At 72.0% G+C, this 51,712-nt stretch carries 46 protein-coding genes and 1 pseudogene; 26 read left to right on the forward strand and 21 right to left on the reverse strand.

Annotated elements, in window-relative coordinates; all coding sequences use genetic code 11:
- The 8 genes and pseudogenes from EST54_RS17240 to EST54_RS17275 all read left to right on the forward strand — a co-directional run.
- Positions 1-477, forward strand: a pseudogene (locus EST54_RS17240) (L-aspartate oxidase); the annotation flags it as partial.
- A 70-nt stretch (positions 478-547) separates the two neighbouring features.
- Positions 548-1,567, forward strand: coding sequence for a carboxylating nicotinate-nucleotide diphosphorylase (nadC, locus tag EST54_RS17245; protein WP_129248530.1), 1,020 nt, complete (start codon positions 548-550; stop codon positions 1,565-1,567).
- Positions 1,568-1,572: 5 nt separating this feature from the next.
- On the forward strand, positions 1,573-2,370 hold the full coding sequence (locus tag EST54_RS17250; RefSeq protein WP_129248531.1) for a type III pantothenate kinase: 798 nt from the start codon (positions 1,573-1,575) through the stop codon (positions 2,368-2,370).
- A 175-nt stretch (positions 2,371-2,545) separates the two neighbouring features.
- Positions 2,546-3,169, forward strand: a complete 624-nt coding sequence (locus EST54_RS17255; protein ID WP_129248565.1) for a hypothetical protein — start codon at positions 2,546-2,548, stop codon at positions 3,167-3,169.
- 48 nt (positions 3,170-3,217) lie between these two features.
- Positions 3,218-3,397 carry a hypothetical protein gene (locus EST54_RS17260; protein ID WP_129248532.1) on the forward strand — a complete coding sequence of 60 codons (180 nt, stop codon included), beginning with the start codon at positions 3,218-3,220 and terminating at the stop codon, positions 3,395-3,397.
- Between the two features lie 167 nt (positions 3,398-3,564).
- Positions 3,565-4,035 (forward strand): BlaI/MecI/CopY family transcriptional regulator, encoded by a 471-nt coding sequence (locus EST54_RS17265; protein WP_239013285.1) that lies wholly within the window; start codon positions 3,565-3,567, stop codon positions 4,033-4,035.
- Between the two features lie 9 nt (positions 4,036-4,044).
- On the forward strand, positions 4,045-4,563 hold the full coding sequence (locus EST54_RS17270; protein ID WP_040898709.1) for an amino-acid N-acetyltransferase: 519 nt from the start codon (positions 4,045-4,047) through the stop codon (positions 4,561-4,563).
- Positions 4,564-4,719: 156 nt separating this feature from the next.
- Positions 4,720-5,058 carry a histone-like nucleoid-structuring protein Lsr2 gene (locus tag EST54_RS17275; protein WP_006604017.1) on the forward strand — a complete coding sequence of 113 codons (339 nt, stop codon included), beginning with the start codon at positions 4,720-4,722 and terminating at the stop codon, positions 5,056-5,058.
- Here the strand turns inward: EST54_RS17275 and EST54_RS35475 are convergent.
- Positions 4,989-5,669 carry an SCO3374 family protein gene (locus EST54_RS35475; protein WP_129248534.1) on the reverse strand — a complete coding sequence of 227 codons (681 nt, stop codon included), beginning with the start codon at positions 5,667-5,669 and terminating at the stop codon, positions 4,989-4,991. The genes EST54_RS17275 and EST54_RS35475 overlap by 70 nt on opposite strands.
- A 510-nt stretch (positions 5,670-6,179) precedes the next feature.
- On the opposite strand from EST54_RS35475, the gene EST54_RS17290 reads away from it, so the two are divergent.
- Positions 6,180-8,705: an ATP-dependent Clp protease ATP-binding subunit gene (locus tag EST54_RS17290; protein WP_129248535.1), complete on the forward strand. Its 2,526-nt coding sequence runs from the start codon at positions 6,180-6,182 to the stop codon at positions 8,703-8,705.
- A 158-nt stretch (positions 8,706-8,863) separates the two neighbouring features.
- Here the strand turns inward: EST54_RS17290 and EST54_RS17295 are convergent, their stop codons facing one another.
- A complete protein-coding gene (locus EST54_RS17295; RefSeq protein WP_129248536.1) occupies positions 8,864-11,467 on the reverse strand; it encodes an NACHT domain-containing protein in 2,604 nt (867 codons plus the stop codon).
- Between the two features lie 60 nt (positions 11,468-11,527).
- Positions 11,528-14,776, reverse strand: a complete 3,249-nt coding sequence (locus EST54_RS17300) for an NACHT domain-containing protein (RefSeq protein WP_167511557.1) — start codon at positions 14,774-14,776, stop codon at positions 11,528-11,530.
- Positions 14,777-15,401: 625 nt separating this feature from the next.
- Between EST54_RS17300 and EST54_RS17305 the strand changes: the two genes are divergently transcribed.
- The gene (locus tag EST54_RS17305) at positions 15,402-16,073 is read left to right on the forward strand and encodes a M23 family metallopeptidase (RefSeq protein WP_129248537.1); all 672 of its coding nucleotides are present in this window, start codon (positions 15,402-15,404) and stop codon (positions 16,071-16,073) included.
- On the opposite strand, the gene EST54_RS17310 is transcribed toward EST54_RS17305, so the two are convergent.
- Complete coding sequence (locus EST54_RS17310) at positions 16,055-16,666, reverse strand: TetR/AcrR family transcriptional regulator (RefSeq protein WP_129248538.1); 612 nt, start codon at positions 16,664-16,666, stop codon at positions 16,055-16,057. The two genes, EST54_RS17305 and EST54_RS17310, sit on opposite strands and share 19 nt — an antisense overlap.
- A 140-nt stretch (positions 16,667-16,806) precedes the next feature.
- Here EST54_RS17310 and EST54_RS17315 point away from each other — a divergent pair, with 140 nt between their 5' ends.
- Complete coding sequence (locus EST54_RS17315) at positions 16,807-18,447, forward strand: MDR family MFS transporter (protein WP_275416064.1); 1,641 nt, start codon at positions 16,807-16,809, stop codon at positions 18,445-18,447.
- A 165-nt stretch (positions 18,448-18,612) separates the two neighbouring features.
- On the opposite strand, the gene cseC is transcribed toward EST54_RS17315, so the two are convergent.
- Genes cseC through EST54_RS17330 form a run of 3 tightly spaced genes read right to left on the reverse strand, consistent with a single transcriptional unit; the run spans position 18,613 to position 21,140 of the window.
- Positions 18,613-19,917, reverse strand: a complete 1,305-nt coding sequence (gene cseC / locus EST54_RS17320; RefSeq protein WP_129248539.1) for a two-component system sensor histidine kinase CseC — start codon at positions 19,915-19,917, stop codon at positions 18,613-18,615.
- A gap of 8 nt (positions 19,918-19,925) precedes the next feature.
- Positions 19,926-20,636, reverse strand: a complete 711-nt coding sequence (cseB, locus tag EST54_RS17325) for a two-component system response regulator CseB (RefSeq protein WP_129248540.1) — start codon at positions 20,634-20,636, stop codon at positions 19,926-19,928.
- Between the two features lie 9 nt (positions 20,637-20,645).
- Positions 20,646-21,140, reverse strand: coding sequence for an LppP/LprE family lipoprotein (locus EST54_RS17330; RefSeq protein WP_244942548.1), 495 nt, complete (start codon positions 21,138-21,140; stop codon positions 20,646-20,648).
- Here EST54_RS17330 and EST54_RS34455 point away from each other — a divergent pair.
- Positions 21,133-21,360 carry a hypothetical protein gene (locus EST54_RS34455; RefSeq protein WP_162606732.1) on the forward strand — a complete coding sequence of 76 codons (228 nt, stop codon included), beginning with the start codon at positions 21,133-21,135 and terminating at the stop codon, positions 21,358-21,360. The two genes, EST54_RS17330 and EST54_RS34455, sit on opposite strands and share 8 nt — an antisense overlap.
- 120 nt (positions 21,361-21,480) lie before the next feature.
- On the opposite strand, the gene EST54_RS17335 is transcribed toward EST54_RS34455, so the two are convergent.
- Both EST54_RS17335 and EST54_RS17340 read right to left on the reverse strand, forming a co-directional pair.
- Positions 21,481-22,092, reverse strand: a complete 612-nt coding sequence (locus tag EST54_RS17335) for a SigE family RNA polymerase sigma factor (protein ID WP_372448232.1) — start codon at positions 22,090-22,092, stop codon at positions 21,481-21,483.
- A gap of 346 nt (positions 22,093-22,438) precedes the next feature.
- The gene (locus EST54_RS17340) at positions 22,439-23,398 is read right to left on the reverse strand and encodes an HhH-GPD family protein (RefSeq protein WP_129248541.1); all 960 of its coding nucleotides are present in this window, start codon (positions 23,396-23,398) and stop codon (positions 22,439-22,441) included.
- A 192-nt stretch (positions 23,399-23,590) separates the two neighbouring features.
- Between EST54_RS17340 and EST54_RS17345 the strand changes: the two genes are divergently transcribed.
- The 3 genes from EST54_RS17345 (at position 23,591) to EST54_RS17360 (ending at position 26,240) form a co-directional block, all read left to right on the forward strand.
- A complete protein-coding gene (locus tag EST54_RS17345; protein ID WP_129248542.1) occupies positions 23,591-24,118 on the forward strand; it encodes a pyridoxamine 5'-phosphate oxidase family protein in 528 nt (175 codons plus the stop codon).
- 194 nt (positions 24,119-24,312) lie between these two features.
- A complete protein-coding gene (locus EST54_RS34085) occupies positions 24,313-25,119 on the forward strand; it encodes a hypothetical protein (protein WP_154074024.1) in 807 nt (268 codons plus the stop codon).
- A 137-nt stretch (positions 25,120-25,256) separates the two neighbouring features.
- A complete protein-coding gene (locus EST54_RS17360) occupies positions 25,257-26,240 on the forward strand; it encodes an NAD-dependent epimerase/dehydratase family protein (protein WP_129248545.1) in 984 nt (327 codons plus the stop codon).
- Between the two features lie 101 nt (positions 26,241-26,341).
- Here EST54_RS17360 and disA read toward each other — a convergent pair whose 3' ends face one another.
- Together disA and radA are read right to left on the reverse strand one after the other, a co-directional pair.
- On the reverse strand, positions 26,342-27,466 hold the full coding sequence (gene disA / locus EST54_RS17365) for a DNA integrity scanning diadenylate cyclase DisA (RefSeq protein ID WP_129248546.1): 1,125 nt from the start codon (positions 27,464-27,466) through the stop codon (positions 26,342-26,344).
- 125 nt (positions 27,467-27,591) lie between these two features.
- A complete protein-coding gene (gene radA, locus EST54_RS17370) occupies positions 27,592-29,004 on the reverse strand; it encodes a DNA repair protein RadA (RefSeq protein ID WP_129248547.1) in 1,413 nt (470 codons plus the stop codon).
- 221 nt (positions 29,005-29,225) lie between these two features.
- Here radA and EST54_RS35040 point away from each other — a divergent pair, with 221 nt between their 5' ends.
- Positions 29,226-30,995 carry a BACON domain-containing protein gene (locus EST54_RS35040; protein ID WP_239013141.1) on the forward strand — a complete coding sequence of 590 codons (1,770 nt, stop codon included), beginning with the start codon at positions 29,226-29,228 and terminating at the stop codon, positions 30,993-30,995.
- A 46-nt stretch (positions 30,996-31,041) separates the two neighbouring features.
- Here EST54_RS35040 and EST54_RS17380 read toward each other — a convergent pair whose 3' ends face one another.
- Positions 31,042-31,902 carry a hypothetical protein gene (locus EST54_RS17380; RefSeq protein WP_129248549.1) on the reverse strand — a complete coding sequence of 287 codons (861 nt, stop codon included), beginning with the start codon at positions 31,900-31,902 and terminating at the stop codon, positions 31,042-31,044.
- Positions 31,903-31,977: 75 nt separating this feature from the next.
- On the opposite strand from EST54_RS17380, the gene EST54_RS17385 reads away from it, so the two are divergent.
- From EST54_RS17385 to ilvD, 4 genes are all read left to right on the forward strand, one after another.
- A complete protein-coding gene (locus EST54_RS17385; protein ID WP_129248550.1) occupies positions 31,978-32,904 on the forward strand; it encodes a Ppx/GppA phosphatase family protein in 927 nt (308 codons plus the stop codon).
- Between the two features lie 79 nt (positions 32,905-32,983).
- Positions 32,984-33,808 carry a sugar phosphate isomerase/epimerase family protein gene (locus EST54_RS17390; RefSeq protein ID WP_129248551.1) on the forward strand — a complete coding sequence of 275 codons (825 nt, stop codon included), beginning with the start codon at positions 32,984-32,986 and terminating at the stop codon, positions 33,806-33,808.
- Positions 33,805-34,461: a TetR/AcrR family transcriptional regulator gene (locus EST54_RS17395; RefSeq protein ID WP_129248552.1), complete on the forward strand. Its 657-nt coding sequence runs from the start codon at positions 33,805-33,807 to the stop codon at positions 34,459-34,461. Before EST54_RS17390 ends, EST54_RS17395 begins: the two co-directional genes overlap by 4 nt.
- A 238-nt stretch (positions 34,462-34,699) precedes the next feature.
- Positions 34,700-36,550, forward strand: coding sequence for a dihydroxy-acid dehydratase (gene ilvD, locus EST54_RS17400; RefSeq protein WP_129248553.1), 1,851 nt, complete (start codon positions 34,700-34,702; stop codon positions 36,548-36,550).
- Between the two features lie 94 nt (positions 36,551-36,644).
- On the opposite strand, the gene EST54_RS17405 is transcribed toward ilvD, so the two are convergent.
- Positions 36,645-36,863, reverse strand: coding sequence for a DUF397 domain-containing protein (locus EST54_RS17405; protein WP_129248554.1), 219 nt, complete (start codon positions 36,861-36,863; stop codon positions 36,645-36,647).
- The gene (locus EST54_RS17410) at positions 36,845-37,687 is read right to left on the reverse strand and encodes a helix-turn-helix domain-containing protein (RefSeq protein ID WP_129248569.1); all 843 of its coding nucleotides are present in this window, start codon (positions 37,685-37,687) and stop codon (positions 36,845-36,847) included. Before EST54_RS17410 ends, EST54_RS17405 begins: the two co-directional genes overlap by 19 nt.
- Before the next feature lie 169 nt (positions 37,688-37,856).
- Here EST54_RS17410 and EST54_RS17415 point away from each other — a divergent pair, with 169 nt between their 5' ends.
- Positions 37,857-38,081 carry a hypothetical protein gene (locus tag EST54_RS17415; protein WP_372448229.1) on the forward strand — a complete coding sequence of 75 codons (225 nt, stop codon included), beginning with the start codon at positions 37,857-37,859 and terminating at the stop codon, positions 38,079-38,081.
- Between the two features lie 160 nt (positions 38,082-38,241).
- Here EST54_RS17415 and EST54_RS17420 read toward each other — a convergent pair whose 3' ends face one another.
- Positions 38,242-40,512 (reverse strand): protein kinase domain-containing protein, encoded by a 2,271-nt coding sequence (locus EST54_RS17420; RefSeq protein ID WP_129248555.1) that lies wholly within the window; start codon positions 40,510-40,512, stop codon positions 38,242-38,244.
- 170 nt (positions 40,513-40,682) lie between these two features.
- Here EST54_RS17420 and EST54_RS17425 point away from each other — a divergent pair, with 170 nt between their 5' ends.
- Positions 40,683-41,000: an SH3 domain-containing protein gene (locus EST54_RS17425; protein WP_129248556.1), complete on the forward strand. Its 318-nt coding sequence runs from the start codon at positions 40,683-40,685 to the stop codon at positions 40,998-41,000.
- Between the two features lie 147 nt (positions 41,001-41,147).
- A complete protein-coding gene (locus EST54_RS17430; RefSeq protein ID WP_129248557.1) occupies positions 41,148-41,717 on the forward strand; it encodes a hypothetical protein in 570 nt (189 codons plus the stop codon).
- A gap of 23 nt (positions 41,718-41,740) precedes the next feature.
- Here EST54_RS17430 and EST54_RS17435 read toward each other — a convergent pair whose 3' ends face one another.
- Positions 41,741-42,745 (reverse strand): hypothetical protein, encoded by a 1,005-nt coding sequence (locus tag EST54_RS17435; RefSeq protein WP_129248558.1) that lies wholly within the window; start codon positions 42,743-42,745, stop codon positions 41,741-41,743.
- Between the two features lie 8 nt (positions 42,746-42,753).
- Positions 42,754-43,419, reverse strand: coding sequence for a TetR/AcrR family transcriptional regulator (locus EST54_RS17440; protein ID WP_239013140.1), 666 nt, complete (start codon positions 43,417-43,419; stop codon positions 42,754-42,756).
- 94 nt (positions 43,420-43,513) lie between these two features.
- Here EST54_RS17440 and EST54_RS17445 point away from each other — a divergent pair, with 94 nt between their 5' ends.
- The gene (locus tag EST54_RS17445; protein ID WP_129248559.1) at positions 43,514-44,353 is read left to right on the forward strand and encodes a class I SAM-dependent methyltransferase; all 840 of its coding nucleotides are present in this window, start codon (positions 43,514-43,516) and stop codon (positions 44,351-44,353) included.
- 117 nt (positions 44,354-44,470) lie between these two features.
- Positions 44,471-45,478 carry an RNA polymerase sigma factor SigJ gene (sigJ, locus tag EST54_RS17450; RefSeq protein WP_129248560.1) on the forward strand — a complete coding sequence of 336 codons (1,008 nt, stop codon included), beginning with the start codon at positions 44,471-44,473 and terminating at the stop codon, positions 45,476-45,478.
- 107 nt (positions 45,479-45,585) lie between these two features.
- Here the strand turns inward: sigJ and EST54_RS17455 are convergent, their stop codons facing one another.
- From EST54_RS17455 to EST54_RS17470, 4 genes are all read right to left on the reverse strand, one after another.
- Positions 45,586-46,515: an AraC family transcriptional regulator gene (locus EST54_RS17455; RefSeq protein ID WP_129248561.1), complete on the reverse strand. Its 930-nt coding sequence runs from the start codon at positions 46,513-46,515 to the stop codon at positions 45,586-45,588.
- A gap of 154 nt (positions 46,516-46,669) precedes the next feature.
- Positions 46,670-48,103: a M1 family metallopeptidase gene (locus EST54_RS17460; RefSeq protein WP_129248562.1), complete on the reverse strand. Its 1,434-nt coding sequence runs from the start codon at positions 48,101-48,103 to the stop codon at positions 46,670-46,672.
- Positions 48,104-48,157: 54 nt separating this feature from the next.
- A complete protein-coding gene (locus EST54_RS17465; protein WP_239013139.1) occupies positions 48,158-49,822 on the reverse strand; it encodes a SulP family inorganic anion transporter in 1,665 nt (554 codons plus the stop codon).
- Between the two features lie 237 nt (positions 49,823-50,059).
- Positions 50,060-50,455, reverse strand: a complete 396-nt coding sequence (locus EST54_RS17470; RefSeq protein WP_129248563.1) for a hypothetical protein — start codon at positions 50,453-50,455, stop codon at positions 50,060-50,062.
- A gap of 321 nt (positions 50,456-50,776) precedes the next feature.
- On the opposite strand from EST54_RS17470, the gene EST54_RS17475 reads away from it, so the two are divergent.
- Positions 50,777-51,634: an ABC transporter ATP-binding protein gene (locus EST54_RS17475; protein ID WP_129248564.1), complete on the forward strand. Its 858-nt coding sequence runs from the start codon at positions 50,777-50,779 to the stop codon at positions 51,632-51,634.
- Positions 51,635-51,712 lie beyond the last annotated feature (78 nt).

Below are 51,712 nucleotides of genomic sequence, written 5' to 3' on the forward strand. Positions count from 1 at the left end.
CCTGGAGGGCCTGGTCTTCGCGGAGCGGATCGCCGCGGACATCGCCGCACGCCCCTTCCCCTGCTCGCCCCCGAGGCCCGTGGTGCCGTGCAGCGGATCATGACCGCCGGCGCCGGGGTGCTGCGCAGCGCCGAGAGCCTCACCCGGGCCGCCGCCGAGCTGGACCGCATCCAGCGCGAGGCGGCGGAGGCGAGCGCCGCCCCCGCCACGCACAAGGTTCCCGAGCCCGGCGTGGAAGCATGGGAGGCCACCAACCTCCTCTGCGTCGCGCGGGTGCTGGTCGCCGCCGCACAGCGCCGTACGGAGACCCGCGGCTGCCATTGGCGCGAGGACCACCCGGAGCGGGACGATGCCTCCTGGCGCCGGCACTTCCGCATCACCCTGGATGCGGACCGCGCACTGGCCCTCCACACGACGGAGACCGCGGGTTTCCCGCCGACCGCCGACGAGGGCCTCCCGGCCCCCGCGAGCCCGTGACCACCGATCGACCGCAACGACAGACCACCGGGGCATCCCACCCCTCCTCCCCGAATACGGAGCCCAGCCCGTGAGCAGCACCCGCGACGACCTCCCCCTCCTCCAGATCGGCGGGCCCACCGGCGGCGCCCCCAGCGGCGGCTGCGGCGACGCCTGCGGCTGCGGCGGCGACGACGGCTCGTACGACCTCGACCCGCTGAGCTGCGGCCTCGACCCCGACCTGGCCGCGCTCCTGGTGGCCGCCGGGCTCGACCCCGTGCAGGTCGAGGACATCGCACATCTCGCCCTTGAGGAGGACCTCGACCAGGGCGTGGACGTCACGACCGTGGCGACCGTCCCCGAGGACGCGGTCGCCACCGGCGACTTCACGGCCCGCGAGGCCGGCACGGTCGCCGGGCTGCGGGTGGCCGAGGCGGTGCTGTCCATGGTGTGCACCGACGAGTTCGCCGTCGAGCGGCACGTCGAGGACGGCGACCGGGTCGCGGCCGGCACCCCGCTGCTGAGCGTCACCACCCGCACCCGCGATCTGCTCACCGCCGAGCGCAGCGCGCTGAACCTCCTGTGCCGCCTGTCGGGCATCGCGACCACGACCCGGGCCTGGGCGAACGTGCTGGAGGGCACGAAGACCAAGGTCCGCGACACCCGCAAGACGACGCCGGGGCTGCGCGCCCTGGAGAAGTTCGCGGTGCGCTGCGGCGGCGGCGTCAACCACCGGATGTCGCTGTCGGACGCGGCGCTGATCAAGGACAACCACGTGGTCGCGGCCGGCGGCGTGGCCGAGGCGTTCCAGGCCGTACGGACCGAGTTCCCCGGCGTGCCGATCGAGGTCGAGGTCGACCGGCTCGACCAGATCCCGCCGATCCTCGCCCAGGGCGCCGACCTGATCCTGCTGGACAATTTCACGCCGGAGCAGACCCGCGAGGCCGTGGAGCTGGTCGCCGGCCGCGCCATGCTGGAGTCGTCGGGCCGGCTGACGCTCGACAACGCCCGGTCCTACGCCGAGACCGGCGTCGACTACCTCGCGGTGGGGGCGCTCACGCACTCCTCCCCGATCCTCGACATCGGCCTCGACCTGCGCGAGGACGGCTGACCGCCATGCTGCTGACCATCGACGTGGGCAATACCCACTCCGTTCTCGGCCTCTTCGACGGCGAGGAGATCGTCGAGCACTGGCGGATCTCCACCGACGCCCGTCGCACCGCCGACGAGCTCGCCGTCCTCCTCCAGGGCCTGATGGGGATGCATCCGCTGCTCGGCGACGACCTGGGCGACGGCATCGAGGGCATCTCCATCTGCTCGACGGTGCCCTCCGTCCTGCACGAGCTGCGCGAGGTCACCCGCCGCTACTACGGCGACGTTCCGGCCGTCCTGGTGGAGCCCGGCGTCAAGACCGGCGTACCGATCCTCATGGACAACCCCAAGGAGGTCGGCGCCGACCGGATCATCAACGCCCTGGCGGCCGTCGAGCTCTACGGCGGCCCCGCGGTGGTCGTCGACTTCGGCACGGCCACCACCTTCGACGCGGTCAGCGCGCGCGGCGAGTACGTCGGCGGCGTGATCGCGCCGGGCATCGAGATCTCCGTCGACGCGCTGGGCGTCAAGGGCGCCCAGCTCCGCAAGATCGAACTGGCCCGGCCGCGCAGCGTCATCGGCAAGAACACCGTCGAGGCCATGCAGTCCGGCATCCTCTACGGCTTCGCGGGCCAGGTCGACGGTGTGGTGCAGCGGATGGCACGGGAGCTGGCCGAGGACCCGGAGGAGGTGACCGTGATCGCCACCGGCGGGCTGGCCCCGATGGTGCTCGGTGAGTCGTCGGTGATCGACGCGCACGAGCCGTGGCTCACCCTCATCGGTCTGCGGCTGGTCTACGAGCGCAACATCGCCCGCTCGTAGCGGGTGCCGCGCCCGTCTCCGCCTTGGGGCGCCGACCGGCCCGTGCCGCCCTGCTCGACGCCTGGCGCCCGGTGGCGCGGCTCGCTGCCGCGCCACCGTTCACGAATTAAGCGGCTTTTGTCGAAAACGGTCGTAAAGTCGCTATATGCCAATGCCAAACGGAACCCGCGGCGGCATGGCGTTCAGCGCCGATGAGTTGCGTGTGCTCCGTCGCGCCCTCGCCCATGCCCTTGAGACGACGTCCCACCCTGCCCCGCTCCCCGTGCTCGGGCCCGAGTGGTCACAGGACATCCAGGAATATCTCCGGCTGGCCGAGGCGGTGGACGAGGCGGTCCGCGAAGGCGGCCGGCTGCGCGCCTTCCTCCTCGCCGACCTCGACCGCTACCGCGCGGCCCTGCCCGGCTCGGCGGTCGGCTACCTCGCGCAGCTGACCGAGGCGCTGGCCGCCGGCCACGTCCCCGGCCCCGACGACCTCGCCGCCCTGCGCTCGCTGTGCGCCCTGCCTGCCACGCTGGCCGAATGCGAGCGCCGCAGAGCCCTGCTGCGGCACTGCGAGCAGCTGGCCGAGCACTCCGTACGGGCCCGGCTCCGCGCGCTCCCAGGCGGCCGCTCGGCCTCCCTCGGCGGGCGGGAGCGCGAGCCGGAGCGGGAGCCGGAACCCGAGCGCAAGCCGGAACCCGCGCCCGCGCCCGCGCCGCATCCGAAGGGGCCCCGGCCGGGCCGGCCGATCCCGACGCCGGGCGAGGTCTTCCCGCCCCGCCGCAAGCCCGCCCCGCCCCCCGAGAGCCGCACGGCCTGAGCGCTGCGTACCCTCGAAGGGTCACATCCTTCAAGGAGGCCGAACGGCATGGATTACGTCGCAGCGCTGCTCCCGCCCGTGGTGATGGCCGTGGCCTTCACCGCCCTGATCGTGACCATGGTCAAGAGCCAGGGCGGGGCGAACAAGTCCAAGGAGGACGCCGCCGCGGACGCCCTGCTGGCCCGCGCCGAGTCCGCCGCCCAGGAGCCCAAGGCGCACGGCGCCTGAGCCCCGCCGCCTTTCGGCGGTCCGCGCACACTACGACCCGGGAATGACCATCCCGGGTCGTATGTCCTTTTTCAGGCGCAAACGCCACGAGATCAACGGGCATTCACGACATCTCCCACTATTCTTCTTGTGTGCCGAGACGCTTGGGTGATCTGGAAGACGCGGTCATGACGCGGGTCTGGGAGTGGAACCGCCCAGTCACCGTTCGAGAAGTCCTGGAAGATCTCCAGAGAGAACGGTCCATCGCCTACACAACGGTCATGACCGTATTGGACAACCTCCATCAGAAGGGCTGGGTGCGCCGCGAAGCAGAAGGCCGCGCCTATCGATATGAGGCGGTCTCCACTCGCGCCGCCTACGCGGCCGCACTGATGAACGAGGCATGGTCCGCCAGCGACAACCCCGCGGCCGCCCTTGTGGCCTTCTTCGGCATGATGTCGCCGGAACAGCGCCAGGCCTTGCGCGATGCCGTGCGGATGGTGGAAGTCGACGAACCGGCGGAAGACGCGGAACAACAGGCACAAGAGGCCGCGCCGGCGGAAGAAGGCGAAGCGGAAGCGGCGCCGCAAGGGGCCGGGGAAGCCGGATCCACCGAAGGGGACGAACCCGGGGCGAACGCCACCGGCAAGGGGCGATAGCGTCCCGGCATGCCTCCGCATTCAAAAGGCCTCACCGTGCGCCGGGCCAGGACCAGCGATGTTCCCGCCGTACGCCGCCTCATCGACGCCTACTCACGTGACGGGATCCTGCTCGACAAAGCCACCGTCACGCTTTACGAGGACATCCAGGAGTTCTGGGTCGCCGAGCGCGACGAAGACGCCGAGGTCGTCGGCTGCGGAGCGCTCCACGTCATGTGGGAAGACCTGGCGGAGGTCCGCACTCTGGCGGTGGATCCGCGGCTGAAGGGGTCGGGTGTCGGCCACCAAGTCCTGGACAAGCTGCTGCGCACCGCGAGCTGGCTGGGAGTGCGGCGCATTTTCTGTCTCACCTTCGAAGTCGACTTCTTCACCAAGCACGGCTTCGTGGAGATCGGCGATGCCCCGGTAGACGGTGATGTCTACAGTGAGCTGCTGCGTTCCTATGACGAGGGCGTTGCGGAGTTCCTGGGCCTCGAACGAGTGAAGCCCAACACCCTGGGTAACAGCCGGATGCTTCTGCACCTGTGATGAGTGTTCTATGTCCGAATCGCTCCCCTATCTCATGGGTACGGAAGCATGCGTTCCCCGGTCTGCGGGCAAGTGAACCCTACCCAAGGGTTTGTGTTTTTCCCGGAAAAGCGGTTTGCTTTCCGTCGTAATCCGCATTCGATGAAAGGGAAACCGGTGGCACAGAAGGTTCAGGTTCTTCTTGTCGACGACCTCAACGGTGGCGAGGCGGACGAGACCGTGACGTTCGCTCTCGACGGCAAGTCCTACGAGATCGACCTCTCCGACAGCAACGCCCAGAAGCTTCGCGAGTCGCTTGCCGACTTCGTGAAGGCGGGCCGCCGTACCGGTGGCCGCGCTTCTTCCGGTCGTGGCAAGTCCCGTGCGGCGGCTTCCGGTGGCAGCCAGGACACCGCGAAGATCCGCGCGTGGGCGAAGGAGAACGGCTACAACGTCAATGACCGTGGCCGTGTGCCCGCCGACATTCGCGAGGCATTCGAGAAGGCCAACGGCTGATCGGCGTTCGCGCGGTCCGTTTGGGCATTACCAGCATGCAACAACCGGGCACGGTGGCACTCGGTGGCCGCCGCGCTCACGAGACGTACGAGGTCGGGGGCGCCCCCGACGTCCCCGATTCCTGCTCCCGGCCCCGTGGTGGGCAGGGAATTCTCCGCCTCGTACTCGGGTCGGGGAGGCCGCACCCACCCCGCGGCCTCCCGCGAGCCGAATCCGTATGACAGTGCTGGACCAGTGGGGAACGCCGGTGCGGGCATCCGGTCTCCGGTCCCACGCGCCGTAAGATCCGGCGCGAGCGCGCCCCACTCCAGCCATTCCAGGATTCCCGGGAGTTCCTCGGCGCCGCCGGCTGCGATGAAGATGAGCAATTTCGGCCGATTACCCGGCCGATTCCCGTCGCGTCCGGTCCGAAGCAGTGCCACCGGTCCGGTGCACCGCAGCCGGCGCAGTACGGCGTACCCCGCACAGGCGGGCATCTCCAGGACGTCGAAACGCAGCCCCGTCAGCAGTTCCACCGGTTCCGTTCCGGTGGTCGGCCAGCCCATTTCCTCCTCGTACCACCGGCGGACGGTGGCGAGGGGGCTGCGGGGGCGCGGAAGCACGCGGGCCATGCCCGGTGCAACTCCCGAACACTCAGGAAGTTACGGCTGAAGTTACGCTGTGTAGAGGTTCGGATACGTTCCGTTTTCGAGTGTGGGGTGCGGCGGAGCCGGCGACGGCGTGCGGATGTTCGCCCGTAGCGGATGGAAGCGGCTGATGCCGCATGGAGTGTCAGTGGCAGCGGGTAAGACAGTCTCAGTGGGAAGAGACCGTGTGACCGGCGCCCGAGGCGTTCCGCCCCGGCTGGTGGCCGACGGCGGACGGCGTGTCGGTACACGGCGCGTTCGCCACGGGCGTAGTGGCAGAGGGCGTATATGCCTGGCCTGCGGGAACATCGTCTCGCACCATCGAGTTGGAGCAGATGTCAGCTGTTCGGCAGTAAATTTCCCCGCCGGAGCGGGGGTGATCCGGACGGGTGTCGGCAGTTGGAATGAGCTGTCCCGCCCCGCGGGACTAGCATGCGGAAGGACAGGGAGGGGACCGACCCCTAACTGCCTGACCGCTCTGAGGAGCGATTAACGATGTTCGAGAGGTTCACCGACCGCGCGCGGCGGGTTGTCGTCCTGGCTCAGGAAGAAGCCCGGATGCTCAACCACAACTACATCGGCACCGAGCACATTCTCCTGGGCCTGATCCATGAGGGTGAGGGTGTCGCCGCTAAGGCCCTGGAGAGCCTCGGGATTTCGCTCGAGGCGGTCCGCCAGCAGGTGGAGGAGATCATCGGGCAGGGCCAGCAGGCCCCGTCCGGGCACATTCCCTTCACCCCCCGTGCCAAGAAGGTCCTGGAGCTCTCGCTCCGCGAGGCCCTCCAGCTCGGCCACAACTACATCGGTACGGAGCACATCCTGCTCGGCCTGATCCGCGAGGGCGAGGGCGTCGCCGCCCAGGTCCTGGTGAAGCTGGGCGCCGATCTCAACCGGGTGCGGCAGCAGGTCATCCAGCTGCTCTCCGGCTACCAGGGCAAGGAAGCCGCCACGGCCGGCGGCCCCGCCGAGGGCACGCCCTCGACGTCCCTCGTCCTGGACCAGTTCGGCCGCAACCTGACGCAGGCCGCTCGCGAGACCAAGCTCGACCCGGTCATCGGGCGCGAGAAGGAAATCGAGCGGGTCATGCAGGTGCTGTCCCGCCGTACCAAGAACAACCCGGTCCTCATCGGCGAGCCCGGCGTCGGCAAGACGGCGGTCGTCGAGGGCCTGGCGCAGGCCATCGTCAAGGGCGAGGTGCCCGAGACCCTCAAGGACAAGCACCTCTACACCCTCGACCTCGGTGCCCTGGTCGCCGGCTCCCGCTACCGGGGTGACTTCGAGGAGCGCCTGAAGAAGGTCCTCAAGGAGATCCGCACCCGCGGCGACATCATCCTGTTCATCGACGAGCTCCACACCCTGGTGGGTGCGGGCGCCGCCGAGGGCGCTATCGACGCCGCGAGCATCCTCAAGCCCATGCTGGCGCGAGGCGAGCTGCAGACCATCGGTGCCACCACGCTCGACGAGTACCGCAAGCACCTGGAGAAGGACGCGGCCCTGGAGCGCCGCTTCCAGCCGATCCAGGTCGCGGAGCCGTCGCTGCCGCATACGATCGAGATCCTCAAGGGTCTGCGGGACCGCTACGAAGCGCACCACCGCGTCTCCATCACGGACTCCGCGCTGGTCGCCGCGGCCACCCTCGCCGACCGCTACATCTCGGACCGCTTCCTGCCGGACAAGGCGATCGACCTGATCGACGAGGCCGGCTCCCGGATGCGCATCCGCCGGATGACCGCGCCGCCGGACCTGCGCGAATTCGACGAGAAGATCGCCGATGTGCGCCGGGAGAAGGAGTCCGCGATCGACTCGCAGGACTTCGAGATGGCCGCGGGCCTGCGCGACAAGGAGAAGCAGCTCCTGGCCGCCAAGGCGAAGCGGGAGAAGGAGTGGAAGGCCGGCGACATGGACGTCGTCGCCGAGGTGGACGAGGAGCTGATCGCCGAGGTCCTGGCGACGGCCACCGGCATCCCGGTCTTCAAGCTCACCGAGGAGGAGTCCTCCCGGCTGCTGCGGATGGAAGACGAGCTGCACAAGCGCGTCATCGGCCAGAAGGACGCCATCAAGGCGCTCTCCCAGGCCATCCGCCGTACCCGTGCCGGCCTGAAGGACCCCAAGCGTCCCGGTGGCTCGTTCATCTTCGCCGGTCCGTCCGGTGTCGGTAAGACCGAGCTGTCCAAGACGCTGGCGGAGTTCCTGTTCGGCGACGAGGACGCGCTGATCTCCCTCGACATGTCGGAGTTCAGCGAGAAGCACACGGTCTCGCGGCTGTTCGGTTCGCCTCCCGGCTACGTCGGCTACGAAGAGGGCGGCCAGCTCACCGAGAAGGTGCGCCGCAAGCCGTTCTCCGTCGTGCTCTTCGACGAGGTCGAGAAGGCCCACCCGGACATCTTCAACTCGCTGCTGCAGATCCTGGAGGACGGTCGCCTGACCGACTCCCAGGGCCGGGTCGTGGACTTCAAGAACACGGTCATCATCATGACGACCAACCTCGGCACCCGGGACATCTCCAAGGGCTTCAACCTCGGCTTCGCGGCCCAGGGCGACACCAAGTCCAGCTACGAGCGGATGAAGAACAAGGTCAACGAAGAGCTCAAGCAGCACTTCCGCCCCGAGTTCCTCAACCGTGTGGACGACACCGTCGTCTTCCACCAGCTGACCGAGGACGACATCATCCAGATCGTCGACCTCATGATCGCCAAGGTGGACGAGCGGCTCAAGGACCGCGACATGGGCATCGAGCTCAGCGGCGAGGCGAAGTCGCTGCTGGCCAAGCGCGGGTACGACCCGGTGCTCGGCGCCCGTCCGCTGCGCCGCACGATCCAGCGTGAGATCGAGGACGCCCTCTCGGAGAAGATCCTCTTCAGCGAGCTGCGTCCCGGTCACATCGTGGTCGTCGACACCGAGGGCGAGGGTGAGACCGCCAAGTTCACCTTCCGTGGCGAGGAGAAGTCGGCGCTGCCCGACGCCCCGCCGATCGAGTCCGCTACCGGCGGCTCGGGCCCCAACCTGAGCAAGGACGCGTAAGCACCGCGCGCCGCGCGTCCCTCTCGCACACGGCACTGCCCCGGAACCGTTTCTCACGGTTCCGGGGCAGTTCCGTTGTGGTGTGCGCCCGGAAAGGCAGCGCCCCCTTCACATGGCTGTTTTCGGACAGCTGTGCCGACGGGCCCGGTGTCCGCCCGCTACATCTGCACGAGGCGAATGCCGTCGGGAACTCCGCGCACCGGTGGAATACGACGGCCGATCCGCAGGGTGTCCAGTTCCGGAAAGGCGGAGAGCCATTCCAGGGAAACGCCCAGATCGTAGGCGAGCCACAGCCGGGTCAGGCCGTCGGCCGGGGCGATGCCCTCGATGAGCTGGTCGGGGGTGAAAGGCCCGGCGATCTGCAGATGCGGGCGGCCGCCCAGCCGGCGCAGCGCATGCAGTTCCGCCAGGTCGGACACCGGAAAGTACAGCTCGGCCGGATCGAGGTGGGCGATGATCTCGCGGGCGTAGCGGGCGGTGTCATGGCGCCGCCAGGCCCCGGCGAGCTGTGCGCGGATATCGTGATGCGCCCGCTCGCGCAGGCCCGTCAGATAGTCGATCGCCATGTCGTCGGCGATCGAGGTGGCGGTGATCGCGAGGAGGTAGGCCTCGCTGTCGGGGACGTGGGTGGGGTCGGGGAGCATTTCCAGCACGATCGGCCCGATCCAGCCCAGGGCGCGGGCCGCGGCCGGGGTGCTGGGCCGCACCATGTCGCGGGTGAAGCGCCGGACCCGCGCCCGGACCGCCGGATCCAGCTCGGCGGCATGCTCCAGACAGGCCGCCGCCAGCAGCTTGCGGTGCCGGGCCTCGGCGGCGCGTACGCCCGGGTGCGGGGCGAGCAGCCCGTCCAGGAGGGCCGCGCACTCGTCGGGGCGGGCCAGCGCCACGGCCATCCGGATGACGTCCTCCCAGTCGTCGTGGTGGGCATGGTCGAGGAGCAGCCCGAAATCGTGCCGCTGCACGGTCGCGCGGGCGGCGAGGTAGTCCTGGAAGGTGCGGTGGACGAAGTCGACGGTGCCGGGGGTGGGCTCGCGCAGCAGCCCGGTGCGGTTGAGCAGGTGCCGGAAGACCTCCTCGGGGCCGCCCTGGCGGGCCGCGTCCGGGATCGCGGGCAGATGCCGGGCGAGCGTGGCGACCGCGGTCGTCCGGTCGATCTCCGAACGGCCGTTGACCAGCATCCAGTGGGCCAGCTTCTGCAACAGCTGGATCTTGGGCTGCCGGGTCAGCTCGACACCGTCGACGGGCACCATCGCCCGCTCCCGGTCCCGGCGCTCCAGCAGCATCGACAGCGCCGCGTCGTAGAGTTCCTTGCGGCCGTGCGGCAGATAGCCGCGGCGGTCGCGGTGCAGGGCGCACAGCAGCCCGCACATCAGCGGATTGGTCGCCAGCCGCCCCAGATCGCGGGTGATCCGTACGGCATTGAGCAGGGTCCGCTCGTAATGGCCGAGCCGGTCGAGGTCGGCCGGGCGCTGCTGGGCCGCGGCACGGTGCCAGCGATGGATGAACGCGGCGACGTCCTCGCGGTTCATCGGGGCCAGCGACAGCTCGCTGAACCCCTCGCCGGCCAGCCAGTTGCCGGGCACGGCGGACGGCCGGGAGGTGACGATCCAGACGTTGCCGGGATAGCGCGCGGTCCATTCGACGAGATTGCGGCGCACCTCCTCGCGGTCGCTCTCGGGAGCCTCGTCGATCCCGTCGATCAGCAGCAGCGCCCGGCCCGCGCCGAGCACCCGCTCCGTCCAGCCGGCCGGCGCGTCCTCGGCCCTCTGGTAGCCGACGGCGCTGAGGAACGTGCCGGGGGTGGGCAGGCCGGCACGGGCGAAGCGGCGTACGGGCAGCAGGAAGGGCACCCGGCCGCGCAGCTCCGCCAGCGTCCCGGGCAGCTCCCCGCGGGCGGTGGCGACGGCCAGCCACTGCAACAGCGTGGTCTTGCCCGACCCGGCCACCCCGCGCACCAGGACCTTGCCGCGGCCGGACAGCGCCTGTTCGGCGGGGACCGGCGGGTCGTCCTGCCCGCCGGCGCCCGGAGCGGCGGCCTCGCCGTCCTGGGGGCCGGGCTCGCACTGGAGCCCCAGGTAGGCGGCGTCCAGCGGCCAGCTGTCGGGGGAGTGGGCGAGATCGATGCCGAAGATCGTGAGGTGGTTGTGGAGGGCGGCGGTGGCCCGGGCGTAGCGCGCCTCGAACGCGGCGTCCTGGGAGGCCGCGTCCTCCGGGGCGGGCGGCGGGGTGCGCAGGACGGCGCTGCCATGGCCGTCGATCAGTCCGGCGAGGGTACGGGTCTGCTCGACGAGCGTGTGTGCCACGTACGGCGAGCGCCGGGTGAGGAAGTGGAGGATATGCAGCGCCGCGGCGTCCAGCAGCAGACCGTGCAGCTGAGCCGCGTCGGGGGTCAGGCCGCGGGTGGCCCCGGGCACGGCCTCGCACAGCCGGCGGGCGAATGCGGCGGGCAGCAGGCGGACCGCGTCGGCGTCGTCCATCCCGGTGTCGGCCAGGGCCCGCAGGGTGCCGGTCAGGGCGGTGGCCAGGGCCTGGTCCACGTCCCCGGCCGGGCCGCCCGAGGCCTGCTCGACGAGCGCCGCGGCGACGCCGGAGAGCTCGCGCTCGGTCAGGGCCGGCTTCTCGCCGGTGAAGGAGAGCAGCCGGGAGAGGGGTACGGGCCGGTCGGCCGGCTCGGCGCACGGCCCGTCGGGGAGGAAGAGCCGGCGGATCAGCGGATCGACGGCGTGGGGCGTGAGGCGGGCGACGATGTTCGCGGGATCCATGGGTTCCCCGTAACTGCGGTGCTGAATAGAGGAGTTGAGGAGGGCGCGCTGTCGGCCAGCCTAGGCGCGGGGGCGGGGATAGCGGGTGAGTTCGATGTGCGGAGGGAGGGAGTGGCCGGGTTCAGGGTGGACGTAGGAGAGAAAGACCTTCTGGAGTTCCGGCAGAGCCGCCGCGGGGGAGAGGTCGACGGAGCCGTCGAGGATGCCGTAGAGCCGAAGTGTGCGGACACCGGGGAAAGCCGGGAGGGCCCCGCTCAGCAGGCGGCTCATCTCGGACAGCGGAAGGCGCGCCGCGTTGATGAAGCTGAGGTCTTTCACCTGCGGAAGCCTCAGACCGTCCGGCAGGTGCAGGGCGACCCCTTCTTCCGCGAGGCCGAACGAGAAATCCTCCAGCTCGCCCAGTGCCGCCAGCGCCTCCCATTGGTCCGCGCCGAAGTCATGGGTGAGGCGCTGCAGTTGGATGAAGCGCATCCGGGGCCAGCGCGTGATACCGGTGAATTCGGAGCCTATGGGCCGGCTGAGGGTCACGTTGCGCAACGGGGCATCCGCGGGGAGCGCCGCCAAGCCCCCCGGCGGGAGCGTGCAGTGCAGCAGCAGCGTACGAAGGTGGTGCAGCCGGTGGAGTCCGCGCGGAATCGTCACGTTCCTCTCGGGCGGCCCGGCGATGTTCAACGTGCGGAGGTGAAGGTCCGCGAGCGGGGCGACGCTTTCGACGGCCGGGCAGTCCCAGAGCGACAGCCATTTCAGAGCGGGGAACTCCCGGAGGAAGGTCAGGTCGGTGATCTCCGGATTCTCCGAGAGGGTCAGACTTTCGATCCGATCGAGCGGCAGAGCACCGAGGAGTTCAGCAGCCGTGAAGGGGCCCCTCACCGAGACGCGTGGTGGGCCGAGCGCCCGCAGTGCGTGCAGTTCGGCGGGGGACGTCGCGGTAACGGTCACCTTGGCGTCGAGGTGCTGGATGACCTCCTGGGAATAGGTGTGGGTATCGAATTGCGGCCATGAGGCGGCGAGTTGGATCCGGGCACCGTCCGCCGGGTGTTTCCGGAACCGCTTCATGACCTCCAGCGCCGCGTCCGACCCGATGAGCGCGGCGGTCGCCACCACCTCCTGCGCCTCGTCCTCCGCCAGCCCCTCCGGACCGGGCAGCAACTCCAGGACCAGGGGTCCTACCGCGGCCAGCAGCTGCGACTCCTCGTGGCTGCGCGGCGGCAGAATCGCCCGGGCCCGCGTGTGCACCTCCTCCCGCACCCGCGGATCCAGCTCCGCCGCATGCTCCAGGCAGGCCATCGCGAGCAGGTGGATACGCAGCCGGGCGGCATCGTCCGCGAGACGGTCGCCCTGGGCCACCAACTCCCCGAGAATCTCCGCCCGTTCCCGCGGCCGCGCATGCGCCACCGCCATCCGGATCACGTCCTCCCACTGGGAGTCCTCCGCATGCGCGACCAGCAGCCCGAAGTCCCCGTCCTCGACGGCGGCCTTGGCGCCGAGGTAGTCCTGGAAGGTCCGGTGGACGAAGTCGACCGAGCCGGGCGCCGGTTCGCGGAGCAGGCCGCTGCGCAGCAGCAGATGGCGGAAGACCGCGGCCGCGTCGCCCTGCTCCGCGGCGGCGGGTACGGCCGGCAGCGCCTCGCCGACGATCCGCTCCGCCCGGTCCCGGTCGAGTTCCGTGCGGCCGTTGCGGATCAGCCAGTAGGCCAGCCGCTGGAGGAGCTGGATCTGCGGCTCGTCGCTCAGCTCGATGCCCGTGGGGGCGCCCATGTCGCGTTCGCGGTCGCGGCGGGAGAGCAGCATGCCCAGGGCGGCGTCGTACAGCTCCTTGCGGCCGGTGGGCAGATAGCCGCGGCGGTCCCGGTGCAGCGCGCAGATCAGGCCGCACATGAGGGGGTTGGTGGCGAGCCGGGCGAGGTCCTGCTTGGTGTGGACGGCGGCGAGCAGGGACCGCTGATAGGCGTCGAGGCGCTCGGGGTCCTCGGCGTCGCAGCGGGCCGCGTCGTGCCAGCGGCCGATGAACGCGGCGACCTCGGCGCGGCTCATGGGGGAGAGCGTCAGCTCGCCGAAGCCGTCGGTGGCGAGCCAGTCGTCGCGTACGGCGGAGGGGCGGGAGGTGACCATCCACAGGTTGTCCGGGAAGGCGTCGAGCAGATCGCGCAGCCAGCGGCGGGTCAGCTCGCGCTCGCGCTCGGGGATCTCGTCCAGGCCGTCGACCAGCAGCAGCGCCCGCCCGGAGGCCAGCACGCGGTCGGCCCAGCCGTCGGGCTGCGAGCCGGAGACGGGGCAGCCGACGGCCGCGAGGAAGCGGCCGGGGGCGGGCAGGGCGGCGCCCTCGCGGGTGAGGGTGCGCAGGGGAAGGACGAAGGGGATGCGGCCGTAGAGGTGGGGGAGGGCGGTCTCGCCCGGAGCCTTGGTGCAGGAGACGGCCAGCCACTGGACGAGGGTGCTCTTGCCGGAGCCGGCGACGCCGCGCAGCAGCACCCGGTCGCGCCCGGCCAGGGCCTGGTCGGCGGGGACGGGGACGGGCGGGGGGACGGCCGGGCCGGTCCGGGGGCCGCCCGCCGCGTCCCAGGGGGCGCCGGCGCCGACCTCGCGGGCCGGGGCGGCCGTCGCCTCCAGGCTCATGTACGCGGCATCCAGCGGCCACCGGTCCGGGGAGTGGGCGAGATCGATGCCGTAGATGGTCAGCCGGCTGTGTTTGCGGGCGATGTACGTGAGATAGCCGCGCTCGAAGGCGTCGTCGGCGGCCCGCGGGGACGGATGCCGGTCGAGGAACTCGTCGATGAGCGTGATCAGGCTGTCCAGGCTCCGGCTCTGCTGGACCAGGGTGCGGGCCACGAAGGTCGACCGCTGGGTGAAGAAGTGCACGATGTGCAGACAGGCCGTGCCGAGCAGGGTGGCGTGCAGCAGCTCGCCGTCCCGGGAGAGGCCGCGGACGGCATGCGGGCTCGCCGCCTCCAGGCGTTCGGCGAGGGCGGTGGCGCCCAGGCGGACGGCCTGTACGTCGTCCATGTCGAGGTCGCCCAGGCCGCGCAGCGTGGTGGCCAGGGCCTCGGCCACCGCCCGCTCCTCGTCCCCGGCCAGGGGGCGCTCGCCGGGCCCGGCGGTTCGTACGGCCCGGGCCACCAGCTCCGCCGCGATCTTGTGCAGGTCCTGGTCGGACAGGGTCCGCCGCTCGCCCTTGAAGCTGACCAGCCCGGAGACCCGTACCGGCTTCGCCACCAGCCCGGCGCCCGGCCCCTCCTTGACGAAGAGCTTCCTGACGAGCGGTGCGACCACGCCGGAGGCGAGTCGGACGCCCACTGCTGACGGGTCCATCGTGCGGTCCGCCCTCCCCCGTGGCCGGTGCTGTCGTCCGGCCAGGCTAGAGCGGATGCCGGGGCTCCGGGGTGGGGTTCGGCCAGGTTCGTGCGCGCGGCGGTGGGCGCACAAAGGTGTGGCGCCGGTCACGGAATTCGCCGCCGTAATGCCTTCCGAATTGATTTCCGGCGGGCCGTACGTAACCCGCGTCACAGCATTCCACGTAGCCCAGGTCACAGGGAAAAGGCATTTGATCTTGCCTGCTCGTGACATGGCGCACAGGCGATTTTGGCCCTACTAAAGGAATTAGGGGAGAGCGGGGGCGGTGGATCGGGGGTTACCGGGGACGCGGGAGCGAGGCGCGGGCGAGATAAGCGCCAGGTGAGGCGCCGTCCGTGCAATGAAGGGGTAAAGGGCCTGTTCAGAGGGGCTTTGGTGGGCACTGGCAACACCCGAGTTGTCCCATTTTGGGGGTTTCATGCAGAGGTCGGATGTCGCGTCAAGGCCCGGATTCGACCGGCCTTTGATACGGGCCCGGTTAGTAGAAAGGCCCCTTGGCGGGGCGGCGCAGGCGGGTTACCAAGGTGTGGCGATCCCGGTCCGCAGCCGGGAAACCAATCAATTCCCTGGAGGAAAAACCCGCATGTCCAAGTTCACCGCTCTCCGTAATTCGAAGAAGTCCGCGCTGCGCAATCGCGTCGCCATTGTCGCCGCCGGTGTCGGCATGACCGCCGCACTCGGCGCCGGTATCGCCACCGCCGCCGACGCGGGTCTGCAGAACCTCACCTCGGGTGTCGGTTCGGCCGTCACCGCGCAGGCCGACGCGCAGGCCAAGTCCGCCGCGCACGCCAAGGCCGACGCGGCCAAGGCCAAGAAGAACGCGGCCAAGAAGGCCAACGCCTGGGTCAAGCCGGTCGACAAGTACACGCTGGGCGAGCCCTTCGGTATCCCCGGCAGCCACTGGGCGCACAAGCACAGCGGTCAGGACTTCGTCGTGCCGACCGGCACCGCGGTCAAGGCCGTCCACAAGGGCACCGTCGTCAAGGCCGGCCCCTGGGGTGGCGGCGACGGCCCGGCGTACGGCAACGCCATCGTGATCCAGCACGCGAACGGCACGTACACCCAGTACGCCCACCTGTCACGGATCGAGGTCCAGGTCGGCCAGCAGGTCGGCACCGGCCAGCAGATCGCCCGGTCCGGCAGCACGGGCAACTCCACCGGCCCCCACCTGCACTTCGAGGTCCGCACCGGCCCCAACTACGGGTCGGGCATCGAGCCGACCGGATTCCTGCGGGCTCACGGCGACGCCGTCTGAGCTGAGTCCGGCCGGGCTGGCCGGCGGCTCGGCGGGTTGGCCGCCGTGACCAGTTCTGTGGCGACCTCGAGGATGGCCTTGCGCTTCTCCTCGGGGTCGCCTTCCACGTGCTGCATCGCGAACATGCCCGCGTGCATGGAGAACAGCGCCGTGATGCAGCGCACCTGATCCGTCAGCTCCGACTCGGGCTCCTTCAGGAGGTCGAAGAGCGTCAGCATCCGCTCCTTGAAGCCCTCGCCGATGCTCAGGTCGCGCACCGCGGCCTGGTTCTCCTGCAGGAAGCGGAAGAACGGCCCGGCCGACCGCAGCGCCTCGCTGTAGCGGCGGATGACCTCCTGCTTGGTCTCCAGGGTGCGGGGCTGCTCCCCGGCCCAGGCGATCAGCTCGTCGATGGGCCCGGTCAGGTCCTGGAACAGGCTGATGACGAGGTCTTCCTTGGTCTTGAAGTGGTAGTACAGCGCCGCCTTCGTGACCTCCAGCTGTTCGGCGATCTCGCGCAACGAGGTCTTCTCGTAGCCCCGTTCGGAGAACAGCTCCAGAGCGACGTCCTGAATGCGCTGGCGGGTGTTCCCCCTGCGCCCTTGTGTGCTCATCGTGTTCTCCTGCGTCGTCGGTACTGGTCAGAGGGCTGCCCCGTCGGGCCGGAGAGAAACTTACTTGACGCCCGGCAAGTTGGCCCCTACCTTCAACACCGTACTGAACTAGCCGGGCGGCAAGTAAGTGGGAGTGGGTAATGGGGAAGTCGCAGTCTGCGACCCCGACGGGGGACGGACGAATAGCGGCCTCGGCGGCCAGATCGGACGCCGGGCCGGGCACGGGGGAGAAGCAGCCCTCCGGCGTACGGGTGGTGCTCTTCGCGCTGATGATCGCGATGCTGCTCGCGATGCTGGACAACATGATCGTCGGCACCGCGATGCCGACGATCGTCGGTGAACTGGGCGGGATGGACCACCTGTCCTGGGTGGTCACCGCGTACACGCTCGCGACCGCGGCCTCGACGCCGATCTGGGGCAAGCTCGGCGACATGTACGGGCGCAAGGGCGTCTTCCTGTCGTCCATCGTGCTCTTCCTGATCGGCTCCGCGCTGTCCGGCATGGCGCAGGACATGGGGCAGCTGATCGGCTTCCGCGCGGTGCAGGGTCTGGGCGCGGGCGGGCTGATGGTCGGCGTCATGGCGATCATCGGCGATCTGATTCCGCCGCGGGAGCGCGGCAAGTACCAGGGCATGATGGCCGGGGTCATGGCCGTCGCGATGATCGGCGGACCGCTGGTCGGCGGCAGCATCACCGACCACCTCGGCTGGCGCTGGAGCTTCTACATCAACCTGCCGCTCGGTGCGATCGCGCTGGTCATGGTGACCGCGGTGCTGCATCTGCCGAAGAAGCGCTCGCAGACCCGGATCGACTACGCCGGTGCCGCGCTGCTCACCCTGGGCATCACCTCGCTGGTGCTGATCACCACCTGGGGCGGCACCGAGTACGACTGGCTGTCCGGCCAGATCATCGGCCTCGGGGTGCTCGGCCTCGTGGCGCTCGCCCTCTTCGTGCTGGTGGAGCGCAAGGTCAGCGAGCCGGTGCTGCCGCTGCACATCTTCCGTAACGGCAACTTCTCGCTGGTCACCCTGATCGGCTTCCTGGTCGGCTTCGTGATGTTCGGGGCGATGACGTTCCTGCCGCTCTTCCAGCAGACGGTGCAGGGCGCCTCGGCCACCAACTCCGGTCTGCTGCTGCTGCCGATGCTGCTCGCGATGATGGCGGTGTCGCTGTTCGCCGGGCGGGTGACCACCAAGACCGGCAAGTACAAGATCTTCGTCGTGGTCGGCGGTGGGCTGATCACCGCGGGCCTGGCCCTGCTGTCCCTGATGGACACCGGCACCACCCCCTTCACCTCCGGTGTCTACATGGCGGTGCTCGGCGCCGGTATGGGCTTCCTGATGCAGACCACGATGCTGATCGCGCAGAACAGCGTGGAGATGAAGGACATGGGCGTCGGCTCGTCCTCGGCGACCCTCTTCCGCACGATCGGCGGCTCCTTCGGCGTTGCGATCTTCGGTGCGATCTTCACCCACCAGGTGCAGGCCACGATGGTCGAGCGGATCGGCGCGGCCGGTGCGAAGGTCACCGGCGGCGGGGCCCAGATGGACCCGAAGGGCCTGGCCAAGCTCCCGCCGATGATCAAGGACGCCTACGACCACGCGGTGGCCGCCGGCACCCACCACGTCTTCCTGTGGGGCGCGGCGATCAGCATCGTCGGCTTCGCCGCGGCCTGGTTCCTCAAGGAGGTTCCGCTGCGCGGCGCCCCGACCCCAGCTGCCGAGAGCCCGGAGGGTGGGGACGCTCCGGTGGACCGGGTGGCGATGGCGGAGACCGTCTGACCCGGCCCCCGTTCTCGGCCCGCGGCGGCCCCGGCACCGAGGTGCCGGGGCCGCCGTGCTGTGTCCGGGCGGAACCGGGCGGTGCGGGAGCGGGCCGGCCGGCCGCCGCAGATCACCGGGACGACCGGCGTCGCCGCCCTGTCAGCGGTCGGGAAGCCGGATGACTCAGCGGTCCGGAAGCTGTATGACGGGGAAGCTGCCCGTATTGGTGGGGGCGTTCTCCGGGAGCCAGAGGACGGAGACGGCGCCGGTCGAGCCGTCGGTGAGTTCATCGGCGTTGCGGAAGGTGAGGCGGGCGCCCAGGACGCGGGCCTGGCCGGCCGCGATGGTCAGGCCCAGGCCGTGGCCGCGGCCGGCCCGGTCGCTGCTGCCGGTGCGGAAGCGGCTCGGGCCCTCCCGCAGCAGCGCCTCGGGAAAGCCCGCACCGTGGTCGCGGACCCGCAGGACCCGGCCCTCGACGGTGACCTCGATCGGCGGCCGGCCGTGCCGGGCGGCGTTGGCGATGAGATTGCCCAGGATCCGCTCCAGGCGGCGCGGGTCGGTGGTGACCTCGGCCTCCCGGGCGACCTCGACGCCGATGCCGGGGTCGAGGGCGTGCACCCGGCGGGTGACGAACTCGCCGAGCACGACGTCCTGGAGCTCGGCGCGCTCGGCATGGCCGTCCAGCCGGGCCACTTCCAGGACGTCCTCGACGAGGGTGCGCAGCGCCTGCGCCCGGTCGCGGACCAGCTCGGAGGGGCGGCCGGGCGGCAGCAGTTCGGCGGCGGTGAGCAGCCCGGTGACCGGGGTGCGCAGTTCGTGTGCGATATCGGCGGTGACCCGCCGCTCGGCCTCGATGCGCTCCTGGAGGGCGTCCGACATGGCGTCCACGGCCCAGGCGAGATCGTCGGTCTCGTCGCGCACCCGCCCGCTGCCGACCTCGTCGCGGATGCGGACCGAGGTGTCGCCGTCGGCGAGCTTGCCGGCGGCCGCGGCGGCCTTGCGCAGCCGCTGGGAGAGCCGCCCGCCGACCAGTACGCCCAGTGCGCAGCCGCCGACCACCACCGCGGTCGAGCCGATGACCAGCGCCTGGTCCAGGTCGTCCAGGACGGCGAAGCGGTCGGGGAAGTGGTCGTGGACGGAGAGCACCCGGCCGTTGCTGAGCGGCGAGGCGGCCCACACCTCCGGGGCGGTCTGCCCGGTGTCCTGGAGGTAGGTGGCGCGCTTGTTCTTGGCGACCTCGTCCCGCAGCGGCTCCGGCAGCTCCGGATCGTTGATCTTGGCGCCGTACAGCAGCCGGTTGGTCGACTGGAAGACCCGCTGGATGAAGTCGAGCCGCTCGATCTGCACATCGCGGCTGTTGTCGAGCATGGAGTGCCGGGCGGCGTTGTGCACGACAAGGCTCAGCGCGACCGCGACCAGGGCTCCGACGAGCGCGATCGCGGCGCTGAGCTTCCATCTCAGCCCCGTCCGCAGGGCCAGCCTGACCACCGGAGGTGTCAGCCTCTCAGCTTGTATCCGAAGCCGCGGACCGTCTCGATCCGGTCCTGGCCGATCTTGCCGCGCAGCCGCTGGACATGGACGTCCACGACGCGGGTGTCGCCACCCCAGCCGTAGTCCCAGACCCGCTCCAGCAGCCGGTCGCGCGAGAGGACCGTACCCGGTGCGTGGGAGAACTCCAGCAGCAGCCGCATCTCGGTCGGCGTCAGCGCGACGTTCTCGCCGCCCTTGCGCACCTCCATGCCCTCGGTGTCCACCTCCAGATCACCGAAGCGCAGCAGCGTCTCGGCGGGGTCCGCCGCCTCCGCCCGGACGGCGGCGGCGCCGTCCGGACCGCTGGCGTGACCGAAGCGGCGCAGCACGGCGCGGATCCGGGCGACCAGCACCGCGCCGTCGAACGGCTTGGTGACGTAGTCGTCGGCGCCGGCCTCCAGGCCGAGCACCACATCGATGGAGTCGGCGCGCGCCGACAGCATGATCACGGGGACCGTCGACTCATCGCGGATCCGCCGGCACAGGCTGACGCCGTCCAGTCCTGGCACCATCACATCGAGCAGCGCGATGTCGGGGCGGTTGGCGCGGAACGCCTCCAGGCCCGCGAGCCCGTCGGGCATCGCGGTGACCACGAAGCCGTCCCGCTCCAGCGCGAGCTGGGTGGCTTCGCGGATGACGTCGTCGTCCTCGACGAAGAGCACATGAGTCTCGGCCATGCCGTTGTCTCAACCCTCCGATGCCGTGCCGTCGTCCGGCGTGGCCTTGTTGTAGTCCGTGTGAGAGCTGGTGTGCTGGATGAAGTGGCCGCCTTTCCAGCGGTAACTGATCACGTCCTCGCCGGAGGGGCAGCACAGCTTGTCGCGGGCGGCGTAGGTCTGCCGGGAGACCTCCAGCTCGCCCTTGTTGATGCCGGCGTACACCGACGGCTCTTCATTTCCGTACACCTCGTCGTACCCGCCCTGCGCGCCACTGCGCTTGCGGTAGACGTACGAGCCGATGCCGACGGAGTCCGCGCAGGTCATGACGTTGACGATGATATCGGGGGAGGAGTTGCCGGTCAGGGAGGCGTAGGTCACCTCGACCGGGTACGCGTCGGCGGCGCACGGCTTGTAGAGGGTCTTCTTCACATACGCGCCGACCTTCGGGTCGCCCCGCAGCAGCTGGACCGCGTTGACCTTCTGGCCACGGGGGGTCGAGGTCGGGGTGGGGGTGGTGTTCACCGCACCCTTGGGGGCGGGGGTGGGGCCGGCCGATCCCTCGCTGCGCACGCCCTCGCCCCCCGGATTGCATCCGGCCAGCAAAAGGCCGACGGCGGCCACTCCTGCCGTGGCCGCGCCGCCTCTGGTCAACCCGATCCTGGTCAACCTGTTCCTGGACAATCCGCTCCCGCTCACCGTGCTGCTCGCACAGCTGCCGTTTCCGATGCTGTTTCTGTTGTGATTGTCGCGCGTCGGACTGTGAGCCGTAAGGCGCCTGTCGATGTGTCTGCTTTGTCGGATAAAGACGCGATTTTGGGTGTGTGTGGCGCCGTGCGGTGGGACCCGGGCCGTGCGCCGCCGGTCAGGCCGCGCACCGCTCCTGCTCCCGCCCCCGCTCGCCGCGCTCCAGCATCCGGGCATCGATGTCACGCATCTGGAGCTCCTGGCGCAGCCGGGCGAGCGCACGGTGCAGGGTGCTCTTCACGGTACCCGTGGACATGCCGAGCGCCGCCGCGGTCTCCTCCGTGCTCATCTGCTCCCAGTGCCGCAGCACGACGACGCTGCGCTGCTTGGGGGCCAGCACCCCGAGGATGTCCATCAGCAGGGCGCGGTCGGCGCGCTGCTCGGTGCCGTCGTCCACGCTCGCGTCCGGGAGCTGCTCGGTGGGCACCTCCTCCAGCTTGCGCGCCCGCCACCACTCGGTCCGCGTGTTGATCATGACGCGGCGGAGGTAGGCGTCGGCCAGTGACTTGTCCGCGATGCCGTCCCAGCGGCCGTAGGTGCGGACGAGTGCCGTCTGCAGGAGGTCCTGGGCGTCGACCGGGTCGGGCACCAGGCGACGGGCGCTCCGCAGCAGTGCCTCCTGCCGCGTCCGCACGTACTCTTCGAAGTCCAGTACCTTGCCGCCGCTGGTCGCCATCTCGACGCCTCCGATCCGCTTTCGATTCCCCACGTTGGCTGTGCTGGCGGTCATCTCCAGCACGAGGGAGACGCTACGGAGGGGGTGTTGCGGCGTAGTGTGCGTCGGCCCCACAGGGAGTGCACGGAAAACCCTCGGTTGTGTAACAGCCCGCGAGGGGTCATCCCTCGGACGGACGGCGGGTCTCCGGACGTCATACTCCGGGGGGAGAAGCGCCCCCGCCGAAAGATCTATGAGGGGTGACGGGGCGGCAATCGCGGTGTGTGAGGGGCGTCTTCGCGTCGCCTCACGGAGCTTTTCGGTCATTGTGCACCGAAAGGTGTTACGGGGTCGGCGAAACCACGGGCGCGGCCACCGAAGCGGCCGCGCCCCTCTGTATGCGGGAGTGGTGACCCGCGCGCTACGTCAGCGGCAGCCGGTAGCGGCCACCGCCGAGCGGCTCCACCAGACCGTCCGAGACCAGGCCGTCCAGCGCGCGGGCCCGCTGCACCGGCTCGTCCCACACCGCGTCCAGCACCTGCTGCGGCACCGGTGCGACCGCCTCGCGCAGCACGGCGAGCAGTTTGCCGCGCACCTGCCGGTCGGTACCGGCGTACGTCTGGATGCGCCGCGGCGGACCGTCGTGCACCGGGGACCCGGCCTGCCGCCAGGCGCACCGCGCGGCGATCGGGCAGCGGCCGCACTCCGGTGAGCGCGCCGTGCACAGCAGCGCGCCCAGCTCCATCGTGGCCGCCGCCCAGCGCGCCGCCAGCTTCTCGTCGTCGGGCAGCAGCGCCCGGGCGAGCTTGCGCTCCGCGGCGGTGGTGGCGTTCGGCGGGAACTGGCGGCCGGCCACCGCGCGGGCGAACACCCGGCGCACATTGGTGTCCAGCACCGCGTGCCGCTGCCCGTACGCGAAGGAGGCGACCGCCGCGGCGGTGTACTCGCCGACGCCGGGCAGCGCCAGCAGCTGGGCGTGCTCGCGTGGCACATCGCCGCCGTGCCGCTCCTGTATCGCGGAGGCGGCGGCGTGCAGGCGCAGGGCGCGGCGCGGATAGCCGAGGCGGCCCCAGGCGCGCACCGCTTCGCCGGGCGCCTCGGCGGCCAGGTCGGCGGGGCGCGGCCAGCGGGCCAGCCACTGCTCGTAGACCGGCAGCACTCTGCTGACCGGGGTCTGCTGGAGCATGAACTCGCTCACCATCACGCCCCAGGCGCCCGCCTCGGGGCGGCGCCAGGGCAGATCGCGGGCGTGCTCGTCGAACCAGTCGGTGACCGGGCCGTGCAGCGCGGTCCCGTCGGCGGCTCCCGCGGCCGCGTCGGCGGCGGGGGCGGTCTCGGCGGCGGCGGTCGTGGCAGTGGAGGTGACAGGCGTCGAAGTCATGGCACTGCCGATCCTGGCACGTCCGGGGGCGCCCGGGGAACGCGCCGGGCCCGCCCCGCCGCGCGCCCACCCGCACGCAGGACGGCCGGGGGCGCACGGGTGGCGGTTACCGGCGGTATGCGCTAGCCGGTGCGGCGCCCGGGGCGGGGGCCCGCCGCGCGCCGGCCGGCCGCGGCGGGCGAGGATGCGGTCATGGCGGAAAAGACCGGTACGGAAGACGGAAACGGTACGGGCGGGTCGGCCTGCCCGGAGGCGATCCGGCGGGCGCTCGCCGCGCACACGACGATGACGCTGGCGTATACGGACGAGGACGGGCCGCAGGCCTGCGCGGTGCTCTATGCGACCGGCCCGGAGGGCGGCGCGGCGGCCGGCGCCGCCGTCCCGGGGCCCGCGCTCTACTTCGTCACCGCGGCCACCACGCGGCACGGCCGGGCGCTGGCCGGGCCCGGCGCCCGGGCCGCGTTCACGGCGCAGCGGGACGGCCAGGAGTGGAGCGGGCTGACCGGGCTCCAGGGCCGGGGGCGCTGCCGCATCCTGACCGGCGCCGACCGGGCCGCCGCCTGGCGGGTCTACCTCGCGCGCTTCCCCTTCGTCGCCGGGAGCGAACGGCTGCGCGGCGCCCTGGAGCGGACCTCGCTGTGGGAGCTGCGCCCCGACTGGCTGCGGCTGATCGACAACGGCCAGGGCTTCGGGCACAAGGAGGAGTGGTCGCGGGGGTGAGGGCGGGTGAGGTCGCAGGGGCCCCTCGACGGCGGTGCGGCCGGGGCGGAACAGCCGTCGGCCGCACGGTCATCAGGCCCCTTCGGGAGGGAAACGCGGCCGGGGTGGCGTCTCCGGGCCGATGATGCGAAAAGTTGCGCCGGATACGGCGGGTACTGGCCGGTGCGGCTGCCGATCTCTCGTAGAGTTTCCGCGTGGGATCACTGCGCAATCCGATCGGGCCGCTTCCCTCCTCCATCTACTGGCGGCGGAGGGCCGTTGCGCTGGCCATCGTCGTCCTGCTCGCCCTTCTGGTGGTGTGGGCCCTCAACTTGGGCGGGGGCGGCGGCAAGAGCGGCGATGAGGGCAAGGACTCGCGCGGCCAGGGACCCGCGACGTCCATCACGCCCGGCCCCTCCGGCAGCGGTCCGGCGATCGGCGAAAAGCCCGGCGGACGCGGGGAGTCGGGCAGCGGCGGCGGATCCGGCTCCGGGGACGGCGCCGGCTCGGCGGGCGGTGACGGCGACTCCTCCGGTGGCGGTGCCGACTCCGGCGGCCCCGGTGGCGGGCCGATCGGCCAGGGCTCCGGCAAGAATGCCGTCGTGGCCGGTTCCTCCCTCCCGAACTGCGTCTCCGGCAAGGCCGAGTTGGTCCTGCGCAGCGTCAAGAGCTCGTACGCGCCGGGCGCGAAGCCGGAGTTCGAGCTGACGGTCAAGAACTCCGCCGGTGCGGCCTGCAAGGTGGATCTCGGGCAGAAGGCCGCGGTGCTCACGATCACCGACAGCGCGGGCGACGACCGGGTCTGGGCCTCGAACGACTGCCCGTCGGGCACCGCCCCCGCGCTGCTGAAGGTGCCGGCCAAGGGCGCGGTACAGCGCACCGTCGTGTGGGACCGCCGGGCCAGCGGTCCGCAGTGTGCGACGCCGAGTTCGGCCCTGGTGCCCGCCGGCAAGTACCGGATCCAGGCCGACGTCCCGGGGCTGGAGACGGCCCGTACGTCCTTCGAGCTGGCCAAGAGCTGAGCGCCCTGCGGAACGGTGTGACGGGCGGGCTTCCGGAATGATCCGGAAGCCCGCTCTCTGTTTGTTTCGCCCGTGGTGATTCCGCCGAGAGCGTGCGCCGCTGGTCCAGGGCGCCGCCGTCCGGCACAGTCGCAGGCATGAAGCTACTGATGCTGGGCGGTACGGAGTTCGTCGGCCGGGCGGTCACCGAGGCGGCGCTGGCGCGGGGTTGGCAGGTGACGGTCTTCCACCGCGGGAACCACGCCCCGCCCCAGGGGGTGACGGCCCTGCACGGCGACCGCGCGGACGCGGCCGGGCTCGCGGCCCTGGAGCAGGGCACATGGGACGCCGTCGTCGACACCTGGAGCCGTGCCCCGGCGGCGGTACGGGACGCGGCGCGGCTGCTCGCCGGGCGGGCCGGGCGCTACGCCTATGTCTCCAGCCGGTCGGTGTACGCGTATCCGGCCCCGTACGGGCTCGACGAGGACGGGCCGCTGGTCGCCGGATCCGCCGGCGCCACGACGTGTGACGACTATGCGGCGGCCAAGCGGGGCGGCGAACTGGCCGCGACCGAGGTGTTCGGGGACCGGGCGCTGCTGGTCCGCGCGGGCCTGATCCTCGGGCCGTACGAGAACATCGGGCGGCTGCCGTGGTGGCTGGGCCGGATCGCCCGCGGCGGCCCGGTCCTCGCGCCGGGGCCGCGGGAGTCGGGGCTGCAGTACATCGACGTCCGCGATCTCGCGGAGTGGACCGTCGGCGCCCTGGAGTCCGGGCTCGGCGGGCCGTACAACCTGCTGAGCGAGCCCGCGCACGCCACCATGGGTGAGCTGCTGGAGAGCTGTGTGCGGGTCACCGGCGCGGACGCGGAGCTGCGCTGGACCGCTCCGGAGGACATCCTGGCCGCCGGTATCGAGCCCTGGACCGAAATGCCGGCCTGGCTGCCGCCCGGTGAAGCGCGGGACGCGTTCTTCGGCGCCGATGTGTCCAGGGCCCTGGCGACCGGGCTGCGCTGCCGGCCCGTGGGTGAAACGGTCGCCGACACCTGGGACTGGCTGCGGTCCCTCGGCGGCACGGCGCCCCGGCGCCCGGACCGGCCGGTGCTCGGCCTGGCCCCGGAGAAGGAGGCGGCGGCGCTGGGGTAGCGGGCGCGGCCGGAACCCCTCGCCGCAGGGACGGCGCGAGGCCGCGGCTCGTCGCGGCGGGGGGACCGAAGCCGGCCGGGGCCTGTCCGATGGGGCAGGTCCTAGACGTACCGCTCCAGGATCGACGACTCCGCCAGCCGCGACAGGCCCTCGCGGACCGAGCGGGCGCGGGCCTCGCCGACGCCGTCCACCGTCTGGAGATCGTCGACGCTGGCCGCGAGCAGCTTCTGCAGCCCGCCGAAGTGGTCGACGAGGCGCTCGATGACCGTGCCGGGCAGGCGGGGGACCTTCGCCAACAGGCGGAAGCCGCGCGGCGAGACCGCGGAGTCCAGGGTCTCGGGCGAGCCGCTGTAGCCCAGTGCGCGGGCCACGGTGGGGAGTTCGAGCAGCTCGGTGTGGCTGAGCCCGTCCAACTCGGCGAGCGCCTCGGTGACCGTGCGGGAGCGCTTGGCGGTCGGCTCGGGGACGTAGTCGCGCACGACCAGCTCCCGCTCCGGCTCCACGCCGGCGATCAACTCCTCCAGCTGGAGGGCGAGCAGCCGGCCGTCCGTGCCGAGCTCGACGACGTACTCGGCGATCTCGGTGGCGATCCGGCGGACCATCTCCAGGCGCTGGGCGACCGCGGAGACATCGCGGACCGTGACCAAGTCCTCGATCTCCAGGGCGGAGAGGGTGCCGGCGACCTCGTCCAGCCGGAGCTTGTAGCGCTCCAGGGTCGCCAGCGCCTGGTTGGCGCGGGAGAGGATCGCGGCGGACTCCTCCAGCACGCGGCGTTCGCCGTCGACGTAGAGGGCGATCAGCCGCATGGACTGGCTGACCGAGACGACCGGGAAGCCGGCCTGGATCGAGACCCGCTGGGCGGTGCGGTGGCGGGTGCCGGTCTCCTCCGTCGGGATGGAGGCGTCCGGGACGAGCTGGACGCCGGCCCGCAGAATCTTGGTGATGTCCTTGTCGAGGACCAGCGCACCGTCGAGCTTGCACAGCTCGCGCAGGCGGGTGGCCGTGAACTCCACGTCCAGCACGAAGCCGCCGGTACACATGGACTCGACGGTCTTGTCGAAGCCCAGGACGATCAGTCCGCCCGTATTGCCGCGGAGGATGCGCTCCAGTCCGTCGCGCAGGGCTCTACCGGGCGCGACGGCGCTCAGCGAGGCGCGCATCAGGCTCTCGGTGCCGGAACTGCCACCGGCCCTGCCGGGAGTCGATGCCCGGTCGTTGGCTGCCACTGCACTCCTCCGTCGCAAGGTCTGTCGGTCCGCAGGCCGCCCGGCCCATGCTGTGGTTGACGTACCAGCGGAGCGTACGCGGCCGACAGGCAATTCTGCGGTGACGGGCGAGACCAGGGCAAAGTCTACCGGCGTGCGCCCTCTTCCTGTGGGGCCTCCCGGCGGACCCGCTTGGGCAGGACACTCAGCGCCTCTCCGACGTCGGCGACCTCCAGCACCCGCATGCCGTCGGGGATCTTGCCGGGGTCGGCGGGGACCAGGGCGTGGGTGAAGCCGAGCCGGGCCGCCTCCGACAGCCGGCGCTGGACGCCGGTGACCCTTCTGACCTCGCCCGCGAGCCCGACCTCGCCGATGGCGACGAGGTTCTTCGGCAGCGGGGTGTCACTGGCGGCGCTGGCCAGGGCGAGGGCCACGGCGAGGTCCGCGGCGGGCTCGGTCAGCTTCACCCCGCCGACCGTCGCGCTGTAGATGTCGCGCTTGCCCAGGGCGCTGATCCGGCCGCGCTGCTCCAGGACGGCGAGCATCATCGAGACCCGGGAGGTCTCCAGGCCGGAGGTCGTACGGCGGGGGGAAGGGATCTGGGAGTCGACGGTCAGCGCCTGGACCTCGGCGACCAGCGGGCGGCGGCCCTCCAGGGTCACCGTCAGGCAGGTGCCGGGCACCGCCTCGGCACGGCGGGTCAGGAACAGGCCCGAGGGGTCGGCGAGGCCGGTGATCCCCTCGTCGTGCAGCTCGAAGCAGCCGACCTCGTCGGTGGTGCCGTAGCGGTTCTTGACGCCGCGGACCAGGCGGAGGCGGGCATGCCGGTCGCCCTCGAAGTGCAGGACGACATCGACGAGGTGCTCCAGCAGGCGCGGGCCGGCGATGGCGCCGTCCTTGGTGACGTGGCCCACCAGGAGGGTCGACATGCCGCGTTCCTTGGAGGCGCGGATCAGGGCGCCGGCCACCTCGCGGACCTGGGCCATGCCGCCGGGCGCCCCGTCGATCTCGGGGGAGGCGACGGTCTGCACCGAGTCCAGGACCAGCAGCGACGGCTTGACCGTGTCCAGATGACCGAGCACCGCCGACAGATCGGTTTCGGCCGCCAGGTACAGATGGTCGTCGAGGGCGCCGATGCGGTCGGCGCGCAGCCGCACCTGGCTCGCGGACTCCTCGCCCGTGACATACAGCGTGCGGTGCGCGTCGGAGGCGGCCTTGGCGGCGACGTCCAGCAGGAGGGTGGACTTGCCGACGCCGGGCTCGCCGGCCAGCAGCACCACGGCGCCCGGGACCAGGCCGCCCCCCAGGACGCGGTCCAGCTCGTCCACGCCCGTGGAGCGGGCGGTGGCCTGCCGGCCGTCGACCTCTCCGATGGGCAGGGCGGCCGTGGTGACCCGGCCGGGCGCGGTCGTGCGCACCGCCGGGGCGCCGCCGAACTCCTCGACCGTGCCCCATGCCTGGCACTCGGGGCAGCGGCCGAGCCACTTCGCGGTGGTCCAGCCGCATTCGGTACAGCGGTAGGAGGGACGCTCCTTGCCCGACGATTTACGCGTTGCCATGGGCTCACCGTAACGGCGGGGTCCGACAACGCGTTCCCCGAGCGGGCGCCGAAGCGGGGGCCGGCGCCGCCGGTGGCACCGGAGAGTGGTCTCCGCGGAGTCCGCCAGCCGCGGAATGGCTGATTCGTGTCCTCTTTTGAGGGATCTGGTCACCCGTAAGGGTTAAAAGTGGCCAACGCGAGCAAGCCGGGCTGCATCATCCGCCTACCGTCGCCGGGGTGATGAGCAGGCCCGAGCACCCCACGCACTCCACCGGCGCACACCGGTCGCGCGGCGACGCGCGGCGCCGGAGCCGGCCGCAGCCCTCCCCGCGGCCCGCCCCGGACACCCCGGACACCCCGGACACCCGTGACGGCTACGAGCCCTTCCTGGACGGGCTGTTCACCTACTGCCTCTCCGTGCTGTGCGCACACGACGCGGCGACCGCGGTGCTCGGTGAGGTGCTCGCGCTCGCCGACCGGCACCTCCACCGGCGCCCCGCCGACCCGGCACTGCACCGCTGTTGGCTCTACGCCCTGGCCCGCTGGGCCTGTCTGCGCCGGCTCGCCGAACGGACCGGGCCGGGCGGCCGGAAGCCGGACACCGAGCGCGCCACCGCGGCCCCGGACGCCGAAGCCGCCCGCGACGCCGAGCGCCGGCAGCGTGAACTCGCCGCGCTGGCCTGGCCGGAGGCCGCCGGCACCACCCCCGAGCAGCGGGAGGCGCTGGAGCTCTCGGTGCGCCATCAGCTCTCGGCCGAGGAGGTCGCCGCGGTGCTCGGGGCCGATCCGGTCGCCACCCGCGCGCTGCTGGCCACCGCGTCCTGCGAGGTCGAACGGACCCGCGCGGCGCTGGCCGTTGTGGAGTCCGGCCGCTGCCGTGAGGTCGCGCAACTGGCCGGCGACACCCAGGTACTGCTGGGTCCGGCGCTCAGCCGGGAGCTGGTGCGCCACGTCGACCACTGCGCGGTGTGCCGGCGCACCGCCGAGCGGGCCGCCGCGCCCGGGGCGTGGCCCGGCACCGCGCCGGTGGACCGGGGCACGCTGCCGCTGGTCCCCGCGCCCCGGGAGGCCGTCGCGGGTGCGCTGGCGGCGGTCCGGCACGCCACGTCGGGCCGGGCGAAGGGGAGGGGCGGTGCGGGACGTGGCGGCCGGGCGGGTGGGGCAAACGGTTCTCCTCGCTATGACCGCAGCGGATTCCCCGTCGGCCCGCCGCCGGACCGGGTGGCCCGCCGGCGCAGGCTGCGCAGCCGCGCGCTGACCACCACCGTGGTCGCCACGGTCGTCGCGGCGCCGGTGCTGGCCCTGTGGGCGGCGTACCACGGCACGCCGGCCACCGACGAGGCCGCGGACGACTCACCCGCCGTGACCGCCAGCGAATCCCACACCGGGGAGCGGATGGGCGGCCGCCCGTACGAGAACGCCGGCAACGCCAGGACGACGCCCGGGCCCGGCTTCACCACGGGCGACGGGGCGCACGATGTGTCCGTCGAGGTGATCAGCGCGAACGGCACCCCGGAGCGGACGGGCGGGCCGCACGGCCGGCCGGAGTCGGCGGCCCGGCTGGCGGTCGCCGCGCAGCCCAGCGGCCGGACCACGGTGATCACGCTCAGCGCCTCGGGCGCCCACCCCGTGCGCTGGCACGCCGCGGCGGGCGCGGCCTGGCTCCAGATGAGCCATACGGCGGGCACGCTGCGGCCGGGGCAGTCCACCACGATCACGGTCTACATCGACCACGACCGGGAGCCCGCGGGCCACTGGCGGGCCCGGATCGCCATCGAGCCCGGCGGCACCGCCGTCACGATGAAGGGCTACGGCGCGACCGGCCCCGCTCCCGGGCCGCAGCGGACCAGGCCCGCGCACCCGAGGCCGACGCCGCCGACCACGACGCCGACGCCCACGCCGACCCCGCCGGCTCCGACGTCCACGCCCCCGTCCGGGACGCCGACACCCTCGCCGACCAAGCCCGCGCCGGGCTCCACGCCGTCGAACACCACCCACCCCGCCCGCTGAGCGCACCCGGCGGCCCGCCGGGTCCCGCGGCGGACCCGGCGCGCGCTCACTGCTGCCGCTGCGGCTTCGGGTCCGCCGGGTGCGGCGCCATCGGCAGCGTCGCCGCCAGCCGCTCCTCGCACAGCTCGACGAGCTTGGCGTAGCCCTCCTTGCCCATCAGCTCGGTCAGCTCCGGCCGGTACGAGACGTACACCGGGTCGCCGGCGCCGTGCGCCGAGGTCGCCGAGGTGCACCACCAGTGCAGGTCGTGGCCGCCGGGGCCCCAGCCGCGCCGGTCGTACTCCCCGATCGTCACCTGGAGGACCCGGGTGTCGTCCGGCCGGTCGATCCAGTCGTAGGTCCGCCGGACCGGCAGCTGCCAGCAGACGTCCGGCTTGGTCTCCAGGGGCTCGCGGCCCTCGCGCAACGCGAGGATGTGCAGCGAGCAGCCCGCGCCGGCCGGGAAGCCGGGGCGGTTCTGGAAGATGCAGGAGCCCTGCCAGCGGCGGGTCTGCCGGTCGCCGTCCTCGTCCTCCTCGACCCAGCCGGTCGTGCTGCCCACGTCGTGGTGCTGCCACAGGTCGGGCGTGAGTCGTGCCACATGCTGCGCGACCCGCTCCTCGTCCTCCTCGTCCGAGAAGTGCGCCCCGAGCGTGCAGCAGCCGTCGTCCGCCCGGCCGGCCTGGATGCCCTGGCAGCCGCTGCCGAAGATGCAGGTCCAGCGGGAGGTCAGCCAGGTCAGGTCGCAGCGGAAGATTTGCTCGTCGTCGGCCGGGTCGGGGAAGGTGACCCAGGCGCGGGCGAAGTCGAGGCCGACCTCGTCGGCCGCCGCCCCGCCCGGGGTCCGCGCCTCCTCGGCCGCCTGAGCGCGCCGCTTTTCTTCCTTCTTCAGCGCTTTTTCGTGCTTCGCCTTTTTCGTCTTTGCCACGAGTCCAGCGTAAGGCGAGCGGCGACGGGCACCGCGCCGACAGCACTGCCCACCGGGGGCAGTAGGTTTCCCCGTATGAGACTCGGTGTCCTCGACGTGGGTTCGAATACGGTCCATCTGCTGGTGGTGGACGCACACCCGGGCGCGCGCCCGCTGCCCGCCTATTCGCACAAGGCGGAGCTGCGCCTTGCCGAACTCCTCGACGAGCGCGGCGCGATAAGCGAGGACGGGGTGGAGCGGCTGGTGGCCACCGTGCTGGAGGCGCTCCAGGTGGCCGAGGACAAGGGCGTCGAGAGCGTGCTGCCCTTCGCCACCTCCGCGGTCCGCGAGGCCACCAACGGCGACGAGGTGCTGCGCCGGGTCGCCGCGGAGACCGCGGTCGAGCTCCAGGTGCTCGCCGGCGAGGACGAGGCGCGGCTCACCTTCCTCGCCGCCCGCCGCTGGCTGGGCTGGTCCGCGGGCCGGCTGCTGGTGCTGGACATCGGCGGCGGCTCGCTGGAGATCGCCTACGGCCTCGACGAGGACCCGGACGTGGCGGTGTCGCTGCCGCTGGGCGCCGGCCGGCTGACCGCGGGCGACCTGCCCGGCGACCCGCCGGACACCGAGGACGTGCGGACGCTGCGCCGCCGGGTGCGCGCCGAGATCGCCAAGGTGGTGAGCGAATTCACCCGCTTCGGCACTCCCGACCGGGTCGTCGGCACGTCCAAGACCTTCCGGCAGCTGGCCCGGATCGCGGGCGCCGCGCGCTCCGCCGAGGGGCTGTACGTCCAGCGGGAGCTCACCCGCAAGAAGCTGGAGGAGTGGGTGCCGCGGCTGGGCTCGATGTCCGCGCAGGAGCGGGTCGCGCTGCCCGGCGTGTCCGAGGGCCGCTCGCGGCAGCTGCTGGCCGGGGCGCTGGTGGCCGAGGCGGCGATGGACCTGTTCGGGGTCGAGACGCTGGAGATCTGCCCGTGGGCGCTGCGCGAGGGCGTCATTCTGCGGCGGCTGGACCACCTGCCGTAGGGGCGCCCGCCCCGGCGGCGGGCCGCGGCTGTCCGGACCTCCTGCCCCGCGCGCAGCCCCGGCCCGTACGCTGTCCCTCGTGACAGAGCCAGTGGTGCGCATCCCGGATGCGAAGGTCGCGCTGTCCACGGCCTCGGTGTATCCGGAGTCGACGGCGACGGCCTTCGAGATCGCCGCCCGCCTCGGCTACGACGGCGTCGAGGTCATGGTGTGGACCGACCCGGTCAGCCAGGACATCGACGCGCTGCGCCGGCTCTCGGACTACCACGGCGTCCCGGTGCTGGCCGTGCACGCGCCGTGTCTGCTGATCACCCAGCGGGTCTGGTCCACGGACCCGTGGGTCAAGCTCCAGCGCGCCCGCAGCGCCGCGGAGCGGCTGGGCGCCTCGACGGTGGTCGTTCATCCGCCGTTCCGCTGGCAGCGCACCTATGCCCGGGAATTCGTCCGCGGGGTCTGGCGGATGGAGCACGAGACGGACGTGAAGTTCGCCGTCGAGAACATGTACCCGTGGCGCTACCGGGACCGCGAGATGCTGGCGTACGCCCCGGACTGGGACCCCACCAACGACGACTACCGGCACTTCACGGTCGACCTCTCGCACACCGCCACCGCCCGCAACGACGCGGTGGAGATGGTGCGGCGGATGGGCGACCGGCTGGCGCATGTGCACCTCGCCGACGGCAACGGCTCCGCCAAGGACGAGCATCTGGTGCCGGGCCGCGGCAGCCAGCCCTGCGCCCAGGTGCTGGAGCGGCTGGCGGCCACCGGCTTCGACGGCCATGTGGTCGTCGAGGTCAACACCCGCCGGGCGATGTCCGCCGCCGAGCGCGAGGCGGACCTGGCCGAGGCGCTGGCCTTCACCCGCCTCCACCTCGCCTCGCCGAACCGGGTCCCGGGCTCGTGAGCGGCAGCGGGAACGGGCCGGACGACGCGTCCTCGGAGCCCGGTACGCCGCCGCCGGCCCGCCGCCGGGGCCGCCCCGCCCGGGCCGCCGCCGAGGCCGGTCCCGGCGCCCGGGAGCGGATCCTGGCCGCGGCACGTACGGAGTTCGCCGCGCGCGGCTACGACAAGACCTCGATGCGCCGGATCGCCAAGGCGGCCGGGGTGGACTCGGCGCTGGTGCACCACTACTTCGGCACCAAGGAGCAGGTCTTCGCGGCCGCCATCGAGCTGACCTTCGCCCCCGCGCTGACCATGCCGGACGCCCTCGCGGGCGGCGGCGCGGACGTGGGCGAGCGGATGGCCCGCTTCATGTTCGGCGTCTGGGAGAACCCGGTCAGCCGGCAGCCGCTGCTGGCGATCCTGCGCTCCGCGCTGACCAACGACACCGCGGCGGCCGTGCTGCGCGGGCTGATCGAGCGCCGGATGCTCCAGCGGGTGGCCGGCGAACTGCACGTACCCGACCCGGAGTTCCGGGCGCAGCTGGCCGCCTCCCACCTCATCGGGATCGCGATGCTGCGCTATGTGATCAAGATGGACCCGGTCGCCTCCGCGGACACGGAAGAGATCATCGCCATGGTCGCCCCGGCCCTCCAGCGCTATCTGACGCAGCCCTGACAGCCTCGGGGGAGGCCCGCTCGGGCGCACCCGAAACGCCCCTGACCTGCGCGAACGCCCCCACTCTGCACTGTCCGCAGTCCGGGCAGCCGTCTCACATAGCGGAGAGGCTGTCCAGATCTTGGATCAAGGGCGTAATCTCGACGGGAGCCCATATATATGACGCCACCCGCCACCCGGCAGGTCCGGATACCGGCGCCGGCGGTCGTACGGACGTAATCCCGAGGGAGTGACCATCGTGCCCGATCTGAGGTCCCGCACCGTTACCCATGGCCGCAACATGGCCGGCGCCCGAGCCCTTATGCAGGCCTCCGGGGTAGCGCGCGAGGACTTCGGCAAGCCGATCGTCGCGGTCGCCAACAGCTTCACCGAGTTCGTGCCGGGCCACACCCACCTCCAGCCGGTCGGCCGGATCGTCTCCGAGGCGATCCACGCGGCGGGCGGCATCGCGCGCGAGTTCAACACCATCGCGGTCGACGACGGCATCGCCATGGGCCACGGCGGCATGCTCTACAGCCTGCCGTCGCGCGACCTGATCGCCGACTCCGTCGAGTACATGGTCGAGGCGCACTGCGCGGACGCGCTGATCTGCATCTCCAACTGCGACAAGATCACCCCGGGCATGCTGATGGCCGCGATGCGGCTCAACATCCCGACCGTCTTCGTCTCCGGCGGCCCGATGGAGTCCGGCAAGACGACCCTGGTCGACGGCACCGTCCGCACCCTCGACCTGGTCGACGCGATCTCGGACGCCGTCAACGACAAGATCTCGGACGAGGACATCCTCCGCATCGAGGAGAACGCCTGCCCGACCTGCGGTTCCTGTTCCGGCATGTTCACCGCCAACTCGATGAACTGCCTGACCGAGGCGATCGGCCTCTCGCTGCCCGGCAACGGCTCCGTCCTCGCCACGCACACCGCCCGCAAGGCGCTGTACGAGAACGCCGGCCGGACCGTCGTCGAGATCACCAAGCGCCACTACGAGCAGGACGACCACACCGTCCTGCCGCGCAACATCGGCTCCCGCGCCGCCTTCGAGAACGCCATGGCCCTGGACATCGCCATGGGCGGCTCGACGAACACGATCCTGCATCTGCTCGCCGCGGCCCAGGAAGCCGGACTCAGCTTCGACCTGGAGGACATCAACGCGGTCTCGCGCCGGGTGCCCTGCCTGGCGAAGGTCGCACCGAACGTCGCGCCGGGCGGCACGTACTACATGGAGGACGTGCACCGGGCCGGCGGCATCCCCGCCATCCTCGGCGAGCTCTACCGCGCCGGACTCCTCAACGAGGACGTGCACACCGTGCACAGCGCCTCCATCGAGGACTGGCTCAAGACCTGGGACGTGCGCGGCGGTTCGCCCTCCGACGTGGCCGTCGAGCTGTGGCACGCGGCCCCCGGCTGCAAGCGCTCGGCGACCGCCTTCTCCCAGTCCGAGCGCTGGGACAGCCTCGACGTGGACGCCGAGGGCGGCTGCATCCGCGACCTGGCGCACGCCTACTCCGCCGACGGCGGCCTGGCGGTCCTCAAGGGCAATCTGGCCGAGGACGGCTGCGTCGTGAAGACCGCCGGCGTCGACGAGTCCATCTGGACCTTCGAGGGCCCGGCCGTGGTCTGCGAGTCGCAGGAGGAGGCCGTCGACAAGATCCTCAAGAAGCAGGTCAAGGAGGGCGACGTCGTCGTCATCCGCTACGAGGGCCCCAAGGGCGGCCCCGGCATGCAGGAGATGCTCTACCCGACGTCCTTCCTCAAGGGCCGCGGCCTGGGCAAGGCCTGCGCCCTGGTCACCGACGGCCGCTTCTCCGGCGGCACGTCCGGCCTGTCCATCGGCCACGCCTCCCCCGAGGCGGCGTCCGGCGGCACCATCGCCCTCGTCGAGGACGGCGACCGCATCCGCATCGACATCCCGAACCGCTCGATCGAACTCCTGGTGAACGAGGAGGAGCTGACCGCCCGCCGCGAGGCTCTCGGCGGCGTCTACGCCCCCAAGCACCGCGAACGCAAGGTCTCCCAGGCCCTGCGCGCCTACGCGGCCATGGCCACCAGCGCCGACAAGGGCGCGGTGCGCGATGTGAGCAAGCTGGGCTGAGGCGGCCCGGCAGGTCAGCGGTACGGCAAACGGCCCCCGTCGCGGGCGAGCGACGGGGGCCGGTCTTTGGGCCGGTCCCGTGGGACCGGGCGCGTCAGGCGCTGGGTACGGGCAGTGTCCCACCCTTGACGGCGGTGACGAAGGATGACCAGGCCGTGGCGTCGAATATCAGCGCCGGGCGCGCGGGGTCCTTGCTGTCGCGGACGGGGACGAGGGCGGGGAAGTTGTCTGCGACCTCGATGCAGGCGCCGCCGTCCTGATTGCTGTACGTGCTCTTGCGCCAGGTCACGGTGCTCAGGTCGATGGATCGCACGGCACATCCTCCAGCATCTGCATGATGAACTTCCGTGATTCGGCCGGGGAAAGGGCTAAGTCACGGACCAGATCGTAGCTGAGCTGAAGTCGTTCGGCTGCTGCCGTTTCCTCGACGAGTTCGCCCGAATAACCGGTTTCCACCCACGCCACGGTGTGGCCGTCTGGCAGGCGTAAGAACATCGTGTCGGTGTTCGTCAGAGCGTGGAGCCCAGCCTCCTGCCGCAAGACCTGGACCATGACGTTCGGCCGTTCGCCCATGTCTACCAGGTGCTCAAGCTGCTTCCGCCACTCCTCGGTGTCCTCCAATGGCGTGCGCAACACGGCCTCAGAAAGGATGGTGCGGAATCGTGGCGCACCGTCGCCCTCCAGCAACTCGCGGCGTCCTATCCGCGCTTCGACCTGTCGCGACAACTCGTCGCCGCTGCTACCGCCCGCCGCGAGCAAGTCACGCGCATAGCCTGGCGTCTGGAGCAGCCCATGGACGGTGCTCACGCCGTAGTGCCAAAGGCTCAACGCCTCCGCCTCCAGCGTCATATATCGCCGGTAGCGCTCCTTGAACTGCGTGGGATCAACGGCCGCCAACTCCCAGAGCGTCAGCAGGAGATCCTTCGTTCCGTAGTGCTGGTCCAGCGCCTGCGCGACCTCCGGGCTGCCCAGGGTCTGGCCGCTCTCCATCTTGCCGAAGAGTGACGAGTCCCAGCCCAGCACGTCGCCGAGCTGCCGCAGGCTGTCGCCCTTTTGCGCGCGCAGTAATCGCAGCTCTTCCACGAAACGCTGGCGTGGCTCCTGGCTGCGACCGGTGACGGCTCGTCTCGGCGGCATGGCGACCTCCTCCATGGAAGGTGTGGAACTAACGGTGCGTGGTCGCGAAATTCATCCCGCAAGAGGGGTTCGCGCCCTTTTCCGGGGCCATTCTCGTAAGGGCCGGAACACACACAGTAGTTGCGCTCCGGTCCTCAGGCAGGAAAACGGCAGACGGGAGCGGGCACTGATGACGACGGAATGGCGGGCTGCGGCCGATGCGATGACCGAGGCCGAAGTGGCCTGCGCGGAGCTGGCCGCCGTGCTCAAGCGGACCGGCATCGTGCTGCCGTCGCTGACGGTCGATCCGGTGACGTATGGCTATGAACCGCCGTGTGTACTGGTCGAGTTGGGGCGCTGCAACGTGGCGACGACGCGCAAGCTCATCGCGGTGCTGGAGAGGGCGGCCCGGTGAGCGGGGGTGTTCCGTACGTCTCCCCGGCGTGTCATGTCGGCAGGCATCCGGGGTGCACCACGGGTGCCCCGGGGGGTGAGACCACGGCGGCTGTCCCAGGGGTGCGGCGTGAGGCCTGCGTCTGTCCCTGCCATGCGGGCGGCGAGCGGGCCCCCGGCCGTCACCAGCCCGCCGGGTCTCCGGCCGCCGCCGAGAAGACGCTGCCGTCCGGCGCCGCCGCGTAGATGCGGCCGCGCCGGCCGTCCACCAGTGGGGCCGGCAGGCTTTCCACGTATCCGTTGTGGCGGCCGTTCATCCGGGGCGGCGTCTGGCCCAGTAGTTCGCCGGAGCGGGTGTCGATGGCGAGCAGCCGTCCGTCCGCCGCGGTGAAATACAGCCGGCCGCCGCTCACCACCGGGGCCGAGCCCCGGCTGACCGACGTCTCGGTGTCCCAGGTCCGTTCGCCGACGGCTTGCAGCGCGCCGCCCTCGGCCAGGAGATACACCGACTCGCCGTGCACTACGGCGGACGCCCCGTCCAGCGGTGCGGTCAGCTTGAGGCGCCGCGTGTGCCCGGTGGCCGGGTCGTAACGGAGGACGGCGGTGGCGCGGTACGTGAACGTCGGGTCGGTGACGGTCAGATAGAGCGCTCCGGACGTACCGGGCCCGGCCACGGTGAGCAGGCCGGGCAGCCGGCGTGACCAGCGGACGCTGCCGTGGGCCGGGTTGATGGCGGTGACCTGGGTGCCGGTGCCGTCGGGGGTGTTCTCGGCCGCGTAGGCGGTGTGCGGGTCGCCGAACGCGGTGAAGGCGGGCAGTGCGTGGCCCGGGAAGTGCTTGTGCCAGAGCTGCCGGTGGGTCGCGCTGTCGAGTGCGGTGACCGTGCCGTCGGCCGCCGTCAGCAGCACCTGGTCCCCGACGATCCGGGCTCCGCCCTCGTACCCCGAGACGTCCTTGCTCCAGCGGGTGGCGCCCTTGCCGTCGGCCGACGGGTCCAGCGCCATCAGCCGCTTGGCGTCGGCGGAGAAGACGTACAGCAGGCCGCCGGAGAGTGCCGGCGGGGTCGGTGAGGCGGTGGTTTTGAGGGAGTTCTTGCCGGTGGTGGCGTCGTCCTTCCGCCGCCAGGCCACCTGGCCGGTGCCCGGGTCGAGCCGGGCGGCCAGTGTGCCGGCCCGGCCGCAGAAGACGGCGCCGGAGCCGGTGGTGCAGAAGGGCAGCTCGGCGGCGTAGCCCTTGGGACGCTTGGTGAGCGTGGTGTGCCACGGGCGGAAGTGGGCCTGGTCGGCGTGCGACGGGTGGACCTGCAGCGCGGGGTCCTGGCCGTCGCCCGCCGGGGCCAGCGCCCGGATGCCGGCGAACGTACCGGCTCCGGTGACGACCAGGGCGAGGGCGGCCCACAGAGGCCAGCGGCGGGCGCGGAGGAGGGCGGTGCGTGCGGGGCGGCGTGCGACAGGGTCGGGCGGTACGGGGGCGCGGACATGCGTCGTCTCGGCGCGCGGGGGCGTGGCACTGCTCCGTACCGGCTGCGGCTGTCCCGGTATCGGTGCGTCCGGCGGCGCGCTTCCGGAGGCCTCGCCGGGAAGCTGTGCACCCACGGACTCCGCGGCGGGCCGTGCGCCGTCCTCCGCCGCAGCCGTCCGCAGCAGTTCCATCAGCGCGTCCGGCGTCGGGCGGTCCGCCGGGTCCTTCGCCAGGCAGCTCTCGATCAGCGGCGCCAACTCCTCGGGCACGCCCGCCAGATCGGCCTCGTCGTGCACCACCTGATACGCGACGAGATACGGGCTCTCCGAGTCGAACGGCCCCCGCCCGGTCGCGGCGTGCACCAGCACCGAACCCAGCGCGAAGACGTCCGCGGCGGGCCCCACCTCGCGCGGCCGCTGGAACTGCTCCGGCGCCATGAACGGCGGCGTGCCGATCAATTTGCCGGTCTCGGTGCGCATTTCGCTGTCGGACGGACGCGAGATTCCGAAATCGATGACTTTCGGCCCATCTGCGGCCAGCAGCACATTTCCCGGCTTGAGATCGCGGTGTACGACCCCGGCGCGATGGATGTCGCGCAGCGCCTCGGCGAGCCCCGCGGCCAGCTGCCGCACCTGACCGGGCACCATCGGGCCATTCCGTTTCACATGGTCGGAGAGGCTCGGGCCGGGAATGTGCAGGGTCGCCATCCACGGGCGCTCGGCGTCCGGATCGGCGTCGACGACAGGTGCCGTGAAGGCCCCGCTGACCCGCCGCGCGGCCGCCACCTCCTGCCGGAACCGCCCGCGGAACTCCGGGTCCTGGGCGAATTCGGCATGGACGACCTTGACCGCCAGGGTCAGCCCGGAGGACGAGCGCGCGAGATGCACGACGCCCATTCCGCCGGCGCCCAGGCGCGCCTCCAGACGGTATTGCCCGGCGTATTCCGGATGCTCCGCTTCCGGGCCCAGCCCGGAATCGCGCAGCGCTGGCATGGATCCACCCCCGTGTCGTTCCCATTGCCATGCGGGTCGCAGGTGCGACGCGCGGAGCTTAGTCGATAACACGTACGAGATGAATGAAGCTTGCTAGCGTGCGCGTTGCACTACCACGGCGAGCATCGCCGCCGCAGTAAAAGGATCAGTAGCAAACGGGGGAATGAGAAATGACCACACAGGATCAGCAGAGCGCGCAGGAGCCGGCGGAAGAGCAGGCGCTCGCCGCCGCGGGAGGCCTCACCTATCCCCTCGCGCCCGGCTACCGCGTCAAGGTCCGGCAGGGCCCGAGCACCGACTCCCCGGTCGTCCGCCAGCTGGCCGAGGGAGCCCGGGTGCAGATCCGCTGCCAGCGGCACGGCCAGCGGGTGTCCGGCCCGTACGGCACCTCGGACATCTGGGACAACATCGCGCCCGGGCAGTACGTCTCCGACGCCTACGTCCACACGGGCAGCAGCGGCATGGTCGCGCCGCTCTGCACGAGCTGAGGCGCGAGGCGGGCCGTGGGCGGCGGGCCGGGTGCCGTCGGGCCGTCGGGGCTGCTCTGAGGCCGTCGGTCCGCTGCCCGCCCGCTGTTGCGGCCCGCCGGGGCAGCGCGCTCCCGTCGTCCGTGTCCCGCCGGGGATAATCGGGGCATGAGCGATGAACACGCGCCCGCCGACGGCCCGGAGCCGGGCGGCCGGGAGTCCGGTGGTACCGGGCACGGCGGCCCGGAGCCGGCGCCGATCCGGTTCTTCGGCACCAGCTGGGTCCGGCACGACGGCGGCTACGGCCTGCGCCGGGCCGGCGTCGCGGTGGGCTCGCTGGCGCTGGCCGCGGCGGGTGCGGCCGTGCTGCGCTTTGCGTTCCAGGGCCTGGAGATCGCCTCCGTGGGCCCGTTCGTCGGCACCCTCGTCGTCGTCGGCTTCGCCGTTTGCAGCGCGCTGGCCTTCCGCCACACCTGGGCGGGCCTCACCGGCCGCCCGGGGCCGTCCGTGGCCGACGGCTCCGGGCAGGGCCTGCTGCTCATCGGTTTCGTCGGCTCGCTGCTCGCCTACTTCTGCCGCAGCCTCGTCGAGGCTCCCGGGGAGCAGCGGCACCGCGCCGAGTACGAAGCGGCACGAGAGCGGTACGAGCGCCGCCGCGGCGCCCGCACCGGCAACCCGGCCGCCCGCAAGGCCGGGGGCAAGACGGGGGCCAAGGCCGGGGCCAAGAAGCGTCGTTGACCCGGGGCGCGGCCCCGGGCGGCTCAGCCCTCGGCGTTCCGGGCGTCCTCCGCGTCCCGGGCTGCTTGCGTGCCCCGCCCGCCCTCGCCGTCCCTCGCGTACCGGGCCGCCATCGTGTGGAACACCTCCCGCGGCTCCCAGCGGGTCTCGTCGAGCATCCGCACCACCCCGTACGAGGTGAGGTCCGCACCCTTGCGCGTGTTGAAGGCGGCGAAGGTGAACCACAGCGCGGTGTCCACGCCCTCGTCCTCGAAGATGTCCAGCAGTTCGGTGAGGTAGCGCACCTGCTCGCGCTCGTCCGGCACCGCGCCCTCCGGCGGCTGCCAGGCCAGCCCGCCCCGCTCGCCCGCGCCCCGGTAGGCGCAGGTGCCGAACTCCGTCACCGCGACCGGCTTGCCGTGTCTGCCATGCGCGCGCAGGTCGTCCCGGAACGTCGTGGCGTTGTACGCGGCCCGGTAGGCGTCCACGCCGACGACGTCGAACGGCCGCCAGTCGATGTCCTCCCAGGGCCCCGCGGCATAACTGATCCGGCCGCCGAAGCGGGCGCGGGCCACGGCCGCGACCTCGGCGAGAAAGCCGTTGAGCCGCTCCTGTACCGGGCCGGCCGACAGCCACCAGTCCATATCGGCGGTGATCATCGCCTGAAGCCGGTCGCTGTAGGTGTCACCGGGAAGGAAGCCCGCGCAGAACGCGCTCAGTTCGCATCCGGCGACGAACACCACCTCCGCCCCGCTCGCCCGTACGGCCTCGGCCCGCTCCGCGCAGTCCGCGAAGTACGGCATCAGCTCCTCGGGGGTGAGGTCGACCGGGAAGGGCGCGAACCACACCTCCAGTCCGGCCTCCGCGGCGCACCGCGCGGCGATGCTCAGCCGCTCCGGATCGCCGCCCGATATCCGCACCACATCGCAGTGCAGCTCCTCCGCGATCACCGCGAGGTCCTGCCGCACCGCCTCGACGGTGAAGGTCTTCCGGGAGAGCTCCTCGCCGGGGAGGAACCCGATGTCGTAATTGATGCCCCGTGCCCGCATACCGCGTCTCACCGCTCTCTTCGGTCTTCCGCAAGGTCTTTCGCAAGGTCTTCCGCAACGTCTTTCGCCGGGTCTTCGTGCTGGTCGAGTCCGTGGGCCAGGAGGTCGAAGGCGAGCTCGACGTCCTCGCCCAGCTGCCGGCGGGCGTCGTCCAGCGAGGCGCCGTCGGCCAGCCGCCGGAAGAAGCCCTCCTGGAGGGTCACCAGTGAGGCGCTGATCTGAGCCGCCGCCAATTCGGCCGTCCGCTCGCCGAGTTCCGCGGTCAGCGCCTGCGCCAACTGCTGCCGCTGCCGGTAGAGCAGGGTGTTCGTGGCGCCGCTGAGCGCGGGGCTGTCGAAGATCACCCGGACCCGGGAGACCAGCACCTCCGGGTCCAGCCCGGTCATCGGCCCGGCGGCGAGCGCGCGGAAATGCGTCCGGAGCGCGGCCAGGGGCGTCACGCCGGTCGGCCGTCCGGTGACGATGCCCGCCAGGTCGTCGTCCCCCACGCCCTGGAGGGCGAGCGCTTCCTTGGTCGGGAAATAGGTGAACAGCGTCGCCTTGGCCACGTGTGCCGCCTCGGCGATCTCGTTGACCGTGACCGCGTCGAAGCCCCGCTCGGCGAACAGCCGCCAGGCCGTGGCCGCGATCCGCTGCCGGGTCTCTTCCTTCTTCCGCTCACGCAGTCCCGCCATGGCGACACCATAGCCATACCGGGTTCAAAATTGAACCGGGTTTGGTTTTTTCCGTGGCCCTCCGCGCTCTCCGTGGCGCGGGCAGGATGAGCCCATGCCGGAACGTTCTCAGCAACAACAGCCGTCGCGATCGCCCCAGCACCCGGCGCCCGCTCCGACACCGGCCCACGCCACCCTGGCCCGGTCGTTCGACGCGGTGGCCGCCCAGTACGCCGCCGCCCGCCCCGGCTATCCACCGGCCCTCTTCGACGCGATCGAGGAGCTGGCGGGGCAGCCGCTGGCCGGGGCGCGGGTGCTGGACGTCGGGGCCGGGACCGGTATCGCCACCGCGCTGCTCACCGCCCGCGGTGCCCGGGTCACCGCCGTCGAACCGGGCGCCGCCATGGCCGCCGAGCTGCGCGCCGCCCACCCCGGCACCCCGCTCGTCCGCGCGCTCGGCGACGCGCTGCCGTTCTCCGACGACGCGGGCTTCGGCCTCGTCGGCTATGCGCAGGCCTGGCACTGGACCGACCCGGCCCGCTCCGTCCCCGAGGCGATGAGGGTGCTGCGGCCGGGCGGCGCGCTCGCCCTGTGGTGGAACGTGCCGGACCCGGACGTCGACTGGGCGGCCGAACAGGAGGCCAGGATCGCCCGGCGGCTTCCCGGGTACCACGAGCACGGCGTCGCGCCGGAGGCCCCCGACCTGATCCGCGGCCTCGGCCTGGGACTCCACCCGGTCTGCCGCGTCCTGCACTGGACCCGGCGAATCCCCCTCGACACCCACCTCGCGATGCTGGGCAGCCGCTCGTACTTCTCCGCCATCGGACCCGAGGCCGCCGCCCCGGTCCTCGCGGACGAGCGGACCGCGCTGCTGGACGTCTTCCCGGACGGCATCGTCGAGGAGGCGTATGCGCTGGACGTGACTGTCACACTCCGGCCGCCCGCTTCGTCCTGAGGGGGAGGGGCCAGGAGGACCGGCAGGGACGCAGGGCGTTCGCGGCCACGTATTACGGCGGACGCGGCCCCGTACGACGGCGGTCGGCGACCGCGTACGAGAGCAGAGGAGCGGGTGATGGCGCAGCCGGAGACGGAGGCGGGGACGAAGCGGGAGCCGGAGCGGGAGCCGGAGACGGCCGGAGGCACGGGCGCGCCGGACGGGGACCGGCTTGCGCAGTTCGAGGAGCAGCGCGGGCGGTTGTGGGCCATCGCCTACCGGATCATGGGCACGGTCTCCGACGCCGACGACGCCGTACAGGAGACCTGGCTGCGCTGGCAGTCCGTGCCCGCCGGCACGACGGTCGCCAGCCCACGCGGCTTTCTCACCACGGTCGTCAGCCGCATCTGTTACGACCTGCTGGGCTCGGCCCGCGCCCGCCGCGAGACCTACGTCGGGCCCTGGCTGCCGGAGCCGCTGCTCGACGACGCCGGCGGCCCGCTGCCCGTCGGCGCCGCGGGCACCGGCCGGAGCGAGGGCCCCGAGGACCGGGTCACCCTCGACGAATCGGTGGGGATGGCGCTGCTCACCGTCCTGGAACGGCTCACCCCGGCCGAGCGGATCGCCTTCATCCTCCACGACGTCTTCGCGGTCCCGTTCCCGGAGATCGCCGAGACGGTCGGCCGCACCCCCGATTCCGTACGGCAGTTGGCCTCCCGCGCCCGCAAGCGGGTACGGGCCGAGGCGCCGCGCCGCACCGTCGACCGCGCGGAGCACCGCCGTACCGTCGAGGCCTTTCTGTCCGCCGTCATGGGCGGCGACCTCGATGCGCTGCTGTCGGTGCTCGACCCCGAGGTCATCTGGCGCTCGGACGGCGGCGGCAAGGTGAGCAGTGCCCGCCGGCCGGTGATCGGCCGCGACAAGGTCGCCCGCTTCGTGCGGGGACTGGTCACCCGCGGCGTCCAGGAAGGCGGGCTGCGGGTCGCGATGGCGGACGTCAACGGCGCCGCCGGGCTGCTCTTCGCCCACCCGGAGAGCGGGCAGGCCGGGGTCTTCGCCTTCACCGTCCACGACGGGCGGATCACGGAGGTGGACGCCGTCATCAACCCCGACAAGCTGGGCCACTTGGACCTCGACCGGCTGTGAACCGGCCGGAGCCCGGGCGGCGCCGACGGCACCGCCCGGGCTCCGGCCACCTCACATCGGCACGCCGCGGCGGCCCGGGCTCACCCCGCACCGCCGCGGGTGCCCGCTCAGGCGGCGGATCGCTCCGCTCGCTCCACCCTCTCCACGGGTATCCACAACTCCGCGTCCGCCTGCGCCCCCTCTGACGGCGCCCTGTCCGCCGGTGTCCCGTCCGCCTGCGTCCCGTCCTGCGACAGGCGGACCCGCAGGATCTCCGGCCCCGGCCTGCTCTGGTACGGATTCGACGGGAACCACTGCGTGAACACGTCCCGCCACAGGTACTGGAGCGCCTGCGGGAACGGGCCGGAGCTCTCGAAGACGGCCCAGGTCCCCGCCGGAACGGGAAGGACGTCCATGTCCTCGGGTGCCTCGGCGCGGGTCACCACGCCGTGGTAGTAGTCGAGTTCGGTCCCCTCCGCCCGGCTCGGATCGAGCTGGTCGCTCACCGCGACGATCCCCTCCGGCTGCTGGTCGGACAGCTCCGTCATACGCCGGAGCGTCTCGGGGCCGATGCCCCGGACGAACTCGGCGATCGCCGGGTTGACCCCCACGTGGACGAGCGGGACCCGGGCTTTCCTGCCGGCCACCCGGAACTCCTCCTTGTCCACGATCCGGTATCGCATACTGCTGCTCCCTTCGACGACGAGTCGGAAGGACATCCGTGGCTGGGAGCGCAGCGCCGCACCGGTCCGCCGGGCCTCGCCCGGACCCACCCCGTGCATGACGCGGAACGCACGCGCAAAGGCTTCTCCCGAGCCGTAGCCGTAGCGCGTCGCGACGTCCAGCAGCGTCCGCTCACCGGCGAGCACCTCGGCGCCGGCCACGGTCAGCCGCCGGCGCCGGATGTACTCCGACAGCGGAATGCCCGCCAGCGCGGAGAACAGCCGACGGAAGTGGTACTCCGACGTCACGGCGATGCGCGCGAGATGAGCCACCTCGACCGGCTGGTCGAGATGCGACTCGATGTGCTCCATGGCCTGGTTGAGCCGCTCCAGCACCCCGGGCCTCCTTCCCTTTCGCCCCTCACGCTAGGAAGCGGCGGGCCTGCCGCACCCGACATCCTGTGCCCGGCGCGGTCGGGTCCGTCGCGGTCGGTCCGCCGCCCGTGCGTGACCTGGGCACGGAGACACGGCAGCACGCACCGCTGCCTGCTCAGTACAGCCGCTTCGGCTTTCCGCTCCCGTACAGCCAGGCCCGGAAGAGCGGCGCCAGATCCACGTCCGTGCGCTCCTGGCAGAAGGCGAGGAAATCCGCCGAATCGGCCGTGCGGTAGCGGTACGCGGCGGGCCACTCCTTGAGGATCCGGAAGAACGTCTTGTCGCCGACGGCGTTCCGCAGCTGCTGGAGGAACATCGCGCCCCGCTCGTAGACGGCCGGGCCGGTCACGTTCTTCGCCGTGCCCGGACGGGCCGGCGGGAAGTCCCAGCGCTTGTTGTGCGGGGCGTCCTTGTAGAGCGCGTCGAACTGCTGCTGCGGTGTCTTGCCGCCCTTGTGCTCCGCCCACAGCCACTCGGCGTAGGTCGCAAAGCTCTCGTTGAGCCAGGTGTCCGCCCAGGTCTTCGGCGTCACCGAGTCACCGAACCACTGGTGGGCCATCTCGTGCACCACGGTCGTGGTGTCCGGCGCCCCGGCGTAGATCGGCTTGGTCTGGGCCTCCAGAGCCCCCCAGGTGATCCGGGACGGCGTGCGGTCGACGACGGCACCCGCCGAGGCGAAGGGGTACGGGCCGAACAGCCCGCTCTCCCACTCCACGATCTCCGGCAGCTTCTCCAGCGGCCCCCGGCTCGCCTTGACCTCCGCCGGGTCCACCGCGACGTACAGCGGAAGCCCGTCGGGCGTACGCGAGGTGTGGACATCGAATCTGCCGATGGTGGCGGTGGCGAGATAACTGGCCATCGGCCGGCCGTTGTGCCACGTGAAGGTGGTGTGGCCCCCGGAGGTCCGCTGCGCGCGCAACTCCCCGTTGGAGACGGCGGTACAGCCCTTCGGCACGGTGATCGTGACGTCGTAGGTCGCCTTGTCCGCGGGGTGGTTGTTGCCGGGGAACCACGTCATGGAGCCGGCGGGCTCACCGGCGACGAACGCCCCGTCGGGGGTCTTGACCCACCCCTCCGTCGTACCGTCCGGATCCTTCAGCTCCTGCGGACTCCCGCCGTAGTGGACGGTCGTACGGAACGAGGCGCCTTTGCGGAGCCCGTCGGCCGGCCGGACGATCAGCTTGTGCCCCTTGCGGGAGAACGCGGCGTCCTCGCCGTCGACCCGGACGCCGGACACCTTGAGCCCCTGCAGATCGAGCTGGAAGGACCGCAGGTCCTCGGTGGCCTCGGCGGTGAGGTCGGCGGTCGCCTCCAGCCGCCCTTTCTTGACGTCGTAGTCGAGGTCCAGCCCGTAATGGCGCACCTGGTAGCCGCCGTTGCCGAGTGCCGGGAAGAGCGGATCGCCCACTCCGCCGCTGCCCGCCGCCCCCCGCGGGTCACTGCTGGTGCACGCGGAGAGCAGCAGGCTGGCGGAGAGGGCGGCGGTCGCACCACAGGAGCGAAGGGGCCGGCGGTTCACGGCACTCCAAGGGTCGGCGGTCATCAGCATGCCGACCCTACGGACATTTCGGCCGTTCGGCCGGTCCCTTCCGCTCCGGTCGCGTCACGGCGTGATGGACGGTGCCTTCTGCCGGGTGGGGCCGTCCGGACCGCGCCGCTGCTCCGCCCAGCTGCCGAGGGCGGCCGCACAGGCATGGTCGAGATGACGCAGCCCGGACAGGTCCAGCTCGATCTCCCGGTCCTCGGGCAGCGCCTCCAACTGGTCGAGCAGCTTCGGCAGCCGCAGGAAGGTGGCATTGCCGACGGCCCGGACGAGGAGCGGCCGCCGGGACGACGGGCCGGCCGGCGTGCCGTGGCCCGGCGCCCCAATGCGCGGCTTCCCCTTGCCTGTTGAGGGACGGCCCGCGGCGTCATCGCCGTTCGTGCCGCCGCGGCCCGCCCCGCCGTCGCCCGCCGCGGGCTCGCTTCCCTCCACGATCTCCAGGTGGACGTGCGAGGTCTCCCACGCCGACTTGGCCACCGCCATCAGCAGCCCCAGCAGCACCCCCTCGAACATGTTCGTGGCCACGATCGCCACCGCCGTCGCGGCCAGCACCACGGCCTCCCCCCGGTGCTCCCGCCACAGCGGCGGCCACTGCTTCACCGGGATCAACTTGCCGCCCGCATGGATCAGTACGCCGGCCAGCGTCGCGATCGGCACCACGCCCAGGGCCGCCGGAAACGCCGCCGCGAAGACCAGCAGCCACACCCCGTGCAGCACCCGCGAGGCCTTCGTCCGCGCCCCGGCGTGCACATTGGTGGCGCTGCGCACGATCACCGCGGTCATCGGCAGCGCACCGAGCAGCCCGCACACCGTGTTGCCGGCGCCCTGCGCCATCAGCTCCTTGTCGTAATCGGTCCGCGGCCCGTCGTGCAGCCGGTCCACCGCGGCCGCGCTGAACAGCGACTCCGCCGACGCGATCAGGGTGAACGCCAGCACGGTGCCCAGCACCCCGGCCAGCGCCCCCGGGTCCGCCAGCCGGGCGAAGTCCGCACCGCCCGGCGGCTGGACGACATCCAGCAGCCCCGCCACCTCGACCCGGGCCACCGGCAGATCCAGCGCGGAGACCACGGCCGTCGCCAGCGCCACCGCCACCAGTGGCGCCGGCAGCACCCGCGCCGCCCGCTGCCACTTGGGCCACAGCACCAGCAGCGCGATGGTGCCCGCGCCCACAGCCAGCGCCGACAGCGCCGGGTCGGAGGCGAGGGTGTCCACCGCGAGCATGGGCAGTCCGGCGATGTTCGCCGGCCCGTTGCCCGGCGCCTTGGCATCCGTCAGGGCGTACAACTGCCCGGCGATCAGCACCAGCCCGATGCCCGCGAGCATCCCCTGGACCACCGCCACGGAAATGGCCCGGAACCAGCGCCCCAGCCGCAGCGCCCCCATGACCAGCTGCAACACCCCGGCGCACAGCACCAGCGCGCCCAGCGCGCCGAGCCCGTACTCCTGCACCGCCTCGTAGACCAGCACGGTCAGCCCGGCGGCCGGACCGCTGACCTGCAGACTGCTGCCGGGCAACAGCCCGGTGAGCAGCCCGCCCACGATGCCGGTCACCAGCCCCAGTTCGGCCGGCACCCCGGACGCGACGGCCACCCCGACACACAGCGGGACGGCGACGAGAAAGACGACGAGCGAGGCGGTGAAGTCGGCGCGTGCGCGCACCAGCGTGTGACGCGACGGTATGGACGGCAGGGACGGGCGGAGCCGGGCAACACGGAACCTTCGCATGAGCATGCCTCCATCGAGTAGGAGATGCGGCGGCGCGCGCGGGCGCCCGGGTACGCACGAGGACGCACCGGGACACACGAGCGGAACGCGGCGCGCAACCGGCCGGCGACCGCGGGCCCGAGGGCTGCGCTCACCCGCCGTCGCGCCGTGTCATGAGGCGCACGCCAGGGAAAGGGATGACGGCTGGATCCGTCGGTTGCGCGGGCCGGGGGAGGCCCTGGGGACAGCTCTCCGCTCTCAGCAGCGGATCACGAGGTGCCGGAGCGGCAGTTCGCCTGATCTCGACAGCGGAACGGCCCGACGGCCGGTGAGCGGGACGGTCACGCTCAGCCCGCTCTCGGTGCGGACCGGACCGGCGCTCGACACGGTCGTGCGCGGCGGGTGCGGCGCGGAGACCGTGGCCGTGGAGCGCCCGCCGTGCCGCGTCCGGCAGCGGTCGGCGCCGGACTGCGGGTGCTCGGAGGTGTCCGACGCCCACTGCGCGTCGTCCGGGGAGTCACTGCGGGCGGCGCTCTTCGCGGTCGCCGACACGCTCTCCCCGTACGCGGCCCCGGCGACGGCCGGCAGGGCCAGCACGAGCGCCACGACGATCAACAGGAGCCGGCCGATGCGGCCGGCCCGGGTCTTCGCCATGTCGCCCCTTCCGGCGCGGCTGGACAGTCACCCCATTGTGTCCAAGCGAACACGCAACAGTGCTACTAGATATGTAATCACCCTGTGAATGCGGAGTTATCCGACAGGAATGACTGCTTCCGTTCGCTCCGGCGCCCTTTCGCGTCCACGCCGTTCCGCAATGCGCCGCCCTCGCACTCCATTCCGCCCCTCCCGCCACCTTGAACGGCCCGGCCACCTCAGGGCCCTTCCCGGATGGCGACCCCACCGCCCCTCGCCCCCACTGGATTCCTCTTCTCCACCCGCTTGACGCCCCATCCCGCCAGGAGCAGTATTCATCGCATGATGAATTATGGCCGAGACCCCGCCGTCCAGGCCCAGGACACGGCCCTTCCGGCCCAGGACGCAGCCGTCCACACGGCCGTCCACGCCCAGGACCTCACCGTCGTCCGCGGCGGCCGCACCGTCCTCGACGCCCTCCGCTTCGACGTGCCCCGCGGCCGGATCACCGGCCTCCTCGGCCCTTCCGGCTGCGGCAAATCCACCCTCATGCGCGCCATCGTCGGCACCCAGGCCAAGGTCACCGGCACCCTCGACGTCCTCGGCCGGCCCGCGGGCGACCCCCGGCTGCGCCCCCGCATCGGCTACGTCACCCAGGACCCGTCCGTCTACGACGACCTCACCGTCCGGCAGAACCTCGACTACTTCGCCGCCGTCCTCCACCCCGGCCGGGCCGCCCGCAGCCGGCGCCGCGAGAGCGTCACCCGCGTCATCGAGGACGTCGACCTCAGCCGCCACGCCGACGCCCTCGCCGGCAACCTCTCCGGCGGCCAGCGCAGCCGGCTCTCCCTCGCGGTCGCCCTGCTCGACGCCCCGGAACTCCTCGTCCTCGACGAGCCCACCGTCGGACTCGACCCCGTCCTCCGCCGCGACCTGTGGAACCTCTTCCACGCCCTGGCCGCCGACCGCGGCACCACCCTCCTCGTCTCCTCCCACGTCATGGACGAGGCCGAGCGCTGCCACCGGCTGCTCCTGATGCGCGAGGGCCGCATCCTGGCCGACGGATCACCCGACACCCTCCGCGAGCGCACCGGCGCGGCCACCGCCGAGGCCGCCTTCCTCCACCTGGTCGACGAGGCCGATGCCACGGCCCGGCCGCCACAACCGGCCCGCACCACCACAGAGGAGCCCGCGCGATGACCACCGCACCCGTCCCCGCCGACGGACCTGTCCCCGCAGGCGGAGCCGTTCCCGCCGACGGCCCCCTCCCCACTGACG

Origin of the sequence: Streptomyces sioyaensis (assembly GCF_004122735.1) — a bacterium.
Taxonomy (GTDB): domain Bacteria; phylum Actinomycetota; class Actinomycetes; order Streptomycetales; family Streptomycetaceae; genus Streptomyces; species Streptomyces sioyaensis.

What these genes read in the sequence shown, in the direction of transcription:
- EST54_RS17250 (WP_129248531.1), top strand. Translation starts at nt 1,573, where the DNA reads ATGCTGCTGACCATCGACGTGGGCAATACCCACTCCGTTCTCGGCCTC.
- EST54_RS17255 (WP_129248565.1), top strand. Translation starts at nt 2,546, where the DNA reads ATGGCGTTCAGCGCCGATGAGTTGCGTGTGCTCCGTCGCGCCCTCGCC.
- EST54_RS17260 (WP_129248532.1), top strand. Translation starts at nt 3,218, where the DNA reads ATGGATTACGTCGCAGCGCTGCTCCCGCCCGTGGTGATGGCCGTGGCC.
- EST54_RS17265 (WP_239013285.1), top strand. Translation starts at nt 3,565, where the DNA reads ATGACGCGGGTCTGGGAGTGGAACCGCCCAGTCACCGTTCGAGAAGTC.
- EST54_RS17270 (WP_040898709.1), top strand. Translation starts at nt 4,045, where the DNA reads ATGCCTCCGCATTCAAAAGGCCTCACCGTGCGCCGGGCCAGGACCAGC.
- EST54_RS35475 (WP_129248534.1), bottom strand. Translation starts at nt 5,669, where the DNA reads ATGGCCCGCGTGCTTCCGCGCCCCCGCAGCCCCCTCGCCACCGTCCGC.
- EST54_RS17290 (WP_129248535.1), top strand. Translation starts at nt 6,180, where the DNA reads ATGTTCGAGAGGTTCACCGACCGCGCGCGGCGGGTTGTCGTCCTGGCT.
- EST54_RS17295 (WP_129248536.1), bottom strand. Translation starts at nt 11,467, where the DNA reads ATGGATCCCGCGAACATCGTCGCCCGCCTCACGCCCCACGCCGTCGAT.
- EST54_RS17300 (WP_167511557.1), bottom strand. Translation starts at nt 14,776, where the DNA reads ATGGACCCGTCAGCAGTGGGCGTCCGACTCGCCTCCGGCGTGGTCGCA.
- EST54_RS17305 (WP_129248537.1), top strand. Translation starts at nt 15,402, where the DNA reads ATGTCCAAGTTCACCGCTCTCCGTAATTCGAAGAAGTCCGCGCTGCGC.
- EST54_RS17310 (WP_129248538.1), bottom strand. Translation starts at nt 16,666, where the DNA reads ATGAGCACACAAGGGCGCAGGGGGAACACCCGCCAGCGCATTCAGGAC.
- EST54_RS17315 (WP_275416064.1), top strand. Translation starts at nt 16,807, where the DNA reads ATGGGGAAGTCGCAGTCTGCGACCCCGACGGGGGACGGACGAATAGCG.
- cseB (WP_129248540.1), bottom strand. Translation starts at nt 20,636, where the DNA reads ATGGCCGAGACTCATGTGCTCTTCGTCGAGGACGACGACGTCATCCGC.
- EST54_RS17335 (WP_372448232.1), bottom strand. Translation starts at nt 22,092, where the DNA reads ATGACCGCCAGCACAGCCAACGTGGGGAATCGAAAGCGGATCGGAGGC.
- EST54_RS17340 (WP_129248541.1), bottom strand. Translation starts at nt 23,398, where the DNA reads ATGACTTCGACGCCTGTCACCTCCACTGCCACGACCGCCGCCGCCGAG.
- EST54_RS17345 (WP_129248542.1), top strand. Translation starts at nt 23,591, where the DNA reads ATGGCGGAAAAGACCGGTACGGAAGACGGAAACGGTACGGGCGGGTCG.
- EST54_RS17360 (WP_129248545.1), top strand. Translation starts at nt 25,257, where the DNA reads ATGAAGCTACTGATGCTGGGCGGTACGGAGTTCGTCGGCCGGGCGGTC.
- radA (WP_129248547.1), bottom strand. Translation starts at nt 29,004, where the DNA reads ATGGCAACGCGTAAATCGTCGGGCAAGGAGCGTCCCTCCTACCGCTGT.
- EST54_RS35040 (WP_239013141.1), top strand. Translation starts at nt 29,226, where the DNA reads ATGAGCAGGCCCGAGCACCCCACGCACTCCACCGGCGCACACCGGTCG.
- EST54_RS17385 (WP_129248550.1), top strand. Translation starts at nt 31,978, where the DNA reads ATGAGACTCGGTGTCCTCGACGTGGGTTCGAATACGGTCCATCTGCTG.
- EST54_RS17410 (WP_129248569.1), bottom strand. Translation starts at nt 37,687, where the DNA reads ATGCCGCCGAGACGAGCCGTCACCGGTCGCAGCCAGGAGCCACGCCAG.
- EST54_RS17415 (WP_372448229.1), top strand. Translation starts at nt 37,857, where the DNA reads ATGACGACGGAATGGCGGGCTGCGGCCGATGCGATGACCGAGGCCGAA.
- EST54_RS17420 (WP_129248555.1), bottom strand. Translation starts at nt 40,512, where the DNA reads ATGCCAGCGCTGCGCGATTCCGGGCTGGGCCCGGAAGCGGAGCATCCG.
- EST54_RS17425 (WP_129248556.1), top strand. Translation starts at nt 40,683, where the DNA reads ATGACCACACAGGATCAGCAGAGCGCGCAGGAGCCGGCGGAAGAGCAG.
- EST54_RS17430 (WP_129248557.1), top strand. Translation starts at nt 41,148, where the DNA reads ATGAGCGATGAACACGCGCCCGCCGACGGCCCGGAGCCGGGCGGCCGG.
- EST54_RS17435 (WP_129248558.1), bottom strand. Translation starts at nt 42,745, where the DNA reads ATGCGGGCACGGGGCATCAATTACGACATCGGGTTCCTCCCCGGCGAG.
- EST54_RS17440 (WP_239013140.1), bottom strand. Translation starts at nt 43,419, where the DNA reads ATGGCGGGACTGCGTGAGCGGAAGAAGGAAGAGACCCGGCAGCGGATC.
- EST54_RS17445 (WP_129248559.1), top strand. Translation starts at nt 43,514, where the DNA reads ATGCCGGAACGTTCTCAGCAACAACAGCCGTCGCGATCGCCCCAGCAC.
- sigJ (WP_129248560.1), top strand. Translation starts at nt 44,471, where the DNA reads ATGGCGCAGCCGGAGACGGAGGCGGGGACGAAGCGGGAGCCGGAGCGG.
- EST54_RS17460 (WP_129248562.1), bottom strand. Translation starts at nt 48,103, where the DNA reads ATGCTGATGACCGCCGACCCTTGGAGTGCCGTGAACCGCCGGCCCCTT.
- EST54_RS17465 (WP_239013139.1), bottom strand. Translation starts at nt 49,822, where the DNA reads ATGCGAAGGTTCCGTGTTGCCCGGCTCCGCCCGTCCCTGCCGTCCATA.
- EST54_RS17470 (WP_129248563.1), bottom strand. Translation starts at nt 50,455, where the DNA reads ATGGCGAAGACCCGGGCCGGCCGCATCGGCCGGCTCCTGTTGATCGTC.
- EST54_RS17475 (WP_129248564.1), top strand. Translation starts at nt 50,777, where the DNA reads ATGATGAATTATGGCCGAGACCCCGCCGTCCAGGCCCAGGACACGGCC.